Annotated in this window: 60 protein-coding genes (2 of these 60 running past the window's edge); 41 read left to right on the top strand and 19 right to left on the bottom strand. The window is 70.0% G+C overall.

Going from position 1 to position 53554, the window contains the following annotated elements; translation table 11 throughout:
* The 3 genes in view from AC3EGR_RS13420 to AC3EGR_RS13410 are tightly spaced (at most 9 nt apart) and all read left to right on the top strand, a layout consistent with a single transcriptional unit that may run on beyond the window.
* Positions 1 to 1287, top strand: the 3' portion of a protein-coding gene (locus tag AC3EGR_RS13420; RefSeq protein WP_488546984.1) for an adenylate/guanylate cyclase domain-containing protein. 552 nt of this gene lie to the left of the window's left edge; only the last 1287 of its 1839 coding nucleotides appear in the window; its start codon lies beyond the left edge, outside the window; its stop codon occupies positions 1285 to 1287.
* Positions 1288 to 1296: 9 nt separating this feature from the next.
* Positions 1297 to 2466 (top strand): phosphatase PAP2 family protein, encoded by a 1170-nt coding sequence (locus AC3EGR_RS13415; RefSeq protein ID WP_488546983.1) that lies wholly within the window; start codon positions 1297 to 1299, stop codon positions 2464 to 2466.
* 3 nt (positions 2467 to 2469) lie between these two features.
* A complete protein-coding gene (locus AC3EGR_RS13410; protein ID WP_488546982.1) occupies positions 2470 to 4260 on the top strand; it encodes a S8/S53 family peptidase in 1791 nt (596 codons plus the stop codon).
* Between the two features lie 41 nt (positions 4261 to 4301).
* Here the strand turns inward: AC3EGR_RS13410 and AC3EGR_RS13405 are convergent, their stop codons facing one another.
* From AC3EGR_RS13405 to AC3EGR_RS13395, 3 genes are all read right to left on the bottom strand, one after another.
* Positions 4302 to 4721: a hypothetical protein gene (locus tag AC3EGR_RS13405; RefSeq protein ID WP_488546981.1), complete on the bottom strand. Its 420-nt coding sequence runs from the start codon at positions 4719 to 4721 to the stop codon at positions 4302 to 4304.
* 5 nt (positions 4722 to 4726) lie between these two features.
* The gene (locus AC3EGR_RS13400; protein ID WP_488546980.1) at positions 4727 to 5074 is read right to left on the bottom strand and encodes a DUF4148 domain-containing protein; all 348 of its coding nucleotides are present in this window, start codon (positions 5072 to 5074) and stop codon (positions 4727 to 4729) included.
* 90 nt (positions 5075 to 5164) lie between these two features.
* Entirely contained in the window at positions 5165 to 5896 is a 732-nt protein-coding gene (locus AC3EGR_RS13395; protein WP_488546979.1) for a Crp/Fnr family transcriptional regulator, read from the bottom strand.
* 108 nt (positions 5897 to 6004) lie between these two features.
* Here AC3EGR_RS13395 and AC3EGR_RS13390 point away from each other — a divergent pair, with 108 nt between their 5' ends.
* Positions 6005 to 6913: an alpha/beta fold hydrolase gene (locus AC3EGR_RS13390; RefSeq protein WP_488546978.1), complete on the top strand. Its 909-nt coding sequence runs from the start codon at positions 6005 to 6007 to the stop codon at positions 6911 to 6913.
* Positions 6914 to 7052: 139 nt separating this feature from the next.
* Positions 7053 to 7307, top strand: a complete 255-nt coding sequence (locus AC3EGR_RS13385) for a hypothetical protein (RefSeq protein WP_488546977.1) — start codon at positions 7053 to 7055, stop codon at positions 7305 to 7307.
* A 59-nt stretch (positions 7308 to 7366) separates the two neighbouring features.
* Here the strand turns inward: AC3EGR_RS13385 and AC3EGR_RS13380 are convergent, their stop codons facing one another.
* From AC3EGR_RS13380 to AC3EGR_RS13370, 3 genes are read right to left on the bottom strand one after another with little or no spacing between them, the layout of a single operon-like run.
* Entirely contained in the window at positions 7367 to 8140 is a 774-nt protein-coding gene (locus tag AC3EGR_RS13380) for a DUF6544 family protein (protein ID WP_488546976.1), read from the bottom strand.
* Positions 8137 to 8520 carry a hypothetical protein gene (locus tag AC3EGR_RS13375; protein WP_488546975.1) on the bottom strand — a complete coding sequence of 128 codons (384 nt, stop codon included), beginning with the start codon at positions 8518 to 8520 and terminating at the stop codon, positions 8137 to 8139. The genes AC3EGR_RS13380 and AC3EGR_RS13375 overlap by 4 nt, the downstream gene beginning before the upstream one ends.
* A gap of 7 nt (positions 8521 to 8527) precedes the next feature.
* Positions 8528 to 9412, bottom strand: a complete 885-nt coding sequence (locus AC3EGR_RS13370; protein ID WP_488546974.1) for a LysR substrate-binding domain-containing protein — start codon at positions 9410 to 9412, stop codon at positions 8528 to 8530.
* 246 nt (positions 9413 to 9658) lie between these two features.
* Between AC3EGR_RS13370 and AC3EGR_RS13365 the strand changes: the two genes are divergently transcribed.
* From AC3EGR_RS13365 to AC3EGR_RS13330, 8 genes are all read left to right on the top strand, one after another.
* Positions 9659 to 10543 (top strand): dioxygenase family protein, encoded by an 885-nt coding sequence (locus tag AC3EGR_RS13365; RefSeq protein WP_488546973.1) that lies wholly within the window; start codon positions 9659 to 9661, stop codon positions 10541 to 10543.
* Positions 10544 to 10678: 135 nt separating this feature from the next.
* Positions 10679 to 11479, top strand: coding sequence for a citryl-CoA lyase (locus tag AC3EGR_RS13360; protein ID WP_488546972.1), 801 nt, complete (start codon positions 10679 to 10681; stop codon positions 11477 to 11479).
* A complete protein-coding gene (locus tag AC3EGR_RS13355) occupies positions 11476 to 12639 on the top strand; it encodes a CaiB/BaiF CoA transferase family protein (protein ID WP_488546971.1) in 1164 nt (387 codons plus the stop codon). Before AC3EGR_RS13360 ends, AC3EGR_RS13355 begins: the two co-directional genes overlap by 4 nt.
* Positions 12636 to 13610, top strand: a complete 975-nt coding sequence (locus tag AC3EGR_RS13350; RefSeq protein WP_488546970.1) for a Bug family tripartite tricarboxylate transporter substrate binding protein — start codon at positions 12636 to 12638, stop codon at positions 13608 to 13610. The genes AC3EGR_RS13355 and AC3EGR_RS13350 overlap by 4 nt, the downstream gene beginning before the upstream one ends.
* 36 nt (positions 13611 to 13646) lie before the next feature.
* Positions 13647 to 14834, top strand: a complete 1188-nt coding sequence (locus tag AC3EGR_RS13345) for an amino acid ABC transporter substrate-binding protein (RefSeq protein ID WP_488546969.1) — start codon at positions 13647 to 13649, stop codon at positions 14832 to 14834.
* Positions 14835 to 14841: 7 nt separating this feature from the next.
* Positions 14842 to 15705, top strand: a complete 864-nt coding sequence (locus AC3EGR_RS13340; protein ID WP_488546968.1) for a branched-chain amino acid ABC transporter permease — start codon at positions 14842 to 14844, stop codon at positions 15703 to 15705.
* Entirely contained in the window at positions 15702 to 17447 is a 1746-nt protein-coding gene (locus AC3EGR_RS13335) for a branched-chain amino acid ABC transporter ATP-binding protein/permease (RefSeq protein ID WP_488546967.1), read from the top strand. Before AC3EGR_RS13340 ends, AC3EGR_RS13335 begins: the two co-directional genes overlap by 4 nt.
* Positions 17440 to 18144 (top strand): ABC transporter ATP-binding protein, encoded by a 705-nt coding sequence (locus tag AC3EGR_RS13330; RefSeq protein WP_488546966.1) that lies wholly within the window; start codon positions 17440 to 17442, stop codon positions 18142 to 18144. Before AC3EGR_RS13335 ends, AC3EGR_RS13330 begins: the two co-directional genes overlap by 8 nt.
* Before the next feature lie 65 nt (positions 18145 to 18209).
* Here AC3EGR_RS13330 and AC3EGR_RS13325 read toward each other — a convergent pair whose 3' ends face one another.
* Together AC3EGR_RS13325 and AC3EGR_RS13320 are read right to left on the bottom strand one after the other, a co-directional pair.
* Entirely contained in the window at positions 18210 to 19022 is an 813-nt protein-coding gene (locus AC3EGR_RS13325) for a GNAT family N-acetyltransferase (RefSeq protein WP_488546965.1), read from the bottom strand.
* A 10-nt stretch (positions 19023 to 19032) separates the two neighbouring features.
* Positions 19033 to 20106 carry a hypothetical protein gene (locus AC3EGR_RS13320; protein WP_488546964.1) on the bottom strand — a complete coding sequence of 358 codons (1074 nt, stop codon included), beginning with the start codon at positions 20104 to 20106 and terminating at the stop codon, positions 19033 to 19035.
* Positions 20107 to 20328: 222 nt separating this feature from the next.
* On the opposite strand from AC3EGR_RS13320, the gene AC3EGR_RS13315 reads away from it, so the two are divergent.
* From AC3EGR_RS13315 to AC3EGR_RS13285, 7 genes are all read left to right on the top strand, one after another.
* Positions 20329 to 20946: a nuclear transport factor 2 family protein gene (locus AC3EGR_RS13315; protein ID WP_488546963.1), complete on the top strand. Its 618-nt coding sequence runs from the start codon at positions 20329 to 20331 to the stop codon at positions 20944 to 20946.
* Entirely contained in the window at positions 20946 to 21911 is a 966-nt protein-coding gene (locus AC3EGR_RS13310; RefSeq protein ID WP_488546962.1) for a Bug family tripartite tricarboxylate transporter substrate binding protein, read from the top strand. The genes AC3EGR_RS13315 and AC3EGR_RS13310 overlap by 1 nt, the downstream gene beginning before the upstream one ends.
* Before the next feature lie 19 nt (positions 21912 to 21930).
* Positions 21931 to 22473, top strand: coding sequence for an NADPH-dependent FMN reductase (locus AC3EGR_RS13305; RefSeq protein ID WP_488546961.1), 543 nt, complete (start codon positions 21931 to 21933; stop codon positions 22471 to 22473).
* Positions 22470 to 23228, top strand: a complete 759-nt coding sequence (locus AC3EGR_RS13300; protein WP_488546960.1) for a sulfite exporter TauE/SafE family protein — start codon at positions 22470 to 22472, stop codon at positions 23226 to 23228. The genes AC3EGR_RS13305 and AC3EGR_RS13300 overlap by 4 nt, the downstream gene beginning before the upstream one ends.
* A 73-nt stretch (positions 23229 to 23301) precedes the next feature.
* Positions 23302 to 23919: a ParA family protein gene (locus AC3EGR_RS13295; protein WP_488546959.1), complete on the top strand. Its 618-nt coding sequence runs from the start codon at positions 23302 to 23304 to the stop codon at positions 23917 to 23919.
* 95 nt (positions 23920 to 24014) lie between these two features.
* Positions 24015 to 25358, top strand: coding sequence for an amidohydrolase (locus AC3EGR_RS13290; protein ID WP_488546958.1), 1344 nt, complete (start codon positions 24015 to 24017; stop codon positions 25356 to 25358).
* A 4-nt stretch (positions 25359 to 25362) separates the two neighbouring features.
* Entirely contained in the window at positions 25363 to 25818 is a 456-nt protein-coding gene (locus tag AC3EGR_RS13285; protein WP_488546957.1) for a MaoC family dehydratase, read from the top strand.
* Between the two features lie 182 nt (positions 25819 to 26000).
* Here the strand turns inward: AC3EGR_RS13285 and AC3EGR_RS13280 are convergent, their stop codons facing one another.
* Both AC3EGR_RS13280 and AC3EGR_RS13275 read right to left on the bottom strand, forming a co-directional pair.
* Positions 26001 to 26471 (bottom strand): tRNA (cytidine(34)-2'-O)-methyltransferase, encoded by a 471-nt coding sequence (locus AC3EGR_RS13280; RefSeq protein ID WP_488546956.1) that lies wholly within the window; start codon positions 26469 to 26471, stop codon positions 26001 to 26003.
* 23 nt (positions 26472 to 26494) lie between these two features.
* The gene (locus AC3EGR_RS13275) at positions 26495 to 27199 is read right to left on the bottom strand and encodes a ComF family protein (RefSeq protein ID WP_488546955.1); all 705 of its coding nucleotides are present in this window, start codon (positions 27197 to 27199) and stop codon (positions 26495 to 26497) included.
* Between the two features lie 28 nt (positions 27200 to 27227).
* Between AC3EGR_RS13275 and AC3EGR_RS13270 the strand changes: the two genes are divergently transcribed.
* The 8 genes from AC3EGR_RS13270 to AC3EGR_RS13235 all read left to right on the top strand — a co-directional run bounded on the left by AC3EGR_RS13270 (position 27228) and on the right by AC3EGR_RS13235 (position 33502).
* Entirely contained in the window at positions 27228 to 28115 is an 888-nt protein-coding gene (locus AC3EGR_RS13270) for a class I SAM-dependent methyltransferase (protein WP_488546954.1), read from the top strand.
* 124 nt (positions 28116 to 28239) lie between these two features.
* On the top strand, positions 28240 to 28758 hold the full coding sequence (locus AC3EGR_RS13265; protein ID WP_488546953.1) for a DUF2244 domain-containing protein: 519 nt from the start codon (positions 28240 to 28242) through the stop codon (positions 28756 to 28758).
* A gap of 11 nt (positions 28759 to 28769) precedes the next feature.
* On the top strand, positions 28770 to 29930 hold the full coding sequence (coxB, locus tag AC3EGR_RS13260) for a cytochrome c oxidase subunit II (RefSeq protein ID WP_488546952.1): 1161 nt from the start codon (positions 28770 to 28772) through the stop codon (positions 29928 to 29930).
* A 27-nt stretch (positions 29931 to 29957) separates the two neighbouring features.
* Positions 29958 to 31646, top strand: a complete 1689-nt coding sequence (ctaD, locus tag AC3EGR_RS13255; protein WP_488546951.1) for a cytochrome c oxidase subunit I — start codon at positions 29958 to 29960, stop codon at positions 31644 to 31646.
* 16 nt (positions 31647 to 31662) lie between these two features.
* Positions 31663 to 31776 carry a cytochrome oxidase small assembly protein gene (locus AC3EGR_RS13250; RefSeq protein ID WP_488546950.1) on the top strand — a complete coding sequence of 38 codons (114 nt, stop codon included), beginning with the start codon at positions 31663 to 31665 and terminating at the stop codon, positions 31774 to 31776.
* A gap of 4 nt (positions 31777 to 31780) precedes the next feature.
* On the top strand, positions 31781 to 32374 hold the full coding sequence (locus tag AC3EGR_RS13245; RefSeq protein WP_488546949.1) for a cytochrome c oxidase assembly protein: 594 nt from the start codon (positions 31781 to 31783) through the stop codon (positions 32372 to 32374).
* Positions 32371 to 32553, top strand: coding sequence for a DUF2970 domain-containing protein (locus AC3EGR_RS13240; RefSeq protein ID WP_488546948.1), 183 nt, complete (start codon positions 32371 to 32373; stop codon positions 32551 to 32553). Before AC3EGR_RS13245 ends, AC3EGR_RS13240 begins: the two co-directional genes overlap by 4 nt.
* Before the next feature lie 67 nt (positions 32554 to 32620).
* Positions 32621 to 33502, top strand: coding sequence for a cytochrome c oxidase subunit 3 (locus AC3EGR_RS13235; RefSeq protein WP_488546947.1), 882 nt, complete (start codon positions 32621 to 32623; stop codon positions 33500 to 33502).
* 76 nt (positions 33503 to 33578) lie between these two features.
* On the opposite strand, the gene AC3EGR_RS13230 is transcribed toward AC3EGR_RS13235, so the two are convergent.
* Positions 33579 to 33797, bottom strand: coding sequence for a twin transmembrane helix small protein (locus AC3EGR_RS13230; protein ID WP_488546946.1), 219 nt, complete (start codon positions 33795 to 33797; stop codon positions 33579 to 33581).
* A 30-nt stretch (positions 33798 to 33827) separates the two neighbouring features.
* Here AC3EGR_RS13230 and AC3EGR_RS13225 point away from each other — a divergent pair, with 30 nt between their 5' ends.
* From AC3EGR_RS13225 to AC3EGR_RS13200, 6 genes are read left to right on the top strand one after another with little or no spacing between them, the layout of a single operon-like run.
* The gene (locus tag AC3EGR_RS13225) at positions 33828 to 34541 is read left to right on the top strand and encodes an SURF1 family protein (RefSeq protein ID WP_488546945.1); all 714 of its coding nucleotides are present in this window, start codon (positions 33828 to 33830) and stop codon (positions 34539 to 34541) included.
* Positions 34492 to 35214: an SCO family protein gene (locus AC3EGR_RS13220; RefSeq protein ID WP_488546944.1), complete on the top strand. Its 723-nt coding sequence runs from the start codon at positions 34492 to 34494 to the stop codon at positions 35212 to 35214. The genes AC3EGR_RS13225 and AC3EGR_RS13220 overlap by 50 nt, the downstream gene beginning before the upstream one ends.
* 1 nt (position 35215) lies before the next feature.
* A complete protein-coding gene (locus AC3EGR_RS13215; protein WP_488546943.1) occupies positions 35216 to 36358 on the top strand; it encodes a COX15/CtaA family protein in 1143 nt (380 codons plus the stop codon).
* Positions 36355 to 37227 carry a heme o synthase gene (cyoE, locus tag AC3EGR_RS13210; RefSeq protein ID WP_488546942.1) on the top strand — a complete coding sequence of 291 codons (873 nt, stop codon included), beginning with the start codon at positions 36355 to 36357 and terminating at the stop codon, positions 37225 to 37227. The genes AC3EGR_RS13215 and cyoE overlap by 4 nt, the downstream gene beginning before the upstream one ends.
* A gap of 7 nt (positions 37228 to 37234) precedes the next feature.
* Entirely contained in the window at positions 37235 to 37828 is a 594-nt protein-coding gene (locus AC3EGR_RS13205; protein WP_488546941.1) for an SCO family protein, read from the top strand.
* A 12-nt stretch (positions 37829 to 37840) separates the two neighbouring features.
* A complete protein-coding gene (locus AC3EGR_RS13200; protein ID WP_488546940.1) occupies positions 37841 to 38725 on the top strand; it encodes a DNA alkylation repair protein in 885 nt (294 codons plus the stop codon).
* Here the strand turns inward: AC3EGR_RS13200 and AC3EGR_RS13195 are convergent.
* The 3 genes from AC3EGR_RS13195 to AC3EGR_RS13185 form a co-directional block, all read right to left on the bottom strand.
* On the bottom strand, positions 38706 to 40448 hold the full coding sequence (locus AC3EGR_RS13195) for a sensor domain-containing diguanylate cyclase (RefSeq protein ID WP_488546939.1): 1743 nt from the start codon (positions 40446 to 40448) through the stop codon (positions 38706 to 38708). The two genes, AC3EGR_RS13200 and AC3EGR_RS13195, sit on opposite strands and share 20 nt — an antisense overlap.
* 128 nt (positions 40449 to 40576) lie before the next feature.
* Positions 40577 to 41512 carry an RNA polymerase sigma factor RpoH gene (gene rpoH, locus AC3EGR_RS13190; RefSeq protein WP_488546938.1) on the bottom strand — a complete coding sequence of 312 codons (936 nt, stop codon included), beginning with the start codon at positions 41510 to 41512 and terminating at the stop codon, positions 40577 to 40579.
* A gap of 136 nt (positions 41513 to 41648) precedes the next feature.
* Complete coding sequence (locus AC3EGR_RS13185; protein ID WP_488546937.1) at positions 41649 to 42107, bottom strand: Mpo1 family 2-hydroxy fatty acid dioxygenase; 459 nt, start codon at positions 42105 to 42107, stop codon at positions 41649 to 41651.
* Between the two features lie 48 nt (positions 42108 to 42155).
* Here AC3EGR_RS13185 and cutA point away from each other — a divergent pair, with 48 nt between their 5' ends.
* Both cutA and AC3EGR_RS13175 read left to right on the top strand, forming a co-directional pair.
* Positions 42156 to 42506, top strand: a complete 351-nt coding sequence (gene cutA, locus AC3EGR_RS13180) for a divalent-cation tolerance protein CutA (RefSeq protein WP_488546936.1) — start codon at positions 42156 to 42158, stop codon at positions 42504 to 42506.
* Between the two features lie 82 nt (positions 42507 to 42588).
* Positions 42589 to 42837 carry a hypothetical protein gene (locus tag AC3EGR_RS13175; RefSeq protein ID WP_488546935.1) on the top strand — a complete coding sequence of 83 codons (249 nt, stop codon included), beginning with the start codon at positions 42589 to 42591 and terminating at the stop codon, positions 42835 to 42837.
* Between the two features lie 6 nt (positions 42838 to 42843).
* Here the strand turns inward: AC3EGR_RS13175 and ftsY are convergent, their stop codons facing one another.
* Positions 42844 to 43962, bottom strand: a complete 1119-nt coding sequence (gene ftsY / locus AC3EGR_RS13170) for a signal recognition particle-docking protein FtsY (RefSeq protein WP_488546934.1) — start codon at positions 43960 to 43962, stop codon at positions 42844 to 42846.
* 29 nt (positions 43963 to 43991) lie between these two features.
* Here ftsY and AC3EGR_RS13165 point away from each other — a divergent pair, with 29 nt between their 5' ends.
* The 4 genes from AC3EGR_RS13165 to coaD all read left to right on the top strand — a co-directional run bounded on the left by AC3EGR_RS13165 (position 43992) and on the right by coaD (position 48100).
* Positions 43992 to 45413: a M16 family metallopeptidase gene (locus AC3EGR_RS13165; protein ID WP_488546933.1), complete on the top strand. Its 1422-nt coding sequence runs from the start codon at positions 43992 to 43994 to the stop codon at positions 45411 to 45413.
* 13 nt (positions 45414 to 45426) lie between these two features.
* Entirely contained in the window at positions 45427 to 46767 is a 1341-nt protein-coding gene (locus tag AC3EGR_RS13160) for a M16 family metallopeptidase (RefSeq protein WP_488546932.1), read from the top strand.
* Positions 46768 to 46958: 191 nt separating this feature from the next.
* Positions 46959 to 47546, top strand: a complete 588-nt coding sequence (rsmD, locus tag AC3EGR_RS13155; RefSeq protein WP_488546931.1) for a 16S rRNA (guanine(966)-N(2))-methyltransferase RsmD — start codon at positions 46959 to 46961, stop codon at positions 47544 to 47546.
* 53 nt (positions 47547 to 47599) lie between these two features.
* Positions 47600 to 48100, top strand: coding sequence for a pantetheine-phosphate adenylyltransferase (gene coaD, locus AC3EGR_RS13150; RefSeq protein ID WP_488546930.1), 501 nt, complete (start codon positions 47600 to 47602; stop codon positions 48098 to 48100).
* A 17-nt stretch (positions 48101 to 48117) separates the two neighbouring features.
* Here the strand turns inward: coaD and AC3EGR_RS13145 are convergent, their stop codons facing one another.
* Positions 48118 to 48828: an alpha/beta fold hydrolase gene (locus AC3EGR_RS13145; RefSeq protein WP_488546929.1), complete on the bottom strand. Its 711-nt coding sequence runs from the start codon at positions 48826 to 48828 to the stop codon at positions 48118 to 48120.
* A gap of 71 nt (positions 48829 to 48899) precedes the next feature.
* On the opposite strand from AC3EGR_RS13145, the gene AC3EGR_RS13140 reads away from it, so the two are divergent.
* A complete protein-coding gene (locus AC3EGR_RS13140; RefSeq protein WP_488546928.1) occupies positions 48900 to 49574 on the top strand; it encodes a histidine phosphatase family protein in 675 nt (224 codons plus the stop codon).
* Here AC3EGR_RS13140 and AC3EGR_RS13135 read toward each other — a convergent pair.
* The 3 genes from AC3EGR_RS13135 to AC3EGR_RS13125 all read right to left on the bottom strand — a co-directional run.
* Positions 49523 to 50866, bottom strand: coding sequence for a tetratricopeptide repeat protein (locus tag AC3EGR_RS13135; protein ID WP_488546927.1), 1344 nt, complete (start codon positions 50864 to 50866; stop codon positions 49523 to 49525). The two genes, AC3EGR_RS13140 and AC3EGR_RS13135, sit on opposite strands and share 52 nt — an antisense overlap.
* Positions 50856 to 52280: an amidase gene (locus tag AC3EGR_RS13130; RefSeq protein ID WP_488546926.1), complete on the bottom strand. Its 1425-nt coding sequence runs from the start codon at positions 52278 to 52280 to the stop codon at positions 50856 to 50858. The genes AC3EGR_RS13135 and AC3EGR_RS13130 overlap by 11 nt, the downstream gene beginning before the upstream one ends.
* Before the next feature lie 87 nt (positions 52281 to 52367).
* Positions 52368 to 53554 carry the 3' portion of an ABC transporter substrate-binding protein gene (locus AC3EGR_RS13125; protein WP_488546925.1) on the bottom strand. Its footprint extends 307 nt past the window's final position, so the window shows 1187 of its 1494 coding nt (coding positions 308-1494); its start codon lies beyond the right edge, outside the window; the stop codon is at positions 52368 to 52370.

Genomic DNA, 53554 nt, shown 5'->3' with positions numbered 1-53554 from the left:
CAGCCCGTGCGGGCCTTTCGTGTCGGGGAGGCCGGGCCGCGGCCCTTGCTGGCCTCGACCATCGATTACGGCTCGGCCCTGCAGCCGACCATTGCCGTCGTGCCCTTCGCCTCGCGCATCGACGAGCAGCATGCCTTCGCGATCGGCCACCTGATCGCGGACGGGGTCATCGCCCATCTGGGCGGCAACGCCACCTTGCGCGTCATCTCGCGCCTGTCGTCGGCGGCTTTCCTCGGGCGCGAAGCGACGCCGCAGCAGGTCAAGCAGCAGCTCGGGGCGGCCTATGTGCTCACCGGCAGCTTCGTGCCCGGCGGCAACGCCCCGACCGACCTCATCCTCATCCAGGGCTCCCTCCTGCACGGCGGCAGCGCGGAGGTGATGTGGACCGACCGCTTTTCCGTTCCCCTGGCCGACCTGTGCGCGGTCGACAGCGAAGCGTGCCTGCGGCTCGCGGCCGGCGTGCACACCTGCATCCTGGAGACCGAGGCGCGGGCGGCCTCGCGGCAGCCCTTGCCGACGCTGGCCAGCTACTCGCTGCTCCTGAGCGGCATCCGCCTCATGCACCGGTCCACTAGCGCGGACATGGCGCTGAGCCGCAAGGTGCTCGAGCACCTGTCGGAGCGCCACCCGCGGCACGCGGAGCCCTACGCGTGGCTGGCCAAGTCCTTCCTGATCGAGGCGATCTCCAGTTCCACCGACACGCAGGGCAACACCGAGCGCGCCCAGGGCATTTCCCGCGACGCGCTGGAACGCTTCCCGCACCACGCGCTGGCGCTGGCCGTGCAGGCGCACGTGCTCACGCACCTCGAAGGCAAGCCGCAGGAGGCCACCGACAAGATCGCGGCGGCGCTGGAGGTCGATGCCAACGAGCCGCTCGCCTGGTTGTTCAAGAGCGTGCTGTCCGCGATGTGGGGCGATCCGGCCGAAGCCGTGCAGGAAGCGGCGCGCGCACAGGCGCTGTCGCCGGCCGATCCGCTGCAGTACTACTTCAAGCTGATCGCGGCGGCGGCCTGCACGGCGAACCAGGACTATGTGACAGGCACCGCGCTGGCGCGCGAGGCCTTGCGCCTGAACCGCTACCACACGCCCACCTGGCGCGTCCTGATCACGAACCAGGTGTGCAGCGGGGACGTCGAAGCTGCCCAGGAGTCCGCCCAGGAGCTGCTGCGGCTCGATCCGTCCTTCTCGCTGCGCACCTACGTCGCGGCCAAGACGGCGTCCAGCCGAACCCGTCGGCATTTCCTCGCGGCCGCGATGGAGGTGCCGGTTCTCCGGTCCACCCTGTGAGGAGAGAAGATGGCCAACGCCCTGATCCGCAACGCGCTGAGCGCACGCTTCGAGAAGAACCGCCTCAAGCTGATGGCGGAGGTGGGCCACCGCATGCCGTACCAGGTGCAGGCCCTCATGAGCGGGGGCTACAGCGGCGGGTATAGCGGCGGGTATAGCGGCGGCTACAGCGGCGGGTACAGCGGAGGGTATGGAGGCGCTCCCGCCGTCGGCGGGGAGCTGCTCTGGAGCGACGCGCTCGTGAGCACCCGCGCCGGCATCGAGCCGCCGCAGGTCGGCGCGCCGCGCGACACCATGCGGGCGTGGAGGCCGGGACACGACGACGACAAGAAGCTGCCCCGCTGGGACGCCTGGGTGCACGCCGAGATCATCCTGCCCGAACTCACGCGGCCGCTCACCTTCGCCACGACGAACACGAGCGTTTCCGTGCAGCTTTCCACGGTGCCGGCGTTCACCCTGGACAAGCCGGGCGAAGCGACCTACACCAGCCAGCTCGATGGCGTGCTCAGCGAGTTCGGCGAGCGGCAAAAGCGCAGCCGCGAGATCGTGCTGCAGGCGGCCAGCACGGCGCCCTTCTGGTCCACGATCGTGCCCGTCGGCGCGCAGACGCCCGCGACCCTCAGCGTGCTGGGCGTGGCGCAGCGGCTCGCCCTGGCCATCGAGATGCGCTTCAAGCACGAATTCGCCGCCTGGCGGCCTTCCGAGCGCTCGGCGATGGTGCAGCCCATGATCCCGGTGCCGCGCCACGGCTCCTATCCCATGGGCCATGCCTGCGAGGCGCACATCGCGGCCAGGGTGCTGGCCGAGCTGGTCCGCGTCCCGGGCAGCGTGGACCCGTACTGGGGCGCGATGGAACAGCAGCTCATCGCGCTGGCGGACCGCATCAGCCGCAACCGCGTGGTGGCGGGCGTGCACTTCCCGATCGACACCGAGGCGGGGCAGGCGCTGGGCAGCTGGCTGGCGGAGTATTTCCTGGCCAGTTGCATCGGCGAGGCATCGGTGCGCATCCACGCAAAGACGTACACGCCCGGCGCCGGCGCCATCCAGGGCCCGTACCTGGACGTCGTGGGCGGCGGCGTCGCGGGCGCCGACATCGTCAAGCTGCCCAGGCAGGACGCCCTGGAGGCCTTGTTCGAAGCCGCGCGGCTGGAATGGGCCGGCTTCCGGCCGGGGGCGTGATCCATGGCGCAGCTCGATCCCTACCTGCAGATCGCGAGGCAGACGGGTTTCGTCGACTACCACCCCAACTACGGGGCCGCCACGCGGCTGGACTTCCTGCTGGAACTCGCTGCCGGCGGCGCTGCCACGCTGCGCGCGGCGGCGGCCGGTGCGGGCGGCATCCTGGTCAACGAGGCGCACCTGGATGCGAACTCCGCGTTCGTCACCGCGCGCATGACCTTGCAGGAGCTCGACGGCCTGGTTGCGGCGGGGGCGATCGAGCGCGTCGAGCTGGCCGAGAGCGTGCGTCACCAGCGGACGCTGTGGCCCAAGGACAAGGCCTTCGACGACGCGGCGCGCACGGTGCCGCCGTTCGAGGCGAGCCGCTCCTCCGCCACGCTGGCGGCGATCATCGATGACGGCTGTCCGTTCGCGCATGCGGAGTTCCGCAAGCCCGATGGGGTGACCACCCGCGTCGTGGTGCTGTGGGACATGGATCCGAATCCGGAGTTCGCGCATCCGCAGTCCGGTGCTCCCGGCGGATTCTTCCGCGGCCGCGAAGTGCCGGGCTCGCAGCTCGACGCCTGGATGGCGGCCGCCACCACCGGTGGCGTGCTCGACGAAGACAGATGCTATGCCGCCGCGGGCTACTCCACCGTGCTCAACGCCTCGCTCACGCACGGCAGCCACCTGCTGGGCCGGTTCGCGGGAAAAAGCTATACCCGCGCGGGTGGGGCGCCCGACGCCGCGGCCACTGCCGACATCGCCTTCCTGCAGATTCCGCGGCGCTCGCTGGAAGCGCCGGACGGCGGCTCCATGCACGCTTGCATCCTCGACGGCCTGCGCTACCTGCGGCGCGTCGCGGAGAAGAGCCACTACCAGAAATGCATCGTGACCTGCGCCATGGGCAGCCTGCTCGGGCCGCACGACGGCACGTCGCTGTTCGAGCGCGCGCTCGACGCCTTCCTGGCGGAGCCGGGCATCCCGTTCACCCTCGTGTTCGCCGCCGGCAATGCGGACGGCCAGCGCCTGCATGCGGAGCTGTCGCCCGATGCGCAGGGCAAGGCTTCCGTGCTGTGGATGCTCCCCGGGGACAACGAAGCAGCGAGCTTCGCCGAGTTGTGGGTGCCGGCAGGCGCCAGCGGCGTGGCGTTCACCGCGACCGCGGACGGCGCCACGCAGGTCCTGGCCGGCGGGGCTTTCGCCCCCGTGGGGCCGCGGCTGGTGGCGGTGCAGACCGGCGAACGCCTGACGCTGCGTTACGCGCCGACGCGCAGCAGCGAGCTGCAGACACCCGCCGGGCAACAGGGCTTCGCCAGCGTCCAGGTGGAATGGACAGGCGGCGGCACCGTCCACGGCTATGTCGCCTGGGGCGGGGAGAACCTGGGCTGCCCGCGTTCGACCAAGCAGACGGAATGGCGGGCCGCTCCCGCCGCGACGGGCACGCTGGTGCACGGCGGCGGGACCTTGCTCGGCGATGCATGCGGCACGAGCGCAGCCATCGTGGTGGCCGGTGGCTACGTCGGGGCGAACAATGCGGCGCACCGCGCGCGTGCCGCGTACTCCAGCACCGGACCGATCCGGGCCGCGCACAGGAAGGGCCCCACCTGCCTGGCGCTGAGCGACGAGGACTCCGCCGTGCAAGGCATTCCCGGGCCGGGCACGCGCAGCGGCTCCACCCGCGAATACGTCTGGGGCACCAGCGTGGCCGCGCCGCAGGTCGCGCGCGCGCTCGTCAATGGCGAGGCGCTGCCGACGCGAGGTGCCTCGCCGCTGCCGCCCGAGGAAGAGGTGGGGGAAGGCTTCCTGTCGTGAACGGGAAACGCGGCCGGCCTGGCAGCGGGTAGCGGGCGTGCTCAGGGCGCGGTGGATTCCTGCGCCGGCTCATCCGTGTCAGGCGAAAAGTCGCCCAGGCGTCCGAGCAGCAGCAGGCCGGACACGATCACCAGTGTCTTGAGCAGCATGACGCGCTCCGAGGCCGGCCCCGGCGGCAGCGCCCAGGCGTTCTGCAGCACCGGGCTGGTCGCCAGCAGCACGGCCGCCAGCATGCCCGTCCAGCGGGCGTCGTCGCGCGCCAGCGCCGCGATGCTCAGGCCCAGGACGGCCGACAGGGCGACCGCGGCCCACAGCAGGGGCCAGGGCGCACCCTTGGCGTGGATGTAGCCGATGGCGCCCCAGACGCAGGAGGCCACCGCCAGGCGCATGGGAGGCGCACCCGGGGCCGGGCCCCGGGCGCGCCGCGCCGCCTTGCGGGCGGGCGCTGCGGTCGCTTGCATGACGCTCACTCGGCCTTGGCGAGCTCCGTGACCGGCTTGCGGACAACCGCCATGCGGGCCATGTAGCTGGAGCCGCTGTCCTCGGCGGAGTAGGCCGCCACGCTGGTGCGTGCGGCCAGGTAGCCGGCCGTGGCTTCGGCGCGCGTCATGGCGCTGGGCGCATGCGCGAGCTGGTCGTAGTCGTCGGCCCAGGGATTGACGCCCGAGCGGCGGAACTGCTGCAACTGCTCCTGCACCTGCGCGCGCGACAGCGTGGAGGTGAACGGGTGCGGATCCGCGGTGATGTCGTCGGCAAACGCGGTGCCCGCGGCGGCGCAGGCGGCGGCGATGACGGTAGCGAGATAGCGGTTCATGATTTCTCCATCAGGGTTGAGGGCCGTCGGCAGGCTTTCCGGCCGCCGACCCACGAAGGATGGAGAGGGACGCGGGATCGCGCAGTGCGCTTACGCACCGGACTTCGCATGTGGCCCGCGGCCGGGCTGGCCGTGCGCGAGCCGCTGCAGGCGCTCGGGGTCGCGCACGACCAGCGCGGCGCCGTCCTTGGCGAGCACGCCCGATTTGACGAGGGCCGAGAGCTCGCGCGTGATCTGCTCGCGGTAGCTGCTCACACGGTGCGCCAGTTCCGCGTGGCGCGGCGCGGGATCGATGCGCAGGGAACCTTCGGGCGCGCCGCCGGCGGCCGCGAGACGCAGCAGCTCCATGCACACGCGCTGCTGCACGTTGAGGGTGCTGACTTCGACCACCCGGTCCACCAGCGAGCGCACGAGCCCCGTCAGGCGCAGCAGCACCCGTTCGTTGACCTGCCACTCGGCGCGCAGCAGCGCGCGGAAATCGGCGGGCCGCATGGAGGCGAGCAGCCCCGGGGTGAGGGCCACCACGTCCGCCGAACGCGGGAGGCCGTCCAGCGCCGCGATCTCGCCGAAGGAGCTGCCCGCGGCCAGCTCGCGAAAGCTGGTCTCGCGGCCGCTGGAGGCATAGGTGGTCACGCGCACCGTGCCGCCGACGATGAAGTGCACGTCGCGGTCCGGGTGTTCGCGCGCGACCAGGCGCTGGCCCGCCTCGTAAGGCCGCCACGTGCACTGGCGCGCGATGTCGTCCAGGCGGGCGGCGTCCACGCCCTGCAGCAGGTCGATCTGCCGCAGCCCCAGGCTGGACGGTTGGCTGGCACCGCTCATGTCGATCCCTTCCGCTGGCCCCGACTCTGGCCCACCTTGGCGATCGCCGCAAGGAGGGTCCCCACGGCCGGCTTCGCTCGCGCCCGGGCTTGTGGCAATCTAGCGCGCATGGACACGATGCAGCCCTTGCGCACCACCACCGCCGGCGTCCTCGAGGTCGCGTGGCACGAAGCCGGTCCCGCGGACGGCCCGCCCGTGTTCCTGATGCATGGCTTTCCCTACGACATCCATTCCTACGTGGAGGTCGCGCCGATGCTCGCCGCGCAGGGCTGCCGCGTGATCGTGCCCTACCTGCGCGGTTACGGCCCGACGCGCTTCCTGCGCGCGGACACCATGCGCTCGGGCGAGCAGGCGGCGCTGGGCGCGGACCTGCTGGCGCTGATGGACGCGCTGCGCGTGCCGCGCGCGGTGCTCGCCGGCTACGACTGGGGCGGTCGCGCGGCTTGCGTCGTGGCGGCCCTCTGGCCGCAGCGTTGCTCGGGGCTGGTCTCGTACAACAACTACAACATCCACGACGTCGCGCGCGCGATGGAGCCGGACACGCCGGAGAACGAGCGCAAGTACTGGTACCAGTACTACTTCCACTGCGAGCGCGGGCGCGCGGGCCTGGCGGCGCACCGCCGCGCCTTGACCAGGCTGCTGTGGGAACTGTGGTCGCCCAGCTGGGACTTCGACGATGCCACCTTCGAGCGCAGCGCGGCGGCCTTCGACAACCCGGACTTCGTCGCGGTGGTGATCCACTCCTACCGCCAGCGCTACGGCCTGGAGGCCGGCGATCCTGCTTACGCCGACATCGAGCGGCGCCTGGCAGCGCAGCCGGTCATCGGCGTGCCCACGATCACCTTCGATGGCGCCGACGACGGCGTCCGCGCACCCGCACCCGAGAGCGCCCATGCCCGCTTCTTTTCCGGGCCCCGCTCGCACCGCATCGTGCCCGGCGCCGGACACAACCTGCCGCAGGAAAAGCCCCGGGTCTTCGCCGACGCGGTGCTCGAACTGGTGCGCGCCGTGCGCTGAAGTCCCTGCTGGGCGTAAGCCGTTGCGCTGCCAGGCAGGGGCTGCGCGCCTACCCTGTTCGTCCATGCCCGTTGGCACGTGGCGCGGCCGCCATCGACCATTCTTGGGACCAGCCCAAGACGACGAACGGACCCCGCACATGTTGCAGCAGCCGGATGCATTCCTCACGCACACGATCAGCCTGGCGAGCGCCTACGGCGAAGTCGTCGCCTCCGAACAGGTGACGGCCGGCGAGCTGCAGGACGCGCTGCGCCGCTTCTACAACCAGGCGGTGCACTGCGCCAATTCCGTCGTCGTGCTCGACGGCGTGACCCAGAGCCGCAACACCTTCCTGGAGTTCGTGCGGCACTTCAACGATTCGGCCGAGCGCGCTGCCCGCCTGCACGCCGCCTGATCGCGCCGCCGCTTGGCCGCGCCAGGGGTGAGCTGCCCGGCCGAGCACGCCGAGGCGCGTCAGCGGAACAGCACTTCGGTCACCCGCGCCCGGTAGAAGGGGAAGTACGCCGGGGTGCCGAAGAAATTCCCGCCGTCGACGCGGAAGGGCAGCGTGTAGCCGTCGACGACGCGAAAGTCGCCGAGCTCGCCGCCGAAGGGCTGCAGGCGGAACACGCGCTGCGGATTGGCGTCGCTCCAGCGCGGCATGCAGACCCATTGCGGCTGGCCGCGCGCATCCACCCGGAGATCCACTTCCTGCTCCATGCCGCCGTGGCGCACCAGTGCGCGCGCGGTGTCCCCATCCACGGCGGTCCAGCGCACGCCCGCCTGCGGCAGCAGCGAAGCGGGCGCCCAGATCGCCGCTTCCGCGACCACGCGGCCGAAGCAGGCGCGCAGGTGATCCGGCGTGCCGCCGGCGCGCACGAGCGGCAGCCAGCCGAGCCAGCCGAAGCGCGTCCACGACCGATCGCGCACCATGCCGTCGGACCCGGACAGCCGCAGCAGGCCGCGGCCCACCTGCACCTCCCACAGGAGTCCCTCGGGCGCGGCGAGCACCTGCCGCGCGCGCATGGGCTGGTAACGGGCAGGCGTGCCGCTGCCGAGCGCGAGCTCGCCCTCCATCGCCAGCTCCACCACGCCCGACAGGCGGGTGCCGGGCGCGATCGCGTGCAGGAAGTAGCGCCGCGCGGGCTCCGGCAGGTCCGCCACCAGCGCCGGGTCGAAGCGCGCCGGCAGCGGCAGCCGGAAGGCCAGCAGCGCCGCACGCGCGTCCCCGGGGCCACGCAGGCTCACAAGGCCTTCCACTCCGGGATGCAATGGCGTGCCAGCGCAGTGACCCAGAAGGGTTCGGACGGATCGAAAGCCAGGCCGAGGGCGGGGCTGACCAGGAAGCCGGCACGCTCGAATGCGTCCGGATCCTGGCGGCGCACGAAGGCCGCGAGCGTGGCGAAGGGGACCGAGACATTGCCCAGCGTGATGACCTCGGCCTCCAGGGTGATCTCCTCCAGCCGGCCGCAGTCCTGGAAGCGGTAGACGATGTCGCCGTAGTCCAGCTCGTTGAGGCCGACGTCGTTGCGTGCCGCGCGCCAGGGCAGGCCGCGGGCGCGCCGCAGGTCCTCGGCGGAGTCCGTGAACCGCGTGCCGTCGACCTGCACGTAAGGATCGAGCTTCATGCGCTTCCTAGGCCGCCGTCCCCGCCGCGCGCCGGATGATTTCGGCGAAATGCTTGAGCACCGGCGAGCGGGTCGCGCCCTTGGGCCACAGCATGCCCGGAGTGCGGATCGGCGTGGGGTCTTCCAGCGGAATCACGCGCAGATCGGCGGACTGGGAAACCGCCGTCTCGGTGATGATCCCGGCCAGGTCGGTCTGGCGGATCAGCTCGATCATGGGTGCGACCGAATTCATCTGCGCCACCACCAGCGGCTCGGCCCCGGCCTGGTCGAAGCAGTCGTCGAGCAGCTTGCGCGTGAGGAACTGCGGCGGCAGCAGCACCATGCGCACGTTGTGCAGTTCCGCCATGCGCACGCGCCGGCGCTTGCCCAGGGGATGGTGCACCCCGACCACCAGCCGCAGTTCTTCCCGGTAGAGCGGCTCGAACCAGAGGTCGCCGCCGTCGCCCGGCGGGTAGGAGACGGCGATGTCCAGATGCCCGGAGCGCAGCCGCTTGAGGATGGGCGCGGCGGCGAGTTCCTCCACCGACACCGCGATGCCGGGGTAGTGGTTCAGCAGCGTGGCCACGCACTGCGGCACCATGCGCGTGTTGAAGCTGGGCGTGGTGCCCAGGCGGATGCTGCCGGTGATGGCCTCCCCGGGCTGGCGCAGCGCCTGCACGCCGAGGTCGATCTGCTCCAGCGCGGGCGTCATGTGGCTGCGCAGGATTTCGCCGGCCTCGGTCAGGCGCACCTGCCGGCCGCTGCGGTCGAACAGCGGCGTGCCCAGCTCTTCCTCGAGCTGCCGGATCTGGTGCGACAGGGTGGACTGCGTGACGTGCAGCCGCTCGGCCGCGCGCGTGAAGTTCAGGGTTTCCGCTATCGCGTCGAAGTAGCGCAGGTGCCGAAGCTCCACTCAGACCTCCATTCAGGAAGAAATCGCCCCGAGCGCGCTGCCGGACCGCGTGCCACCGCAGAACCGGCTTTGCCCGGCCGCTGGTGGCGCCCCCTCGAGGGGGAGGCGCCGCAGGCGCTTCGGGGGGAGCCATCTAGGGTCCGCCCGGATTGCGATCGATGGCATCGATCATAGCCGTTGAAATTCATCACTTTCCAGCCCGGCGGAGCGCTCCTAGACTGCGCCCCGAATCCACAGGAGACACGCATGGCCCAGGCTGAAGTGAGCGATTTCGCGCAGGCGGTGATCGACCGCATGGCGGAGTGCAAGGACCCGCGCTTGCAGCAGGTCATGAGCTCCCTGGTCAAGCACGCGCACGCCTTCATCCGCGAGGTGGACCTCACGCCGGACGAGTGGATGGCGGGCATCCAGTTCCTGACCGAGACCGGCCAGAAGTGCGACGAGAAGCGCCAGGAGTACATCCTGCTGTCGGACACGCTGGGCGTCTCGATGCTGGTCGTGGCGCTGGCGCAGGCGCGCGGCGCCAGGGCGCTGGCCGACCAACCGGGCGAGCGGCCCACCGAGGCCACGGTGCAAGGACCGTTCTTCTGGCCGGGCGCGCCGAAGAAGGAGCTGGGCGAGGACATCGGCGCCGGACTCGGCGAGCCCACGCTGTACCACGGGCGCGTGACCGACACCTACGGCAAGCCGGTCGCCGGCTGCGTGGTGGACGTGTGGTCCGGTGACGAGGGCGGCCTGTACGACATGCAGAAGGGCGACGAGATGAGCCTGCGCGCGCAGTTCCGCACCGACAAGGACGGCAACTACCGCTTCTGGTCCATCAAGCCCACCTACTACCCCGTGCCCGGCGACGGCCCCGTCGGCCGCATGCTGGACAAGATGGGCCGCCACCTCAATCGCCCGGGCCACATGCACATGATGCTGGACGCGCCGGGGCACGAGAAGCTGGTCACGCACATCTTCGTCAAGGACAGCCCTTACCTGGATTCCGACGCCGTCTTCGGCGTGCGCAACAGCCTCATCGTGGAGTTTCCCAAGCACCAGCCCGGGACGGCGCCGGACGGCCGGCGCATGGACAAGCCGTACTACACGGCGAAGTACGACTTCAGGCTGGTGCCGTCGGGGCGGTGACACGCGCGCCGGGCGCTGGGGTCCGCTTCGTTCCCCGCCACCTCGCAGGCGCCTGCCTCCTCGCATCGGTATCCGTAGGGTGGTGGTGAGCGCCAGCGAACCCCACCGACCACGCACAAACATCGGGAGAATCCCATGAAGATCGGCAAGGCCACCGTGCCGCGCTCGGCCATCACCACGTCCAACGCGGACACCATCGTCGTGCGCGGGCAGGACCTGTCGCGCGACGTGATCGGGCAGGTGAATTTCGCCGACTACTTCCACTTCCTGCTCACGGGCCGCAAACCGGACGCGGCCAGCAGCGCCGTGCTCAACGCCACCCTGGTCGCCATCGCCGACCACGGCCTGGTGCCCAGCGTGCAGGCGGCGCGCATGACGTATGCGGCCGCGCCCGAGGCACTGCAGGGTGCGGTCGCGGCCGGCATCCTGGGTTGTGGTTCGGTCATCCTCGGGGCCTCTGAATCGGCGGGCCGCCTGTTCGTCGAGATCGATGAAGAATCGAAGAAGCGCGGCGGCGACCTGCGCGAAGCGGCGCGCGCGGTCATCGCCGGCCGGCGCGAGCGCAAGCAGTCCATCCCCGGCTACGGCCACCCCGAGCACAAGGAGCGCGACCGCCGTGTCGATGCCTTGTTCGCGGTGTCGCGCCAGGCCGGCGGCGGCCAGCACTTCGTCGAGATCGCGCAGATCGTCGAGGACCTGATCCCCGGCATCGTCGGCAAGGACCTGAAGCTCAATGTCTCCGCGGCCATCCCGGCGGTGCTGCTCGGCGTCGGCTTCCCCGTGGGTGCCTTGAAGGGCGTGCCCATCCTGGCGCGCACCGCGAGCCTCATCGCCCACCTGAACGAGGAAATGAGCGATCCCATCGGCTTCGCCCTGTCCTACCAGGCCACGCGGGAGTACGAATACACCGGCACCATGCCCCAGGAGCGCAAGTGATCAAGGTGCTGGACGGCGTGCGCGTGCTGGAGCACGGCACCTTCATCACGGGCCCCGCGGCTTCCATGCTGCTGGCCGACCTGGGCGCCGACGTCGTGAAGGTGGAACTGCCCGGCACCGGCGACCCCTTCCGCGCCTTCAAGGGAGGCCTCTATTCGCCGCACTACCAGACGGTCAACCGCAACAAGCGCAGCGTGACGCTCAACACCAAGCAGCCGGCGGACCTGGAGAAGTTCGACGCGCTGGTGAAGGACGCCGACGTCTACATCCAGAACTTCCGGCCCGGCTTCGCCGAGCAGATCGGCACCGGCTTCGAACGCCTGCGCGGCATCAACGAGCGCCTGATCTACTGCGCCATCAGCGGCTTCGGCTCCACCGGCCCGGCGGCGCAGCGTCCCGCCTACGACAGCGTCGCCCAGGCGGCCAGCGGCTTCCTGCGCCTGCTGGTGAACCCCGGCAACCCGCGCGTGACCGGTCCTGCGATCGCCGACCTGGTGACCGGCTTCTATGCCGCCTACGGCATCCTGGGCGCGCTGTACGACCGCGAGAAGACCGGCACGGCGCGCAAGGTGGAGCTGTCGATGTTCGAGGCCATGACGCACTTCAACCTCGACGCCTTCCAGCACCTGTTCTCGGCCAACGAGGTGATGGGCCCCTTCAGCCGGCCCAGCGTCTCGCAGTCCTATGTGCTGGAGTGCAGCGACGGCAAGTGGGTCGCGCTGCACATGTCCTCGCCCGAAAAGTTCTGGCAGGGCCTGGCCACCGCCATGGAGCGCGCGGACATCTTCCAGGACGAGCGATTCGCCAGCCGCCAGGGCCGCATCGACAACCAGGAGGCGCTGATCCAGGTGCTGCGCCCCGTCTTCCGCCAGCACGACCGGGCCGAGTGGTGCCGCCGGCTGGAGGCCAACGACGTACCGCATTCCCCGATGTACACGACCGCCGAAGTGCCCGAGGATGCGCAGGCGAAGCACCTGCAGCTGTTCGTGGAGACCGAGCACCCGGTGGTGGGCACCTTCCGGACGGTGCGCTCGCCGGTGTCCTTCGACGGGGAGCGGCCCGTGCAGGTGACCGCGCCGCCCGTGCTGGGCGAACACAACGAAGAACTGGCCGCCGGCTGGAAGCCGCGCGGCGCCACGCAGAAGGAGACCCGCAAGTGAGCCACCGCCGTACCGTCCTTGCCGCGCTCGCGGCCCTCGCGCTCGCCGCGCCCCTGGCCGCGAACGCGCAGCAGGACTATCCGGCCCGGCCGGTCCGGCTGGTGGTTCCCTTTGGTCCAGGCACAACCACCGACATCATCGCGCGCGTGTTCGCCGAAGGCATGGCCAGGCCGCTGGGGCAGGCCATCGTGGTGGAGAACCGCGCCGGCGCCGGCGGCAACATAGGCGCCGACCTCGTGGCGAAAGCGCCGGCCGACGGCTACACCATCGTGATGGGCACGGTGGGCACGCACGCGATCAACCCGGGCCTGTACCGCAAGATGCCATACGACGCGCAGAAGGACTTCGCGCCCATCGGCTTCGCGGGCTACACGCCGACGCTGCTGGTGGTCGCAGCCAACTCGCCGTTGCGGAACCTGAAGGACCTGCAGGCCGCCGCGCAGAAGAGCGGCGGCATCAGCTTCGCGTCGGCGGGCAACGGCACCTCGGGCCACCTCGCCGGCGAGCTGCTCAAGGCGCGCCTGGGCGGCGAGATGGTGCACGTGCCCTACAAGGAAGGCGGCATGGCGCTGTCGGACGTGATGGCGGGCCAGGCGCAGTTCATGTTCTACCACCCGGCCGCCGTGCTGCCGCAGATCAAGGCAGGCAAGCTGCGCGCGCTGGGCGTCTCCAGCGCCAGGCGCACCGGCGCCGCGCCCGACGTGCCCACCATCACCGAACAGGGCTACGGCGAGTTCGACCTGGTTGCCTGGTTCATGCTCTATGCGCCCGCGGCCACGCCCGCTCCGGTGCTGGCGAAGCTGCGCGAGGCGGTGGCCCAGGCCGTGGCGAACCCGGACACGAAGGCCAAGCTCGCCGCGCAGGGGCTGGAAGTGCCCCTGCTCAAGCCGGAGGAGCTCGGCGCCTTCGGCCGCACCGAACTGGCGAAATGGTCCGAGCTGGTCAAGCGCTCGGGCGCGCAAGTGGACTGAGCCGGTACCCCGAACAAGCAAAACAGGAGACAAGCCATGACCCTCTCTCGCCGCAACCTTCTCACCGCCGCCGGCGCCGCGCTGGCGCTGCCCGCGTTCGCCCAGGGCCAGCCGATCCGCATCGGCAGCACCCTGGCCCTCACGGGCCCGCTGTCGGCCACGGCGCTCACCCACAAGCTGGTGGGCGAGATCTACATCGAGCAATTGAACAAGCGCGGCGGCCTCCTCGGGCGGCAGGTGCAGTGGGTGCTCAAGGACGACCAGTCCAAGGCGGACCTCGCGCGCACCCTGTACGAGCAGCTGGTGACCAGCGACAAGGTCGACCTGCTGATGGGGCCCTATGCGACGGGCGCCATCCTCTCCGCGATGGGCGTGGCCCAGCGCTACAACAAGGTGCTGGTGCACCACACCTTCGGCATCCCGTCGCAGGCCAAGTACGACATGCAGTTCCCGGCCTGGTCGCTGGGCCCCGATCCGCAGAACACGGTGTCCAACTCGCTGTTCGACATGCTGGCGCAGTCGAAGAAGCCGCCCAGGACGATCGCCATCGTCACGAGCAAGTTCCCCTCCATCCACTTCATGTCGCTGGGCGGGCGCGAGGTGGCGAAAAAGCGCGGCCTGAAGGAGGTGCTGTTCCTCGAATGGGAATTCGGCAACCGCGATTTCGGCCCCATCGCCGCGCGGGTGAAGGACGCCAACCCGGACCTGGTGTGGATCGGCGACATCGGCCTGGAAGGCAACATGCTGCTCGATGCGATGAAGAAGATCGACTACACGCCGCCGCTGCACTTCCACATGTACCCCGCGCCCGGCCCCATGACCAAGTCGCCGGAAGGGGACAAGGCGCTGTCGGTGACCATCTTCGAGGAGCATCCGCCCTTCATCAACCAGGGCACGGCGGCGGAATTCGTGAAGGTCTTCAACGAGCGCGCGGCCGCCGCGGGCTTGCCGGACACGCACGTGGAAGTGCAGGCCGCCGCCTCGTACTCCGCCTGGCAGATCCTGGAAGCCGGCGTGCGCGGCGCCAACAGCCTGGACGACAAGAAGATCGCCGAGTACCTGCGCAAGAACAAGGTCGACACCATCCAGGGGCGGCTGCGTTTCGACGGTCCCGGCAACTACGGCGACGACCTCATGAAGATCAAGCAGGTGCAGGGCGGCACCTGGAAGGTGGTGTGGCCCACGTCCTTCGCCGCGCCGGGCGCGACGCTGCAGCTGCGATGACCCCCGGATGACGCTGCCCAGCCTCAACCTGCTGCTGCAGGCCATCCTCTCCGGCATCTTCATCGGCGGTCTGTACGGCCTGATCGGCCTCGGGCTGGGCCTCACCTGGGGCCTGCTGCGGCAGATCAACCTGTCGCACTTCGGCCTGGTCTTCCTCGGCGGCTACCTGAGCTACCAGATGTCGGCCAGCTGGAAGCTCGATCCGCTGCTGGCCCTGCTGCTCGTGCCGCCGCTGTTCTTCCTGGTCGGCGCGGCGATGCAGTGGGTGCTCGCGCGCTTCGCGATCACGCCCTTCAACTCGCTGCTGGTGACCTTCGGCATCACGGTGGTGATCGAGAGCGCCATCCAGGGCATCTGGACGGCCGACTACCGCCGGCTGGAATCGCACTACAACGCCATGAAGTTCACCGTCGGCAAGCTGTACATCCCGATCCCGGAGCTGGTGACCTTCCTGCTCGCGCTGGGCATTTCGCTGGCGATCTGGGCCGGCATGCGCTACACGGACCTGGGCAAGGCCCTGCGCGCGATGGCGGAGGACGGCCCGATCGCGTCGGCCTTCGGCATCGACGCCAGGCGCCTGGAGCTGGTGCTGGCCGGCGCTTGCGCGGCCCTCGCGGGCGTCGCCGGAGTCTGCCTCGCGCTCACCTTCACGCTGACACCGTCGCAGATCTTCGCCTGGGTCGGCGTGGTGTTTGCCGCCGTGATGCTGGGCGGCCTGGGCAGCGCGCTCGGGCCGCTGGTGGCGGGCATCGTGATCGGCGTGAGCGAGGCGGTCACCATGGCGGTCGCCTCGCCGTCCTGGGCGCCCATCGTGTCCTTCTCGCTGCTGATCCTCATGCTGGTGTTGCGCCCCGGGAGGGCCTGGCGATGAACAAGGGCATCGCCGCCATCCTCGCCGCCGGCCTCGCCTTCGCCACCTTGCCGTGGCTGGGACTGCCGCCGTTCTACGAGTCGATCCTCTACCTGGTGTTCCACTGGGTGGTGCTGGCCGTGTCGTGGAACATCCTCTCGGGCTACTCGGGCTACTTCTCCTTCGGCCATGGCGCCTTCTTCGGCGTCGGCATGTACGCGACGGCCGTCTGCGCCGGCAAGCTGGACTGGCCCTTCCTCGCGACGCTGCCGATGGCGGCGCTGGTGCCGGCGCTGCTGGGCCTGTTCATCGGCTTCGTGGTGTTCCGCGTGAAGGCCGTGCGGGGCGAGCTGTTCGCGCTGCTCACGCTGGCCGTGACCTTCGTGGTCGCCACCATCATCATCAACACGCCGATCGACGGCGGGCCGGGCGTCTACCTCAATGCGGTGGCGGTGCCGAAGCTGGGCCCGTCGCCGTCCTCCTCGCTGTACCTGATGATCCTGCTGTCCGCGGTGCTCACGCTGGTGGTGGCCTGCAAGGTGCAAGGGTCCAAGCTGGGCACCGGCCTGTTCGCCATCCACGACGACGAGGACGTGGCCGAGGTGATGGGCGTGCCCACCTTCCGCTACAAGCTGGCGGCCTTCGCGCTGTCCTGCGCGCTGGCCGGGCTGGCCGGCGGCATCCATGCGCTGTTCGTGTCCTATGTGACGGCATCGGAGACCTTCAACATCACCGTGCCGCTGACGGTGGTGCTCATGAGCGTGCTCGGTGGCACGCGGCACTGGGCGGGCCCCGCGATCGGCGCCGCGGCGATCACGGGGCTGCTGTACTTCTTCACCGCCGGGGACCACGCGGTGGCGGGCCGCGCGGCGGTGGGCGTCATCCTGGTCGTCGTGATCCTGTTCCTGCCCGAAGGCATGCTCGGGCAGTTCCTCAAGCGCCGCGCGGCCGGGCGCAAGCACGAACCCGCACCGGCGCCCGCCCCGGTCCCGCAGCCCGTCGCGACCGCGAGCGTGCGGCCGCATCCCACGGCGGCGCCGCTGCTGGAAGTGCGCGGCCTGTCCAAGGCCTTCAAGGGCGTGCAGGCGCTGGACGGCGTGGACCTGCACGTGCGCCAGGGCGAGATCCTGGGGCTGCTCGGGCCCAACGGTTCCGGCAAGTCCACCTTCATCAACGTGGTGAGCGGGCATTACCCGCTGTCGGCCGGCCGCATCCTCTTCGATGGCCAGGACCTCACCGGCGCCCCGGCGCACCGCATGGCGCATGCGGGCATCGCGCGCACCTACCAGATCCCGCGCCCCTTCGCGCACATGACGGTGCTGCAGAACGTCGCCATGGTGGCCAGGTTCGGCTGCGCTGCGCTGGCGGAGCAGGAAGCGCAGCGCGAAGCCTGGAAGTGGCTGGAGTTCACCGGCCTGCAGGCGCGGGCGCATGCGCTGCCGGAAGACCTGAACCTGCACCAGCGCAAGTTCCTGGAACTGGCGCGCGCGCTGGCCGCGCGGCCGCGGCTGGTGCTGCTGGACGAGGTGCTCTCGGGCCTGACGCCCGGAGAGATCAACGAGGCGATCGAGCTGATCCGGCGCATCCGCGACCAGGGCTCCACCATCGTGTTCGTCGAGCACGTGATGCGCGCCGTGATGGCCTTGACCGACCGCATCGTGGTGCTGAACCACGGCAAGCTGATCGCGCAAGGCCAGGCCAGCGAGGTGATGCAGGATGCGCAGGTCATGACCGCCTACCTGGGAAAGGCGGCCCATGCTTGAGGTCGATCGCATCCAGGCCGCCTACGGCGCCGCGCCCGCCTTGTGGGACGTGTCGCTGCGCGTGGGCCGGGGCGAACTCGTGTGCGTGGTCGGTCCCAACGGCGCGGGCAAGAGCACGCTGATCAACGTGGTTGCGGGCCTGCACCGCGCGCGCGGCGGCCGGCTGGCCTTCGACGGCCGCGACATCACGCAGCTCGCCAGCCACCGCTTCTGCGCCACCGGCATCGCCATCGTGCCGGAAGGCCGGCGGCTGTTCACGGCCATGAGCGTGCAGGACAACCTGGAACTCGGGAGCTACCTGCCGCAGGCGCGGGCGCAACGCGGCGCGTCGATGGAACGGGTGCTGGCGCTGTTCCCCGCGCTCAAGCAGAAGCTGCAGCAACCCGCGGGCGCGCTGTCCGGCGGCCAGCAGCAGATGGTGGCGATCGGCCGCGCGCTCATGAGCCGGCCGCAGCTGCTGCTGCTGGACGAGCCCTCGCTCGGCCTGGCGCCTGCCGTGGTGCTGGACATGTTCGAGGCCATCCGCGAGATCAACGCGGCCGGCACCTCCGTGCTGCTGGTGGAGCAGAACGTCGCCATGGCGATGGAGCTCGCCCGCCGGGCCTACGTGATGGAAGAAGGGCGCATCGTGGCGGAAGGGCTGGCGAGCGAGTTGATGGACAAGCCGGAGATCCGCAAGGCCTATCTGGGCGTGTAGCGTCCGTTGCGCGAGCGCGGGCTACCGAGGGCGCAATCCCGCCGTGCCCGGGTCGCGCCGGCTGTTCACGCCGCAACGAGGAAGTGCCTGCGGTAGCGCGGTGCCATCTCGCCCAGGCGCAGCATCATCGGCAGGTCGGCCGTGTTGAACGCCGTGTCCAGCGCCGGCGGCCCGAGCACGCGCGCGCCGCAGCGCAGATAGCCCTTGATCAGGGGCGGGGCCTCCGGCAGGGCGGTCGGGCCGGTCTCGCCGCCGGGTGAGGCGTGGCTTGCCGCACCCGGGATGCCGTGCAGCGGGCGCACCCGCCACGGCGGGGCAGCCATGTAGGCGTGCCGAAGACTTTCCCACAGCGCGATCGCGGGCAGCGGCCCATGGGCCAGGCTGATGCTCGCGCAGCCGATCATGGTGTCGAGGCGGTGGCGCACCAGGTAGTCGGCCAGCGCCGTCCACATGCTCATGATCACGCTGCCCAGGCGCCAGTCGGCATGGACGCAGGAGCGCCCCAGTTCGACCGCCCGCGGCCGCAGGGCCGCCAGGGCAGACAGGTCGAATTCGCCGTCGCCGTAGTAGCCGCCGGCCGCGCGCGCCTGCGCCGGCGGCAGGACCCGGTAGGTGCCGATGACTGGACCGCGCTCGTTGTCGCCACGGTCCAGCGCGCGCACCAGCAGGTGATCGCAGAACGCATCGAAGCGGTCGGCGTCCAGGCCGGGCGGCGTGCCGGGCGGCGGTGCGAGGCACGCGCCCATCTCCTGGGCGAACACCCGAAAGCGCAAGCGCTGTGCCTCGCGCACGTCTTCCTCGCAGCGGGCCCATTCGACCAGGAAGCCCCGCGTGGCCGGACGGTTTGCGGTCGTGAGGACGGTGCTGCAGGAGTCCATGCCGGGCGCGTCAGTTGGACGGGGGATAGAGGCCGATCAGCCGGTACTGCCGCCGGTTCAGGCGGGCAAGCTCCAGCAGTGGAATGGGGCGCACGCCCTCGCGCCTGCGCGCAGCGCCGATCGCGAACAGCAGGGCCTGCTTGCGAAAGATCGTGCGCAGGCCATCGATGAGGCGGGTGCCCGGGTCCCAGGCCTCGATCGCCTCGGAGCCGGCGCCGTTGACTTCCATGATGCGCAGGCCGGTGCCCGCGCGCAGGTCCGCCAGGCTGTCGAAACGCACGTCGAACCGGCCGAAATGGAACTGGGGCATGTCGCGCGCGATCGCGTCGATCGCCGCCACGAGCTGCGGCGTGATGCAGTCCCGGCCGTCGCGGTAGAGCCCGCCGACCCGCGTCGATCCGATGGTGGCCAGGCGCACCGTTTCGCCCGCCGCGGGCACGGCGGCCGGGTCGACGGTGCAGTCGTGTCGGGCGTGGCCAAGCGAGCGGCGCGCGCGCGCATCCGCGGCCACGAGCTCGGCGACCGTGCGCACGCCGTCCCCGGTGACCTGCGGGAATGCGCGCAGCGCCAAGCCGATGACCATCCCCGTGCCGCTGTCCGGGTCCCGGGCATAGAAGATGCCGGCCTCCCCGGTTTGCGCAAGGTACTCCTGCAGCACCACGGTTTCGCCGCGCGGGAACCGGCGAAGGTAGTCCAGCAAGGCCGGCATGCCGTCGATGCGGCGCACGCCGTGGCCGCACAGGCCCAGGTCGGGTTTGGCAATGACGGGGAAGGACAGGCCGGCGCGTCGCAGTGTCGCCTGCAGCGAGGGCGCGTCGAGCCCGGCGTCGTTCACCACCGCACAGGAAGTCGCGGTGGCAGCGCGCGCCAGCGGCCCCATGCCGCGAAAGTATTCGAGCTTGCCTTCGCCGACGAGCCCGCCGCAGGTGATTGCCGGATTGGCCGCCGATGGCAGCGTCATGCTGCGATGACGCAGCCCCAGCCAGAACCACTGCAGGACCAGCGGCACACAGATCAGCCACTTGGGCATGCGCTCGAGCGTGCCCCGGCCATCCTTCGTCGCAAGCGGGGGGCAGCGGGTCATGCAGCGGCTGACAAATGCAGGTGTTGGACGCCAAGCATGCCATTGCACGAGCGGCGCGCGGCTACCCCAGCTGTAGGAGGAGGTCGCGAGCGCGCGGCTCGCACGCCGCGGGTCGCCGGACGGTCTCTTCCAGCCGGCGGAAAACTCATTTGCGGCCAGGGTCTTTCGCAGGCCGGGCCCGCCGCCTAGAGTGCGATCCCAGTTTCCCGACGAAGATGCCCCATGACCAACGACATGAACGACAAGATCCTGATCCGCGAGCTCGTCGAGCGCTGGGCGGTGTGGCGCGATGCGGGGGACTGGGAGCGCTTCGCCACCGTGTGGCACCCCGACGGCGTGATGATGGCCACCTGGTTCCAGGGGTCGTTCCGCGACTTCATCCGCGTGACGCAGGAGGGCTGGGACAAGGGCGTGAGCATCCTGCACTTCCTCGGCGGCTGCGCCATCGAGATCGCCGGCGATCGCGCGATCGCGCAGACCAAGATGACCATCTCGCAGCGCGGCATGGTCGAAGGCGTCGACGGCCCCGTGCTGTGCGACGTGGTGTGCACGGGACGCTTCCACGACTTCATCGTGCGGCACGAAGGCGAATGGAAGATGCTGCACCGCCAGCCGATCTACGAGAAGGACCGGATCGATCCGGTGGACCCGACCGCGCAACTCAAGCTCGACCCGGCGCTGCTCGCGAGCATGCCCGAGGGCTACCGCCACCTGGCCTACATCCAGACGCGCATCGGCTACAAGGTCAAGATGGACATGCCCATGCTCAAGGGGCCGGTCGTGCAGGAGCTGTACAGGCGCGGCGCGCGCTGGCTCGCCGGCGGCGCGCTGGAGCGGTGATGCGGCGGCGGCACCTCCTGGCCAGCGCGCTCCTGGCGTGCGCCGCGGGCCTCGCGCACGCGCAGGCCTATCCCGCGAAGCCGGTGCGCATCGTCGTGCCGCAGCCTCCCGGCGGCGGCTTCGACACCGTGGGCCGCCTGCTCGCGGACCGCTACGCCCGGCTCACCGGCCAGAGCTTCGTGGTGGAAAACCGCACCGGCTCCGGCACGCTGGTCGGCACGGACTACGCGGCCAAGGCGGCCCCGGACGGCTACACCTTGCTGGTGGGTTCGGTGTCCAACCTGGCCCTGAACCCGGGCCTGTACGCGAACCTGCCCTACGACAGCCTCAAGGACTTCGAGCCGGTCGGCCTGCTCGTGAGCTACAGCTACACGCTGGTCGGCCGCAAGGACCTGCCCTTCAACTCGCTGCCGGAAGTGCTCGCCTACGCGAAGGCCAACCCCGGCAAGCTCAATTACGCCTCCGCCGGCAACGGCTCGGGCCAGCACGTGCTGGCCGCGGCGCTGTGGCACCTGGCCAAGGTGGACGTGGCGCACGTGCCTTACCGCGGCGCGCAGCCTGCCTACCAGGATCTGCTGGGCGCGCGTGTCGACCTGTTCTTCGACCTGTCGCCCACGGCGCGCGTGCAGGTGGACGCCGGCAATGCCAAGGCACTGGCGGTCTCCGGCGCCGCGCGCAACCCCATGCACCCCCAGGTACCGACGGTGCAGGAAACGGGCGCCGCGCCGCTCGAGCTCGAATCCTGGTTCGGCCTGTTCGCGCCGGCGAAGACGCCGCCCGAGGTGCTGCAGAAGCTGCGCGCGGATTTCGCGAAACTGGCCGCCCTGCCCGACGTGCAGGAGGCCCTGGCGAAAAGCGGCGGCAAGCCGCTGGCGCTGATCGGCGATGATGCGCGTGCGCTGGTCAGGCGCGACGTGGAGCACTGGTCCCGGCTGGTGAAGACGCTCGCGATCCGCGCGGAATGAAACAGCTCGAATGGACACCATGAAAGTACTCGGAATCTGCGGCAGCCTGCGCAAGGCCTCCTACAACGCCATGGCCCTGCGCGCCGCGCAGAAGCTCGCGCCCGCGGGCATGGAGATCGAGATCGCCGACATCTCGGCCATCCCGCTCTACAACGACGACGTGCGCGCCGCCGGCGAGCCGGCCGAAGTCGCGGCGCTGAAGGCGAAGATCCGCGCCGCCGATGCGGTGCTGCTGGTCACGCCGGAATACAACTTCTCCATCCCGGGCGTGCTGAAGAACACGCTGGACTGGATGTCGCGCCCGCCCGAGCCGCCCTTCGACGGCAAGGTGGTGGCCCTCATGGGCGCGAGCCCCGGCCCGGTGGGCACGGCGCGCGTGCAGTACGACCTGCGCAAGGTGCTGGTGTTCATGAACAGCTTCACCGTCAACAAGCCCGAGGTGTTCATCGGCAACGTCGCGGGCAAGTTCGACGCCGAAGGCAAGCTCACCGACGAGACGACCGCCAAGTTCATCGGCGACCTGCTGGTTTCGCTGCAGAACCTGAAGAAGCGCCTGGGTTGAGCGGACTGCCGCTGGTCACGGACTGGCACTTCTACGCCGCCGCGATCCCCGCCGTCCTGCTCCTGGGCATCAGCAAGAGCGGCTTCGGCGCCGGCTTCGGCTCGCTCGCCGTGCCGATCATGGCGCTGGCCGTCACCGTGCCGCAGGCGGCAGCGATCCTGATGCCCATCCTCCTCGTGATGGACCTCATGGGCCTGGCCGCCTACCGCGGCAAGTGGGACGGCAAGCTGCTGCGCTTCCTGGTGCCGGCCGGACTGGTGGGCACCGTCATCGGCACGCTGTCGTTCCGGCTGCTGGATGCGCGGCTGGTGGCCGGCATCGTGGGCGTGTTCACGCTGGCTTTCCTGGCGCAGCGCCTGCTGTTTCCGCCCCGGCCTGACAGCAAGGCCCCGCCGCGCTGGCTGGGCGCCGTGCTCACCGCCACGTCGGGCTTCACCAGCTTCGTGGCGCACGCCGGCGGGCCGCCGGTCAACGCCTACGTGCTGCCGATGCGGCTCGCGCCCGTGACGTTCGCGGCGACCATGAGCGTGTTCTTCTTCGTGATCAACCTGAGCAAGTGGATCCCGTACGGCTGGCTGGGGCTGCTGGACCTGCGCAACATGACGACCTCGCTGGCCCTGATGCCTTTCGCACCGGTGGGCGTGCTGGTCGGCGTACGCCTGGCGCACCGGATCCAGCCGCGGCGCTTCTACCAGCTGATCTACCTGGGCATGCTGCTGACCGGCCTGAAGCTGGTCTGGGACGCCTGGGCCTAGTTTGCGAACTCATCCGTGGCCTGCAACAATAGGCCGCGGCGGCGTCCGGCCGCAAAGCACAGGAGACAACGGCATGCCGGTCGTCGTGGTTGCGAATCCGAAGGGCGGGGTGGGCAAGACCACGGTCGCCACCAACATCGCTGGCTGCTACGCGAGCCGGGGGCACCCGGTCATGCTGGGCGATGCGGACCGCCAGCAGTCCTCCCGCCTGTGGCTGCGCTTGCGGCCGGCCGAGGCGCGCCCCATAGCCAGCTGGGAAGTGGGTGAGGGCCAGATCGCCAGGCCGCCCAAGGGCACGACGCACGTGGTGCTGGATACACCTGCCGGCATGCACGGCAAGTGGATGGAGGACACGCTGCGCTCCGCCGACAAGGTCCTGGTGCCGCTGTCGCCCAGCATCTTCGACATGTACGCCACCCGCGCCTTCCTCGACGAGCTGGCACACCACCGCAAGGCCGGTCGCATGCAGGTCGGCATCGTCGGCACGCGGGTCGACCCGCGCACGATCGCGGCCGACAAGCTGCAGGAGTTCGTCGACGCCCTGGGCCTGCCGGTGCTCGGTTTCCTGCGCCCCACGCAGAACTACGTGCACCTGGCGGCACGCGGGCTGACGCTGTTCGACGTGGCGCCGGCCAAGGTCGAGCGCGACCTGGAGCAGTGGCGCGATCTCACGCGGTGGCTGGACGCCTGAGCGGTCCGGCAGCCTGTCGCCCGCGCTACTGAAAGCGTTCCCGCGGCCGCGGGCCGTTGCTACATTGGAGCTCCCCCTTTCGAGCGCAGACCGCCATGCCCCTCCGCCTTCCCTGTTCCACCTCCGGCCTGCGCATGCTCGCCGCGGCGCTGCTGCCGGTCGCCAGCGCCGCCGCCGACGCCCAGACGATCAACAGCGCGCAGCTCCAGGCGCTGGACGCCCGCGCCGGCGCCGTGCAGGCCAAGGTGGTCGGCTGGCGCCGCGACATCCACCAGCACCCGGAGCTGTCCGGCCAGGAAGCGCGCACCGCTGGCCTGGTGGCCGACCACCTGCGCAAGCTGGGGCTCGAGGTCACGACCGGCGTCGGCGGCCACGGGGTCGTCGGCCTCCTGAAGGGCGCACGCCCCGGCAAGACGGTGGCGCTGCGCGCCGACATGGACGCCCTGCCGGTCAAGGAAGCCACGGGCCTGCCGTTCGCATCGGCCGCCTCGCAGCTCCAGATGGGCAAGGAATCGCCCGTGGCCCACTCCTGCGGGCACGACGGCCACACGGCGATGCTCATGGGCGTCGCGGAGGTGCTCGCGGGCATGCGCGACCAGATCCGGGGCAATGTGAAGTTCATCTTCCAGCCCGCCGAGGAAGGCCTGTCGGCCGAGCCGAAACCGGGGGAGAGTTGGGGCGCGAAGGCCATGGTGCAGGCCGGCGTGATGAAGGGGGTGGACGCGGTCTATGGCCTGCACATCAGCCCCAACATGCCCAGCGGCACGCTGGGCTACCGGTCGGGCCCGCTGCTCGCATCCGCCGACACGATCCGCATCGAGGTGACCGGACGCCAGACCCACGGCGCCATGCCCTGGAATGGCGTGGATCCGATCGTGACCTCGGCGCAGATCGTGCTCGGCCTGCAGGCCGTGGTGAGCCGCCAGCTGAACATCAGCAACGAGCCGGCGGTCGTGACCATCGGCATGATCCAGGGCGGCAACCGCGAGAACATCATCCCGGACTCGGTGACGATGCTGGGCACGCTGCGCACCTTCAACGAGGAGATGCGCACCGATGCCAAGAAGCGCATCACCGCAACGGCAGAGGCGATCGCCGCAAGCTCGGGCGCCAAGGCCAAGGTAGCCTTCGGGCCGTCCGCGTATCCGACCACCGTGAACCCGGCGGCCATCACGGACACCAGCGTGGCCGTGCTGCGGGCAGCCACCGGCGGCAAGGCCATGGTGATCCCCAAGGTGTCGGCGTCGGAGGACTTCTCGGAATTCCAGGCCGAGGCGCCGGGCTTCTTCTACATGCTGGGCGCCGTGCCCAAGGGCAAGACGCCGGCGACCGCGGCGCCCAACCACTCGCCCTTGTTCGACTTCGACGAGGACGCGATGCCGGTGGGGGTGAAGTCGCTCGCCGCGCTGGCGCTCGACTACCTGGCCAGCGCGCGCTGACGCCATGCGCACCTTCCAGAAACTCGCCGAGCTGGTGCCCCTCGTCGGCCAGGAGGTCGCGACCAGCGACTGGATCACCGTGACCCAGCAGCAGGTCGACCTGTTCGCCGAGGCGACCGGCGACCACCAGTGGATCCACGTCGACGTGGAACGTGCGAAGAACGGGCCCTTCGGGGCGCCGATCGCGCACGGCTTCCTCACCCTGTCGCTGCTGCCCAGGTTCTTCGAATCGGCCATCGAGGTGCTGGACACGCGCATGGGCGTGAACTACGGGCTCAACCGGGTGCGCTTCACCGCGCCGGTGCCGGTGGGCAGCCGCCTGCGGGCGCGGATCAAGCTGCTCGCGTGCGAGGCGCTTGCGGACAACGGCTACCAGATGACCTGGAACGTGACGGTGGAACGCGAAGGCAGCGACCGGCCGGCGTGCGTGGCGGAGTCGCTGACGCGGCGCTACGCCTGAGGCATGTGTATCCCGTTACCAGGCAAAAAAATGCCCGCACGAAGCGGGCAGAGAAGAAAGGAGTCTGGGTTGCCTGGCCTGCCCTGACGGGCCGGTTGCTAGTGAGATGCAGGACTGTGGCAAAGAGTTCAAACTGAGCGCAAGGCAACTAAGTATTGCTTGTGTCGCTCGTTGCGCAAGGCTCAGCCTGCGCTGGCGAACCCGTTCTGCCGCCACGCTTCGAACACGGTCACGGCCACGGCGTTCGACAGGTTGAGGCTGCGTTGCCCCGGCCGCATCGCCAGGCGCAGCCGCTGCGAGGCCGTGAATGTTTCCAGCAGCGGCGCCGGCAGCCCCGCGGTCTCCGATCCGAACACCAGCCAGTCGCCCGGCGCGAAGGCCACGTCGTGCACGCGGCGCGTGCCGCGCGTGGTGAGGGCGAACATGCGATCGGGCTGCGGCGCGGCTTGCCGCAGGAAGGTCGGCCAGTCCGCGTGGCGCTGCACGTCCGCGTACTCGTGGTAATCGAGTCCCGCCCGCCGCATGTGCCGGTCGTCCATCGAAAAGCCCAGCGGCTCGACCAGGTGCAGCGCGCAGCCCGTGTTGGCCGCCAGGCGGATCACGTTGCCGGTGTTGGGCGGGATCTCGGGGGTGACGAGCACGATGTGGAACATGCGCCCATTGTCGCCGCCGCCGCTCAGGCGTCTTCTTCGGTGCGGGCGAGGACGACGGCACTCACGCGTGCCGCACCGGCCTGCCGCACCGCCGCGGCGGCGGCATGCAGCGAGGCGCCGCTGGTCATCACGTCGTCGACCAGCACCACCGCCTTGCCCCTCAGCTCCGCCGCCCGCAAGGGTTCGATGCCGAACGCATCGCGCACGTTCGCGCGCCTGTCCCGGCGGTCCAGCGCGGTCTGCGAGCCGGTTTCGCGCAGCCGCAGCAGCAGCTGTGACTCGGCCTTGTCGCGGGCGAGTTGCCGTGCCAGCAGCAAGGCCTGGTTGAAGCCGCGCTCGGCCAGGCGCCGCGGCGCCAGCGGCACCGGCAGCACCAGGTCGGCCTGCGCCAGTTCCTCGCGCACGCCGGCCACCGCGCCCATGCGCTCGGCCAGCGCCTGCGCCCAGCCGGGCTCGCCGCCGAACTTGAAGCGGCCGACCAGGCCCGACCAGGGATACGCGTAGGCGACGGCGGCGTAGCATGCGTCCAGCGGCGGCCGCTCCTGCAGGCAGGCGCCGCAGCTGTCCGCGCCCTCGGGCAAGGGCAGGGCGCAGGTGCGGCAACGGTGGCGCGGCGGCGCAAAGCGCACCACGCAGGCATCGCACAGCGCACGCGCCGGCCAGGCGCCGCACACGGCGCAGCGGCTCGGGGTGTCTTTCGTCCAGCGCTGCAGCCAGGCGTTGCGCATCGCCTCAATATACTTGCCAGCCCCGCCCATGGCATCCGAACGTCCCCCCACCATCGATCCCGTCGCCGCCGAGCGCTGGGAGCGCGCCGCGCCCGCCGCCAGCCCGTGGCTGCACGAGGAGGTGGGCCGCCGCATGGAGGAGCGCCTGGAGTGGATCAAGCGCGCGCCCGCCGCCTGGGCCGACTGGGAGCCGGTGCGCGGCGGGCTTGCGGCGCACCAGCGCGTCGTCCAGCGCTATGCGCAGGCACGCGTCCATGTGGTCGAGCCGCAAGCGGCGCGCGCGGCGGTGGCGCGCGAGCAGCTGGCGCCGGCCTGGTGGAAGCGGCTGGGCAGCGCGGGCAAGGTCGACTTCGGCGCCGTCCCGCCCGGGGGCGTGCAGATGCTGTGGTCCAACATGCGGCTGCACACCAGCGCGGACCCGCAGGCGTTGATGAAGCAGTGGCACCAGGCGCTGGCCGTCGACGGCTTCCTCATGTTCTCCTGCCTGGGCCCGGACACCTTGCGGGAACTGCGCGGCCTGTACGCGGAACTCGGCTGGCCGCCGGCCGGCCACGATTTCACCGACATGCACGACTGGGGCGACATGCTGGTGAGCGGCGGGTTCGCCGAGCCGGTGATGGACATGGAGCGCATCCGCCTGTCCTTCGCCACGCCGCAGCGCCTGCTGGCGGAGCTGCGCGAGCTGGGCGCCAACCTGCATCCCGGGCGCTTTCCCGCGCTGCGCGGCCGCGGCTGGAAGGCGCGCCTGTTGCAGGAGCTGGACCGCCACCTGCGCGGCGACGACGGGCAGCTCACGGTGACCTTCGAGGTCGTCTACGGGCACGCGCTCAAGCCCGTGCCGCGCGCCCGCGTCGGCGAGCAGACGTCCGTGTCGGTCGGTGACATGCGCGCCATCCTGCGCGGCGGCCGGCCCTAGCGCGGGCGCCCGTGCGGCGCCAATCAGCAACACCGCGCGCGCCTGCGGGGCGCCAAGCCTGCGTGGCGGGAAAGTCGCAGGTTGCACGCGGCTACAATGCGCGGTTGATTTACGTGCGTCGCCCGTGTCGGACCTCGTATTCCGCTTCGCCACCGTCCAGGGCCAGGCCATCCACTGGTTCCTGGGGCGCAATTGCTCGGTGAAGCCGGCCCAGCTGGGCTGGCTGTACCTCTCGCTGTGCCTGGTGACGATGGGGATAGGAACCTTCTTCTGGTTCCAGGGTGCGGTGCTGGTCCTCCCGTTCGCGTGGCTGGAACTCGCCGGCGTCGGAGTGGCCTTCCTGGTGTACGCGCGCCATGCGGCCGACCGGGAGCACATCCTGCTCTCCGGGCGGCGGCTGGTGGTGGAACTGGAAAATGCCGGGCGCACGGAGCGGGCCGAATTCGACCGCGAGTGGGTGCTGGTGGAGCCGGCGGTGGACGACCGCTCGCTCATAGCGGTGTCCGGGCAGGGCCGGCGCGTGATCGTCGGGCGCTACCTCCGGCCGGAATTGCGGCCGGTGCTGGCGCGGGAGATCCGCCAGGCGCTGCGCCAGGATGAGGCGCACGGGAGACTGCGCGGGACGGGTTTTTTGAAGGCTTGAGGCTGAAAACGATGAAGAGTATTCCGAAGATCGCGGCGCTGCTTTCGCTGGCGGCTGCCCTGGCCGGCACGGCCCATGCCGTGGAGGACCTGCCCGGCGGCCCCGCGGTGCGCCAGCTCAACCTGCATGCCGCCGCCACGCGCATCGCCGTGGAACAGTCCTGGCTGCACTGGTTCATGCTGATCACCTGCATCGTGATCTTCCTGGCCGTGTTCTCGGTGATGTTCTATTCGATCTGGAAGCACCGCAAGTCCGTCGGCCACAAGCCCGCGAACTTCCACGAGTCGGTGACCGTGGAAGTGATCTGGACCATCATCCCCTTCATCATCGTGATCGTGATGGCGCTGCCGGCCACCAAGGTGCTGGTGGCGGCCAAGGACACCTCCAACGCCGACGTGACCATCAAGGCCACCGGCTACCAGTGGAAGTGGGGCTACGACTACCTCAGCGGCGACGCGCAGGGCGTGAGCTTCCTGTCCACGCTGCTGCCCGCGCACCGCGAGATGTCCAACGACGGCGCCCGCAGCGCGGACATCCCCAGCAACTACCTGCTGGCCGTGGACAACCCGCTGGTGGTGCCCGTGAACAAGAAGGTGCGCATCATCACGACGGCCAACGACGTGATCCACGCCTGGGGCATCCCGGCCTTCGGCGTCAAGCAGGACGCCATCCCCGGCTTCGTGCGCGACACCTGGTTCCGCAGCGAGAAGGTCGGCGACTTCTACGGCCAGTGCTACGAGCTGTGCGGCAAGGAGCACGCCTACATGCCGATCCACGTGAAGGTGGTGTCGCAGGACCAGTTCGTGGCCTGGGCCGCGGAGCAGAAGAAGGTCATGGCCGCCAAGCAGGACGATCCTGCCAAGGTGTGGACCCTGGCGGACATCAGCACGCGCGGCGCGAAGGTCTACGCCGCCAACTGCGCGGCCTGCCACCAGCCCAATGGCAAGGGCGCCGGCCCGATCAAGCCCCTGGACGGCTCGCCGGTCGTGCAGAACGCGGACAAGACCCAGCAGATCCACATCGTGTTGAACGGCAAGGGCGCCATGCCCGCGTGGAAGCAGCTGAGCGACACCGACCTGGCCGCGGTCATCAGCTACACCAAGAACTCCTGGTCCAACAAGACCGGCCAGGTCGTGCAGCCCGCCGAAGTGCTGGCGCAGCGCGGCAAGTAAGTCAGGGCAGAGGAAACAGAGGAAGACATGAGCGCAGTTCTCCACCCCCACGGACACGCCGCCGGACACGACGAGCACCACGACCACCACCACGCGCCCACCGGCTGGCAGCGCTGGGTGTACGCGACCAACCACAAGGACATCGGGACGCTGTACCTGCTGTTCGCCTTCACCATGCTGATGATCGGCGGCGCGCTCGCGCTGCTGATCCGCGCCGAGCTGTTCGAGCCCGGCCTGCAGCTGGTCAACCCCGAGCTGTTCAACCAGTTCACCACCATGCACGGGCTGATCATGGTGTTCGGCGCGATCATGCCGGCCTTCGTGGGCTTCGCGAACTGGATGATCCCGCTGCAGATCGGCGCGCCCGACATGGCCTTCGCGCGGATGAACAACTTCAGCTTCTGGCTGATGATCCCGGCGGCCATCATGCTGGTGGCGTCCTTCTTCATGCCCGGCGGCGCGCCGGCCGCCGGCTGGACGCTGTACGCCCCGCTGACGCTGCAGATGGGCCCCTCGATGGACGCCGGCATCTTCGCGATGCACATCCTGGGCGCGTCCTCGATCATGGGCTCGATCAACATCATCGTGACCATCCTCAACATGCGCGCCCCCGGCATGTCGCTGATGAAGATGCCCATGTTCACCTGGACGTGGCTGATCACCGCCTACCTGCTGATCGCCGTCATGCCCGTGCTGGCCGGCGCGATCACGATGACGCTGACCGACCGGCACTTCGGCACGACCTTCTTCAACCCCGCCGGCGGCGGCGACCCGGTGATGTACCAGCACATCTTCTGGTTCTTCGGCCACCCCGAGGTCTACATCATGATCCTGCCGGCCTTCGGCATCGTCAGCCAGGTCGTGCCCGCCTTCTCGCGCAAGCGCCTGTTCGGCTACGCCTCCATGGTGTACGCCACCAGCTCGATCGCGATCCTGTCGTTCATCGTGTGGGCGCACCACATGTTCACCACCGGCATGCCGGTGACGGGCCAGCTGTTCTTCATGTACGCGACCATGCTGATCGCGGTGCCCACGGCGGTGAAGATCTTCAACTGGATCGCGACGATGTGGCAGGGCTCGATGACCTTCGAGACCCCGATGCTGTTCGCGGTGGGCTTCATCTTCGTGTTCACGATCGGCGGCTTCACCGGCCTGATCCTGGCCATGGCGCCCATCGACCTGCTGCTGCAGGACACCTATTACGTCGTGGCCCACTTCCACTACGTGCTGGTGGCCGGCTCGCTGTTCGCCATGTTCTCCGGCGCCTACTACTGGCTGCCCAAGTGGACCGGCGTGATGTACAACGAGACGCGCGGCAAGATCCACTTCTGGTGGACCATGATCGCCTTCAACGTCACGTTCTTCCCGATGCACTTCCTGGGGCTGGCGGGCATGCCGCGCCGCTACGCCGACTACCCGATGCAGTTCGCCGACTTCAACGCGATCGCTTCCGTCGGCGCCTTCTTCTTCGGCTTCGCCCAGGTGTACTTCTTCTTCTTCGTCGTGCTGCCCTGCATGCGCGGCCAGGGCGCCGCGGCGCCCCAGCGGCCCTGGAACGATGCCGACGGCCGCGGCGCCGAAGGCCTGGAGTGGGAAGTGCCTTCGCCGGCTCCCTTCCACACCTTCGAGACGCCCCCGCGCCTGGACCCGAGCGCCACGCGCGTGCTCGACGCGCTGCCGAGGACCGTGAACCCCAACCAGGGCGCGGCCCACTGAGACCGGGCGGCTGGCCATGAACGACGAAGAACGCAAGAAGAGCAACCTGCGGCTGGCGCTGATCCTCGCCTCCGTCGCGCTGGTGTTCTTCCTCGGCTTCCTCGCCAAGATGACCCTGCTGGGGAAGTAGCACCGTGGCGCGACGCGCGGAGAACCGCAAGATGCTGGGCAAGCTGGCCGTCGTGGCGGCCGGCATGTTCACGTTCGGCTACGCGCTGATCCCGGTGTACCGGCACATCTGCGAGATCACCGGCATCAACATCCTGGCGCTGGGCGAAAAGCAGGTGCCGGGGGGCTCCACCGCACGGGCCAACAGCCAGGTGGACACGAGCCGCACGATCACGGTGGAGTTCGACGCCAACGCGCGCGGGCCCTGGCAGTTCAAGCCGGAAAAGGCCAGCCTGCAGGTGCATCCGGGCGAGCTCGCCACGATGATGTACGAGTTCCAGAACGTGCAGGACCGCACGATGGCGGCGCAGGCGATCCCCAGCTACGCGCCGCGCCAGGCGGCCCCGCACTTCAACAAGCTCGAGTGCTTCTGCTTCAACCAGTACACCCTCGCGCCGGGCGAGAAGAAGCAGTGGCCGGTGGCCTTCGTGATCGACCCGAAGCTGCCCAAGGACGTCAAGACCATCACCTTGTCGTACACCTTCTTCGAGGTGGGCGGCAAGGTGCCGCCGGCGCCGCAGGCGGAGGTGGTGGCCAGGGACAAGGGAGTGCGCGGATGAGCGTTCTGCGGACCGCCAAGGCGGTGCTGTGGGCCTTCCTCGGGGTGCGCAAGAGAAGTTCGTACGAGGAGGACCTGGGCAAGCTCAATCCCTTCCACATCATCGCGGTGGCGCTGGGCGCCGTCGCCGTCTTCGTGGTCGGACTGATCTTCCTGGTCGACTGGGTGGTGAAGAACTAGGCGGAGCATTTCGAAAAGTCCTTGCGACTTTTCAAAGTGATCCAAAGAAAAGCTTTCAGGAGTCAAGATGAGTACTAGCGCGCAGGGGACCACGCCCCATTACTTCGTGCCGCAGCCCTCGCGCCATCCGGCGTTCGCGGCCTTCGGCCTGTTCTTCGTGCTGCTCGGCGCGGCCAACTGGGTCAACGGCGCCGGCTGGGGCAAGTACTCGCTGTTCTTCGGCCTGCTGTGGCTGTTCTGGGTGCTGTTCCAGTGGTTCCGCGATTCCGCGCGCGAGAGCGAAGGCGGCCAGTACGGCCGCAAGATCGACCTCTCCTTCCGCTGGAGCATGAGCTGGTTCATCTTCTCGGAGGTGATGTTCTTCGGCGCCTTCTTCACCGCGCTGTGGTGGATGCGCTCGCACTCCGTGCCGGCGCTCGGCGGCCTGGACAACGGCCTGCTGTGGCCGGACTTCAAGGCCGTGTGGCCCAGCGTCGCGCCCGGCACGACGGCCTCGCCCGGCGGCATCATCGAGCCCTTCCAGGTGATGACGCCTTTCTGGCTGCCCACCATCAACACGGCGCTGCTCCTGTCCTCCGGCGTGACGCTGACCATCGCCCACCACGCGCTGCGCGCCGGCCACCGCGGCACCACCGTGATGTGGATGTGGGCGACCGTGCTGCTGGGCCTGACCTTCGTGTTCGTGCAGGGCTACGAGTACTACCACGCCTACCACGAGATGAACCTGACGCTGGCCTCGGGCGCCTACGGCTCGACCTTCTTCATGCTCACCGGCTTCCACGGCTTCCACGTGATCGTCGGCATGCTGATGCTGCTGTTCATCACGATCCGCCTCATGTTCGGCCACTTCAGCGCCGACCGGCACTTCGGCTTCGAGGGCGCCGCCTGGTACTGGCACTTCGTGGACGTGGTCTGGCTCTTCCTGTACACCCTGGTGTACTGGCTCTGACCCGGCGTCCTCCCCGCGCAGGCGGGGACCCCAGAAAAAAGGGCCGCTCGCGCGGCCCTTTGTCCATTCGCAGGAACTACTTCAGCGGAATCCCGGTCGGCTGGATGTAGCCGAATTTCCAGGCCAGCAGGATGCACACGAACAGCAGGATCGAGAACCCGACGCGGAACGCCAGCGCGCGCGCCATGTTGCTGGTCTTGGGCCGGCCGTCCTGCCCGTCGCGCATCATGAAGAACAGCGCCGAGCCGAGGCTGGCGATGATCAGGATGAAGGCGGCGATGACGAAATACTTCATGCCCGCGATTATCCGCGCCGTGCGCCGCGCATGCTGAAGCGCGTCCTCATCGCGTTGGCGGCGCTCGTCGGCATCGCCGCGGCCCTGGGCCTGGGCCAGTGGCAGTGGGGCCGCGGGCAGCAGCGCACCGCGCTGCACGATGCCGTCGCGGCCCGCGAGCAGGCCGCGCCGGTGTCGGTGCAGGAACTCCTTGCCGCGCCCAGCCCCGAGGCGCTGCTGCACCGGCCGGTGGTCCTGCGCGGCACCTGGCTGGGGGATCGCACGGTGTTCCTGGACAACCGCCAGATGAATGCCGTGCCGGGTTTCTACGTCGTCACGCCCCTGCGCATCGAGGGCACGCCGGCGGTGGTGCTGGTGCAGCGCGGCTGGGTGCAGCGCGATTTCGAGCGCCGCGACCGCCTGCCTCCCGTGCGCACGCCCACCGGCCCGGTGGAGGTCCGCGGCCGGGTGGCCCCGCCGCCCGCCAAGCTATACGCCTTCGCCGGGGAAGAGAAGGGCACGATCCGGCAGAATCTGGACCTGGCCGCCTTTCGCGCCGAAACCGGCTTGCCGCTGCTGGCGCTGTCGGTGCAGCAGCTGGGCGCTCCTTCCGAAGGGCTGCTGCGGCTGTGGCCGCAGGCCGGCAGTGGCGCCGAGAAGAATTACGGTTACGCCTTCCAGTGGTGGGCCCTCGCCGCGCTGATCGCCATCCTCTATGTCTGGTTCCAATTCGTCGTCCCCCGCCGCCAAGCCCGGCATCCTTGACCAGCCGCTCGGGCTGACCGTGCACTCGCTGCCGCTGCCGCAGGAGGCGGGCGCGGCCGACGAACAGCGCACGCAGCGCGGGCGCTGGAAGATGCTGGTGCTGGCGCTGGTGTGCGCCGCGCCCGTCCTCGCCTCCTACTTCACGTACTACGTCGTGCGGCCGGAGAGCCGGCGCAGCTACGGCGAACTGGTCGAGCCGCAACGTCCCATCCCTTCCATCGTGGGCACCACGCTGGACGGCAGGAAGGTGCCCCTGCCCACCTTGCAGGGCCAGTGGCTGCTGGTCAGCGTGAGCGGCGGCGCCTGCGACGCCATGTGCGAGCGGCACCTGTACCTGCAGCGCCAGATGCGCGAGGCCCTGGGCAAGGACAAGGACCGCCTCGACTGGGTCTGGTTCGTGACCGACGATGCGCCCGTGCGGGCCGCGCTCCAGCCCGCTTTGCATCAGGCCACGGTGCTGCGCGTGGACCCGGCGCAGCTGGCGCAGTGGCTGTCGGCAGCGCGCGGCCAGCAGCTGGCGGACCACCTGTACGTCGTCGATCCGCTGGGCCACTGGATGCTGCGCTTTCCGCCGGCCACGGACCTCGCGGCTGCCGCCAAGGCGCGCAAGGACATGGAGCGCCTGATGCGCGCGTCCGCCGGCTGGGACAAGGCCGGCCGCCCGGCCTCCTGACATGGGTGAGCTCTACGACCTGGCTCCCGCGCTGCGCCTGGCGCTGCTCGGCATCGCCGTGGCGTCGGGCCCGATCGCCTGGGTGTGGCTGCGCGACAAGAAGGCCGCGCCGGCGCAACGCCTGGCCGCACTCACGCTGCTCACGCTGTTCCTCACCTTCGACCTGGTGCTGTTCGGCGCCTTCACGCGCCTGACCGACTCCGGCCTGGGGTGCCCCGACTGGCCCGGCTGCTACGGCAACGCCAGTCCGATCGGCGCGCTGCACGAGATCCGGGTCGAGGAAGCGCGCATGCCCACCGGGCCCGTGACGCATGGCAAGGCGTGGGTGGAGATGGTGCACCGCTACCTCGCCACCGGCGTCGGCGTGCTGATCACGACGCTGGCGCTCGCGACCTGGCTGCAGCGCAAGCAGGGGGTCCCGGTGCAACCGCGCTGGCCCGCGTTCACGCTCGCGTGGGTGTGCCTGCAGGGCGCCTTCGGCGCACTGACGGTCACGATGAAGCTGTTCCCGGCCATCGTCACGCTGCACCTGCTGGGCGGGATGGTGCTGCTGGCGCTGCTGGCGATGCAGGCGGTCGCCTATCGCCAGGCACAGCGCGGCACGGGTGCCCTCGCCATCGCGGCGTCAGCGCGGCACTGGCTGGTCGGCGCCTACGCGCTCCTGTGGCTGCAGGTGGCACTGGGCGGCTGGGTCAGCACGAACTACGCGGTCCTCGCCTGCAGCAGCTTCCCGGCCTGCCAGGGCAGCTGGTGGCCGGCGATGGACTTCACCCAGGGATTCGAGCTCTGGCGCGACCTGGGCAAGACCGGGGAGGGCGAGCACATCACCTTCGCCGCGCTCACCGCGATCCACTACACGCACCGGCTCGTGGCCTACGCGCTGTTCGCGGTGCTGGGCGTGCTCGCCTGGAAGCTGCGGCGCGGGCCGCTGCAGCCGATGGCGCGCGTGGTCGCGGGCCTGGCGCTGTGGCAGCTCGCCAGCGGGCTGTCCAACGTGGTGCTGGGATGGCCCATCGTCGGCGCCGTCGCGCACACGGGGGGAGCCGCGGCGCTGGTCGTGGCACTCACGTGGGCGCTGCGGGAAAGCCGGGCGGCAACGACGCAAGCCAGTGCCGCCATGCGGCCACGCGAGGTGTCCGCATGAACGTCTCCGTCGTGCGCCAGTTCTACGCGCTGATGAAGCCGCGGGTGATCCAGCTGATCGTGTTCTGTGCCCTCATCGGCATGGTGCTGGCGGTCCCGGGGCTGCCTTCGTGGGAGGACGTGCGCATCGCCGCCATCGCCTGCTTCGGCATCTGGCTGGTCGCCGGCGCGGCCGCGGCCTTCAACTGCCTGGTGGAGAAGGGCATCGACGCGAAGATGCGCCGCACCGCCTGGCGGCCCACCGCCAAGGGCGAGCTCGGTGACCGTCAGACACTTCTTTTTTCCGCCGTCCTGTGCGCGGCGGGCTCCTGGCTCTTGTACGCGTTCGTGAATCCGCTCACCATGTGGCTCACGCTCGCCACCTTCGTGGGGTACGCGGTGATCTACACGGTGATCCTCAAGCCGCTCACGCCGCAGAACATCGTCATCGGCGGCGCCTCGGGCGCCATGCCGCCGGTGCTGGGCTGGGCGGCGCTGCGCGGCGACGTGGGGCCGGAGGCGCTGATCCTGTTCCTGATCATCTTCCTGTGGACCCCGCCGCACTTCTGGGCGCTGGCCTTGTACCGGGTGGAGGACTACCGCAAGTCGGGGCTGCCCATGCTGCCGGTGACGCACGGCAACGAATTCACCCGCCTGCAGATCCTGCTGTACACGATCGTGCTGTTCGCCGCCTGCCTGATGCCCTTCGCGTACGGCATGAGTTCCTGGCTGTACCTCGCGGCGGCCCTGGTGCTCAGCGCCGGCTTTGCCTGGCACGGCTTCCGGCTCTGGCGCGAGTACTCCGACGCGCTGGCGCGCAAGACCTTCCGCTTTTCGCTGATCCACCTGAGCGCGCTGTTCGCCGCGCTGCTCGTCGACCACTACCTCTGAGGCCGCCATGCTGCGACGCACCGCCCTTCTCACGCTTGCCGCTTCGGCCGTCGCGGCCTGCGCGCCCGAGGCCGCCAAGCCGCAGTTCAAGGCCGTCGACATCACCGGGGCCGACTACGCAAAGGGCTTCGCCTTGCCGGACACCGAGGGCAAGGTGCGCACGCTCAAGGACTTCCAGGGCAAGGCCGTGGTGGTTTTCTTCGGCTTCACGCAGTGCCCCGACGTGTGCCCCACCACGCTCAGCGAGATCGCGGAGGCCAAGAAGGTGCTGGGCGCGGACGGCAGCAAGGTCCAGGGCGTGTTCATCACGATCGATCCCGAGCGCGACACGCCGGAGCTGCTCAAGGCCTACATGGCCAACTTCGGCCCCGACATGATCGCGCTGCGCGGCGATGCGGCGCAGACGGCCGCCGTGGCCAGGGACTACAAGGTCTACTACAAGCGCGTGGACACCAAGACGCCGGGCAACTACACCATGGAGCACACGGCGGCCAGCTACGTGTACGACCCGCAGGGGCGGCTGCGGCTGTACAGCCGCTACGGCAACGGCCCGCAGGTGCTTGCCGACGACCTGAAGCTGCTGCTCGCGCAGAAGGCTTGAGGTGCCGGGGTGGTGAGCGCAGCGCACGCCACCGCCGTCCCGGTACGCAAGGGCGCGGCACGCATCGCCCTGATCCCGCCGCAGGTGTTGCAGGCGCTCAATGCGGGCCGCATCCCCACGGCCAACCTCAACGAGTTCCTGGCACTGGACCTGCCGGCGCTGGTGCGCAACGTGGCGCGCGACATCGGGCTGGACCCCGGGCACGAGCGCCTGCAGGACACCTTCGCGATGCTGCCGGCGTTCGCGCCGGTGAAGCGGCACCTGCACGTGGCCCGCGCGCTGTACGACCTCACCGAGCCGCGGGCCGATCGCGATGCGGTGGCGCACGCGCTGGCCACGCACACCAGCGACGTGGCGCGCAACTGGGCGGCGCAGTGGATCGCCTTCAGCCGCCTGCCCCTGGAGGACAAGCTGGCATCCGCCTGGCGCTTCGCGGCCGATCCGCATTTCGGCGTGCGCGAGATGGCCTGGATGGCGGTGCGCGACGAGATCGCGGGTGACGTGGAAACCGCCGTGCGGCTGCTGCAGTCCTGGGCCACGCACCGCGACCCCAACATCCGGCGCTTTGCGAGCGAAGCCACGCGCCCGCGGGGCGTGTGGTGCGCGCAGATCGACACCCTGAAGCGCGAGCCCTGGCGCGGTTTGCCGCTGCTGGAGCCACTGAAGGCGGACGCCAGCCGCTACGTCCAGAACTCGGTGGCGAACTGGCTCAACGACGCCGCGAAGACGCAACCGGACTGGGTGCGGCAGGTGTGCGACGGCTGGGGCCGGGGGAAGGTGCCGCCGGCGACGCAGTACATCGTCAGGCGGGCGCAGCGGAGCATCGTGGAGCAGAAGGCCCGCTCGGTAAGCGCCAGCGGGCACCCCACCGCTGGGATCAGAAATTCAGCGGCTTGATCAGTTTCTTGGCGTCCTGGTTCATCTGGTCCAGGGCACCCATCACCCACTGCAAGGTCCCTTCGCCATCGAGCTGCGGCATGGGCAGGATCGCGGCGGTAACGTGGAACTTGAGCGTCAGCGCAGCGGGCAGTTGCTCCACCTGGCGCAGGCCGCTCGCCACCACCTGCTGCGCGCGCGAGCTCAGGGCCTGGGGCGTGACCGGCGCTTCCAGCAGCACGGCGTACTCGCGCTCGCCCACGCGCGCGGCCATGTCGAATTCCACGCTGGTGCGGCGCAGGTGCGAAGCGGCGACGACCAGGGCCTTCTCGGCGGCTTCCTTGCCGAACTCCTCGGCGATGGCATCGAGGTTGGAGATGCGCACGCCCAGCAGCGCGCAGTTCTGCTTCTGGCCGCGTGCGTGCGCGAGGCTGGACTCCAGCCGCTCCACCAGGCCGCGGCGGTGGGGCAGGCCGGTCAGCGGGTCCGTGCGCGACAGGGCGTTCGCCCGCAGCGTGGATTCGCGGAAGGCCATCAGCCTGCGGTGCAGGGCGTAGAACAGGACGGGCAGCTCGATCACGGCCGCCATGTACAGGCCGTAGCGGGTGAGCGTGCTGCTCGGCACCAGGCCCAGGCCGCGCGAGAGCGGGAAGATCGCCATCAGCAGCACCGGCACGAAGCCGAGCGCCAGCATGCGGCTGTGGTGCTCGCGGCTGTCGACGAAGCCCCAGGCCAGCATGCTGGCGATGGCGAGCAGCGACAGGCCGGTGAGCACGAGCACCAGCAGCATGCTCACGCGCGTGATGACGACGATGTCGACCGCCACCGCCGCGAGCAGCGCCGCGATCAGGGCCCACACGCCCAGGTCCAGGGCGCGGGACAGGCGCACCGGCTCCGTCACGACCTTCACGAACCACAGGGCCGCCGCCGTGGCCGCACCCGGCCACAGCGCGAGCGCCATGCCGTTCCATCCCGGCAGCTCGGGCCACAGGTGCTGCGCGAGCACGCCGGAGCGTCCCAGCTGGCCGGCGGCGAGCAGCAGCGTGTACAGGCCGAAGGCCAGGAATCCCCGGTCCCGGTACAGCAGGCCATTGACGAAGGCGGCGATCGTGATCAGTGCCGCCAGACCGAAGTAGGTGCCGAACAGGAACTGCTCGCGCTCGCGGCTGGCCTGCAACGCGTCCTCGCGCAGCAGGGTGGCCGGCGCCGAGAGGTCGGCACGATCGTCCTGGATGCGCACGTAGTAGCGCATGGGCCGCGGGTCGTCCACGGCGAGCGCGAAGGTGGGCAGCCGGCCGGGCACCGACCAGTCGGACACGGCGTGCGTGGTGCCGGATTGCTGCGTGACCCAGTTGCCCCGCCGGTCGCGGTAGAACATCTGGACGTGGTCGTAGAAGGCCGTGTTCAGTTCCAGGTACCAGTGCTCGCTGACGGGCGCGGTGGCCTCGAACTGGATCCAGTAGGCGCCGCCCAGCACGCGGTCATGCGGTTCGCGCTTGCGCACGCGCCAGGGCAGGGTGTCGGAGCGGGCTTCCACCTGGTCGACCGTGGCGCCGCCATCGGCGTCGAACCAGTAGACGCTCCTGCCGTTCAAGGGGGCCCAGGCGGTCTCGCCGCCGACGGCGATGGGCGCGGGGCGCGCGAGAGCCGCGGTTTCTTCCGCGAACGCGGCCGGGGTGCCGCCCCAGCAGGAGGCGCACCAGAGCCAGATGGCGCACAGGACGCCAAGAGCACTCCTCCTCATGCTGGAATTGTTGCAGCCCCAGGATGAGCTGGCCGCGTCGGCATGCAGAAAAAACGTTTACGCGGGCGCAGATACAACAAAAAAAAGCCCGGCAGTGCCGGGCTTTCTTCAGCGCCGCCGCCAGGCGGTCAGGCGTAGGCGACGAGCGCCTTGCGCATCTTCTTCATGGCCGCCACTTCGATCTGGCGGATGCGCTCGGCCGACACGCCGTATTCGGCCGCCAGTTCGTGCAGCGTCATGCCGCCCGAGCCGTCGTCGTTCACCTTCAGCCAGCGCTCCTCGACGATGCGGCGGCTGCGCGGGTCGAGCTGCTCCAGCGCCTGGGCGATGCCTTCGCTGGCCATCGCGTCGCGCTCGCGGTTTTCCAGTTCCGCCGTCGGCTCATGGTTCGAGTCGGCCAGGTAGGCGATCGGGCCGAAGCTTTCCTCGCCGTCGTCCGCGGGGCCGGGGTCCAGGACCACGTCGCCGCCCGACATGCGGGTCTCCATCTCGATCACTTCCTCGCGCTTGACGTTCAGCTCGCGCGCCATCACCTCGATCTGCGCGTCCGTGAGCGTCTCGCGGTGGGTCTCCGCGTCGGCCTCGTCCTTGAAGCCCTGCTTCATCGAGCGCAGGTTGAAGAACAGCTTGCGCTGGGCCTTGGTCGTCGCGACCTTGACCATGCGCCAGTTCTTCAGGATGTACTCGTGGATCTCCGCGCGGATCCAGTGCAGCGCGTAGCTCACCAGGCGCACGCCCTGGTTCGGGTCGAAGCGCTTGACCGCCTTCATCAGGCCGATGTTGCCTTCCTGGATCAGGTCGCCGTGGGGCAGGCCGTAGCCCAGGTACTTGCGCGAGACGGACACGACCAGGCGCAGGTGCGACAGCACCAGCTTCCCGGCGGCTTCCAGGTCGTTGCTCTCCCTGAACTTCTTCGCGAACTCCTGCTCTTCCTCCGCCGTCAGCATCGGCAGCCGGTTGACTGCCGAGATGTATGCGTCCAGGTTGCCCAGCGACGGAACGACGGCCCAGGGGCTGGCCACTGCCAGCGCCGTGGTGCCCGAGGCTCCAACTTGTGAGGACATACCGGAATCTCCTTTTTGCTTGTGAAAATCTTAGCACTCTGTTGGACAGACTGCTAAGCAAAGGGTTCCGTAGGCATGCGAGCCGACCGGCAGTGGGAGACGCCTGTCGGGGTGGCGTGCTGTCCCAGGCGGGGCGCTACCAGCGAATGCCGAGCTTCAGGAACAGCTTGCTCAGCACGAAGATGGGTCCCACCAGCAGGTATTGCAAGTCCTCGAAGAAGCTGGGCTTCCTGCCCTCGATCCGGTGGCCCACGAACTGGGCGATCCAGCCGCCGACGAACAGCGCCACGCACACGGTGAGTCGGTACTCACCCATCCGATGGACGAGCGCCAGCCCCAAGACCGACGCCGCCGCCATGGCAACCAGGAACGGGGTCGAGAGCCGCGCGTAGTAGACCATGCTGCCCAGCACCAGCAGGTAGGCCGCCCAGGGATGGATCGCGAAGAGCAGGCCCAGCAGGCTGAGCATGATCAGCGGGATCGCCACGAAGTGGATCCGCTCGTTGCGCGGGTTGCGGTGGCTCTCCTCGTAGTGGGCGAGCAGCTGGTCGACCCGGCGCGGGGCGGGGCTGGCGGGCTCGGTCAGCGTGGACATGGGGCGCTCCGGGGGACGGACAATGCCCGATTCTGGGAGGCCGTCGCCATGGAAGACTGTAAAGATCTGGACATTCTGAGCGTCACCACGACCGTCGGTTCGCTGGCGGACGCCCAGGCGCTGGCCCGCGCGCTCCTGGACCAGCGCCTGGCCGCCTGCGTGCAGGTGGAACCCCGCCTGACCTCGTTCTACCGCTGGGAAGGCCGGCTTTGCGAAGACGCGGAAGTGCGGCTGACGATCAAGACCCTGGTGGCCTGCGCCGGGGCCTTGCAGGCCTTCTTCGGGGAGCGGCATCCCTACGAGGTGCCGCAGTTCCTGGCCGTGACCCTGCAGGCGAGCCGCGCCTACTTCGACTGGGTCGCGCAGCAGGTCTCGCTGCCGGGGTCGGTGCAGCGCTGACGCGAATTGGTGGCGGGCTCTCACCCGCGGCACGCAGGGCGCGCGGCATGGTGATGCTTCGACTTACCGAGGAACACACACCATGAAAAAAGTCCAGATGGTCGGCATCTCCCTGTGCGTGGCGCTCGCCGCGTTCTCCACCGGCGCCAGTGCGAAGGGTTGCCTCAAGGGCGCCGCCGCCGGCGGCGTCGCGGGCCACTTCATCGGCCACCACGGCGTGCTGGGTGCCGCGGCCGGTTGCGCCGTGGGCCACCACCAGGCGAAGAAGAAGGAGCAGCAGCAGCAACAGCAAGCCGCGCCACAGCGCCATTCGCAGGTGGCGCACCGCTGATGCGGCTCAGGCCAGCAAGGCCAGCGCGAACTCGCGCGCGCTGAAGGTCTCCAGGTCCTCGAGCTTCTCGCCCACGCCGATGAAGTAGACGGGGACCGGCCTTTCCTGCGCGATCGCGGCCAGCACGCCGCCTTTGGCGGTGCCATCGAGCTTGGTGACGATCAGGCCGGTGAGCTGCAGCACGTTGTCGAAGGCCTTGACCTGGGCCACCGCGTTCTGGCCGGTGTTGCCGTCGATCACCAGCAGCACCTCGTGCGGCGCGCTCGCGTCCGCCTTGGTGACCACGCGCTTGATCTTGCGCAGTTCCTCCATCAGGTGCAGCTGCGTGGGGAGCCGGCCCGCCGTGTCGACGATGACCACGTCCTTGCGGCGCGCCTTGCCCGCGCTCACCGCGTCGAAGCTCACGGCCGCGGGGTCGCCGCCTTCCTGGCTGACGATCTCCACCCGGTTGCGGTCGGCCCAGATGGCAAGCTGCTCCTTGGCGGCCGCCCGAAAGGTGTCCGCGGCGGCCAGCAGCACGGTCTCGCCGTCGTCGGCGAGGTGCTTGGTGAGCTTGCCGATGGAGGTCGTCTTGCCGGCGCCGTTGACGCCCGCGACCATGATCACGGTGGGCACGTGCTCGCCGATGGTCAGCGGCTTCTCCAGCGGCTTGAGCAGCTGGGTCAGCGCGTCCACCAGGATGTTCTTGGCCTGGACCGGCCGCGTCGCGCCCGAGGCGGCCACCTTGCGCTTGACTTCGGCCAGCAGGTAAGCGGTCGCGCCCACGCCCGTGTCGGCCAGCAGCAGCGCCGTTTCCAGCTCTTCGTAAAGCGCGTCGTCGATCTGCGCTCCGGTAAAGACCTGGGAAATGCTGGACCCGGTCTTGCGCAGGCCGGCGCTCAGCCGTTCCATCCAGCTCTGCCGCTCGGCCGGGACTTCCGCGGCGACCGGGATCTCCATGGGCGCGACCAGCGCGCTGCCGATCAGTCCGCCGCCCTGTGGTGGCGCGGGTGGCGGGGCCGGCCGGGCAGGCGGCAGGGGCGCAGGCGCCACCACCGGCGCCGGTGCCGGAGGCGCGACGGGGGCGGTGCTGGCGGGGACCGGCGCCGGCGTGGCCGGCGGTTTTTTCCGGAAGAAGCTGAACATCGAAACCGTTTCTAGAATCACACGATTCTATGAAACCGCACCTCCGCGCAGTCCTCCTCCCCCTCCTCGCCTCGGTTCCGCTGCTTCTCTTGCCGCCAGCCGGTGCCCAGATCACCGGCCCGGCCCCCGCCCAGGAGAAGCCCCTGGAGTACAAGCTCGCCAACGGCATGACGGTGATCGTCAAGCCGGACCGGCGCGCGCCCACCGCCGTCCACATGGTCTACGTCCGCGTCGGTTCGATGGACGAGGTCGACGGCAGCTCCGGCGTGGCCCACGTGCTGGAACACATGATGTTCAAGGGCACGCCGAACACCGGGCCGGGCGAGTTCTCGCGCAAGGTCGCCGCGCTCGGCGGCCGCGAGAACGCCTTCACGACCCGCGACAACACCGGCTACTTCCAGCAGATCCCGGCGAACAAGCTGGAGGACGTGATCCGGCTGGAGTCGGACCGCTTCGCGCACAACCAGTGGCCCGACGACGAATTCAAGCGCGAGCTGGAAGTCGTGAAGGAGGAGCGCCGCAGCCGCACCGAGGACAACCCGCGCGCGCAGCTCTACGAGCAGCTCAGCGCCGTCGCCTACATCGCCTCGCCCTACCGGCGTCCGGTGGCGGGCTGGATGAGCGACCTCGATGCCATGACCGCGCAGGAGGCGCGCGACTTCTACCGCCGCTGGTACACGCCGGCCAATGCGGCCGTCGTCATTGCCGGTGACGTCGACCCGCAGCAGGTGCGCCGCCTGGTGGACAAGTACTACGGCAGCATCCCGGCGCGCCCCGTGCCGCCGCGCAAGCCGCGCGAGGAGCCCGAGCAGAACGGCATCCGCCGCCTGGAGTTCAAGGCGCCCGCCGAACAGGCGTACGTGGGCCTGGCCTTCAAGGTGCCGCAGCTGCGCTCCTTCGACAAGACGCCGGAGAACGACGATGCCCTGGCGCTCACGGTGCTGGCTGCGGTGCTCGATGGCTACGAAGGCGCGCGCCTCGATCGCGCCCTGACGCAGGGGGCCGACCGCGTGGCGGACAGCGTGGACGCGGGCAACGGCCTGTGGGGGCGCGGCCCGCAGCTGTTCACGCTCTCGGGCGTGCCCGCGCCCGGCAAGACGCCGGAGCAGGTCGAGGCGGCCCTGCGCGAGCAGGTCGCCCGCGTGGCGCGCGACGGCGTCACCGAGGCGGAACTGAACCGCGTCAAGACCCGCTGGATCGCCGGCGAGATCTACAAGCTGGACTCGGTGATGAACCAGGCGCGCGAACTCGGAGGCGCCTGGATCCTGGGGCTGCCGATCGACGCCGACGACCGCCTCATGGCGCGCCTGCGCGAGGTCACCGCCGACCAGGTGAAGTCGGTCGCCGGCCGCTACTTCGGCGACGAGCAGCTGTCCGTGGGCATCCTGCGGCCCTTGCCGGTCGACCCGAACCGCAAACCCCGCCAGCCCGCCGCCGGTGCCCGCCACTAAGGACAACAAGAACATGCGCATCACACGAATCGTGGCCGGCGCGAGCCTGGCCCTCTTCATCGCCCTGCCTGCCGCGGCGGCCCTGCCGATCCAGAAGTGGCAGCAGGCCAGCGGCGCCCAGGTGTGGCTGATCGAAAGCCCCGGCCTTCCCATCCTCGACGTGGAAGTCGACTTCGACGCCGGCGACCGGCGCGACCCGGCCGAGAAGGCGGGCCTGGCCGGCGCCACGGCGAGCATGAGCTCCAAGGGCGTCGCCGCGCGCAACGGCGAGCCCGCGCTGGACGAGAACCAGCTCGGCGAAGCCTGGGCCGACCTGGGCGCCGGCTTCGGCGCGAGCTCGGGGCAGGACCGCATGAGTTTCACGCTGCGCTCGCTGACCTACCCGGACCTGCTGGCCAAGGCGGTGGCGCTGGGTGCGCGCCAGCTGGGCGAGCCCTCGTTTCCCGAGGCGGTCTGGCAGCGCGATCGCCAGCGCTGGGCGGCGTCCATCCGCGAGGCCAACACGCGTCCGGGCACGATTGCCGGGCGCGCCTTCGCGCAAGCGGTGTACGGCACGCATCCCTATGGCTACGACACGACGGAAGCCTCCCTGAACCGCATCACCGTGCAGGACATGCGCGACTTCTACAAGGTGGTGCAGCCTTGCCGCGCCAAGGTGAGCGTTGTCGGCGCGGTAAACCGCGCCCAGGCCGACCAGATCGTGACGACGCTGCTCTCGCGCCTGCCCGCCGGCACCTGCCAGCCGCTGCCGCCCGTGACCGAAGTGGCGCCGCTTGCCGCCGCGGCGGAGCGCAACATCCCCTTCGCCTCCGCGCAGGCGCATGTCCTGATCGGGCAACCCGGTTACCGGCGCGCCGATCCGGACTACTTCCCCCTGCTGGTGGGCAACTACACGCTGGGCGGCGGCGGTTTCGTCTCGCGCCTGGCCGAAGAGGTGCGGCAGAAGCGGGGCCTGAGCTACAGCGTGTACAGCTACTTCGCACCGGCCCTGCACGCAGGCGCCTTCACCCTCGGGCTGCAGACCCGGCCGGACCAGGCGGCGCAGGCCGTGCAGGTCTCGCGCGACGTGCTGCGGCGCTTCGTCGCCGAAGGGCCGACGGAGGCGGAACTCAAGGCGGCCAAGGACTTCATGATCGGCGGCTTCGCCCTGCGCATCGACAGCAACCGCAAGCTGCTGGACAACCTGGCCAACATCGCCTGGTACGACCTGCCGCTGGACTACCTGGACACCTGGACCAGGCAGGTCGAGAAGGTCACGGCCGCGGAGATCAAGGCTGCTTTCGCGCGCAAGCTGCAGCCGGACCGCATGGTCACGGTGGTTGTCGGCGGCGACGTCGCTGCCAGCCGACAGTAAGCCTCCTCCCTTTGGGTGGGCCCCTGTCAAGATTGACAGGGGTAGGCGCGCACGGCGGCGCGCCACCTTGAACAATGGCCTGGCGCTGTCACGCGTCTGGTGTCCAAGCCAGAGATGGTTTTCCAGGGAGAGTGTGGGGTGCGGCCCAGGCCGCACCCTTTTTTTTGCCGGCGCGCGGGTAAGCTCCCGCGATGCCCCGACCCGCCGCCCCCGCCCGCCGCAGCCTGCCGAACCAGGTCCGGATCATCGGCGGCCTGTGGAAACGCACCCCGCTGCCGGTGGCCGACCGCCCCGGACTGCGCCCCACGCCCGACCGCGTGCGCGAAACCCTGTTCAACTGGCTGGGCCAGGACCTCGCCGGCTGGCGTTGCGTGGACGCCTTCGCCGGCACCGGCGCGCTGGGCCTGGAAGCGGCGTCCCGCGGCGCCGCCGACGTGCTGCTGGTCGAAGCCGAAGGCGCCCTGGTCGACCAGCTGCGGGCGCTCGCGACGAAGCTGCAGGCGGGCAACGTCCGCGTGCAGCGAGGCAATGCGCTCACGGTGCTGGCGGCGCTGCCGCCGGCCAGCGTGGACCTGGTGTTCCTGGACCCGCCTTTCGAGGCCGGCCTGTTCGACAAGGCCCTGGCGGCGGCGCGGCCGGCGGTCGCCGCCTCTGGCTTTGTCTACCTGGAAGCGCCCGCCGCCTGGGACGCCAAGGTGCTGGCGGCGTACCGGCTCGAACTGGTGCGCCACCTCAAGGCCGGGGCTGTTCACGGCCACCTGTTGCGTCCGGTTGCATAATCCGGCGCAGCAAACGGTCCGAACGCGCGCCCCCAGGCGATGAGGAGAGCTCCATGGCCCACGACGTCATCGCCGTCTACCCCGGCACTTTCGACCCCATGACCCTGGGCCACGAGGACGTGGTCCATCGCGCCTGCCAGCTGTTCGGCCGCATGATCGTCGCGGTCGCCGCCGGCCACCACAAGAAGTCGCTGTTCACGATGCAGGAACGCATCGACATGGCGCGCGAAGCGCTCAAGGACTACCCGCAGGTGACGGTCGAAGGCTTCAGCGGCCTGGTGCGCGATTTCGTCGTGGCACGCGGCGGCAAGGCCATGGTGCGCGGCGTGCGCGCGGTCACCGACTTCGACTACGAGTTCCAGCTCGCCGGCATGAACCGCCACCTGATGCCGGACGTCGAGACCGTCTTCCTCACCCCCAGCGACAAGTACCAGTTCATCAGCAGCACCTTCGTGCGCGAGATCGCGGTGCTGGGCGGCGAGGTCCACCAGTTCGTGTCGGCCTCGGTGCAGCAAAGGCTGATCGACAAGGTCAAGAGCCTCGGGCGGGATTGAACGGCATGGATCCCGGGTCAGGCCCGGGGTGACATCGATGCGATGTCGGCCAGCCATTCGACCAGGGTGGCATTCACCATCTCCGGCCGCTCCATCGTCAACATGTGTCCGCACCGTGGCACCATCACCAGCCGGGCCTGCGGCGCCAGCGCCGCGATCTCGCGCGAGCGCTCGGGCGGCGTGAGCAGGTCGGCCTCGCCGCACATCACCAGCACCGGGCAGCGCAGGCGCGGCAGGTGATCGCGCGCATCGGGCCGGTCGATCACGGCGCGGTTCTGGCGGATCAACTGCGCGCTGCCGGCGGCGAGCACGAAATCCAGGTACTCCCGCGCCAGCGAAGCTGCGTTGTCCGGGTGGAACGCCATCGCCACGTTCGGCTCGATGACCTCGCGCACGCGGTCCTGCGCGAACAGCACGATGGCGGCCTCGCGCAGCGCGGTCATCTCCGGGGAATCCGCGCGCGCGTCGGTTCCCAGCAGCGCGAGGCCGGCCACGCGCTCCGGCGCCTGGCGGGCGGCTTCCATCGCCACCATGCCGCCCATGGACGCGCCGCACAGCACCAGCGGCCCCGGGTTTTCAGCGAGCAGCAAGGCCGCCATCGCCGGGATGCTGTCCGCGCGCCGGTGCACGTCCGACACGCGCGGCTGCCAGCGCGCGAGCGCCGAGAGCTGCGCGCGCCACATCGTTTCGTTGCCGGCAAGCCCCGGAATCAGCATCAAGGTGGTCATGGCGAGAAATAGTGCGCGCTCGCGGGTTGGCGCCCATTCTGCACGGCGCGCCGATCCGGATAATTTGCTGCATGACGGAACTGGTGCTGATCCGCCACGGCGAAACCGACATGAACCGGGAGCTGCGCTTCCAGGGCCAGGTCAACGTGGGGCTGAACGCGATGGGCCACGAACAGGCGAGGCGCCTGGGCACGCGCATGGCGGGCGAGAAGGCCGATGCCGTCTACGTCAGCGACCTGCTGCGCGCCTGCCAGACCGCGGAGCCCATCGCCGGCCGCCTCGCCATCCCCTACATCACCGAGGCGGGCCTGCGCGAGCAGGACTTCGGCCAGGTCGATGGCATGCGCGTGGAGGACATCCAGCGCGACCACCCCGAAGCCTGGGCCGGCTGGCTGCGCTTCGAGGAGGACTTCGCCATGCCGCAGGGCGAGTCGACGAAGGCTTTCCACGCGCGCGTGATCGCGGCGCTGCACCGCCTCGCGGCCGCGCATGCGGGGCAGACCGTGGTGGTGGTCACGCACGGCGGCGTGCTGGACATGGTCTACCGCACGGCGCGCTCGCTGGGCCTCAACGGTCCGCGGAAAACCGAGATCCCGAATGCGGGCCTGAACCGCATCCGCGTGCGCGGGGGCAAGTTCGAGATCGCGGCCTGGGCCGACACGCGGCACCTCGACGACCTGCCGCCGCAACCGGTCTACGACCAGCGCAGGTACGCGGGCAAGCCGGGCAAGCCCAGGGCCGCGTAGAGCTGCTTCGCCTGCCGTTGCAGGCGCTTGGATTCGGGCTGCCCGCGCAACTGCGGCTGCAGGACGTTCTGCGCGCCCGCAAGATGCCCGCTCCTCACCATGGCATCGAGGTGGACCTGCGCGAACAGGTCGCGCTGCGCATGGCTGCCGCCGATCTCCACCAGGCGCGGCAGTGCGTGGCCCAGCGCTTCGACGGCGGTCTGCCAGTCGCCGTTCGCATGCGCGAGCAGGCCGCGCGCGGCTGGAACGCACACGCGCCGCCACAGGGTGGCTTCGGTGCCCTGGCGACCGAGCGCATGCGCTTCGATGCTGGCGAGCCAGGCGCGCGCCGCGTCCTGGCGGCCGGCTTTCGCCAGCCCATAGAGGTACTGCAGGTCGAGAAAGGGCAGCACATGGTCGTGCGCGCGCCGCGCGAGGTAGCCGCCCAGCTCCTGCCAGCGATCGCCGACCTCCATGCCGGCGAGTTCGGCCCGCGCGAGCAGGGACACCGCATTCACCTGGTCCTGGCTGTACTCCTTGACCTCGGCCCAGACGTGTCGGTCGTAGATGGCCAGGACCTCGTCGCTGCGGTCCAGGTCCAGCGCGAACAGCGCCTGGTGCCACCAGTTGTGCGTGACCATGAAGGAGTTCAGGCCGGTCCAGGTGGAACTCATCTCGGCGAGGAATGCGTGCCCTTCGGCCAGCCGCCCTTGCGTGAGCATCACGTGGGCCAGCGCATGGTGCGCCCAGGGCTCCTTGCGGCGCATGGCGATCGCCTCGCGCGCGCTGGCTTCGGCCTGCTCCAAGAAATGGCATTGTTCCCAGGCGAAGGCCAGCATGCCGTGCAGGTAGGGCACGTCGGCGGCGGCCGGCAGGGCGTGCAGCGCCAGGCGCAGCATGCCGGGCGCGTCGCCGCGGTTGAACAGGTGGTACTGCCCCAGCTTCAGCGACACCAGGTCACGGGGGAAGGAGCGGGCCTGCTCCTCGTGCAGCGCGATCGCGCGCGCCAGGTCACCCTCGACCCAGGCGGCCACTGCCGCGACGAAGCGTTGCTCGCGTTCCGTGGCTTCGCCGGCCGCGGCCTGGGCGCGCGCGAGGAAGGGGCGGGCGTTGCCTGGCGCATCGGCCGTCTCCGCGAACATGTGCAGCGCCGCGCAGCAGGCCTGCACCATGGCGCTGCCATCGTCCTGCGCCTGCAGGATGTCGGCGGCACGCGCCTCGCTCGCGATGAAACCTTCGACGAAGGCGTCCAGCGGCACCCGGCTCGCCGCGTCGCGCAGCGTGACCGGGTTGCCGAGGACCTCAGTCCACATGGTGGACGGCTTCCGAGGGCGGTTGCGGCCAGGGCCGCTGCGGCTCGCGCAACTGCTCGAAGGCGCGCGCGACCTGCAGCACGCCCAGGTCGTCGAAGCGCTTGCCGGCGATCTGCAGCCCGATCGGCAGGCCCGACTTCGTGTAGCCGCAGTTGATGGAGGCCGCCGGCTGCTCCGACATGTTGAAGGGCACCGTGAAGCCGATGTGCTCCAGGGGCCGCAGCGGGTCGTTGGTGGGCGAGGGCAGGTCGGCGGCGAAGGCCGGCACCGGCGAGGTGGGCGAAAGCACGAAGTCGAAGGGCCGGCAGGCGTTGACCGTGGCCACCCGCGTGAGGTGGAACTGGTGCACCGCGCGGAACACCGCCTCGCCACTGAGGCCCGCGGCGCTGTCGGCCCATTTCTGGATGTAGGGCAGCACGCGCGCCTTCACCTCCGGCGGCAGCGCGCGCATGTCCACGTGCGAGCGCATGCGCCAGAAATGGTCCATGCCGTCGAGCATGCCTTGCGTCATGAAGGGCTTCATGGGCGCGACCACCGCGCCGGCGCGTTCGAAGAGCAGCGCCGCCCGCTCGATGGCGGCGCGCACCTCCGGCTCCACGGCCAGGCCGCAGCCCGCCTCCAGCAGCAGGCCGATGCGCAGGCCGCGCAGCCGCTCCACGCCCGCGTCGAAGCGCGACCAGGCGATGTCCTGCGCGGGCAGGCTCATGCTGTCCCTGTCGTCCGGGCGCGCGAGCACGTCCATCAGCAGCGCGGCGTCGGCGACGGTGCGCGTCATCGGTCCCGCGGCCCGCCCCGTGTAAGGCGGATCGATCGGGATGCGGCCCAGGCTGGGCTTGAGGGTGAAGATCCCGCACCAGCCCGCCGGCAGGCGCAAGGAGCCGCCGATGTCGGTGCCCAGGTGCAGCGGGCCGTAGCCGGCCGCCGCCGCCGCGCCCGCGCCGGCACTGGAGCCGCCCGGGGTCTTGCTGCGGTCCCAGGGATTGCGGGCCAGCTTGTGGAAGCTCGACAGCCCCGAGGACAGCATGCCGTAGTCCGGCATGGTGGTCTTGGCGAGGATCACGCCGCCGTGCTCGCGCACGCGCGCCGCGGGGGGCGCGTCGCTGGTGGAGGGAACCAGCTCGGTCGCCGCGGTGCCCAGGGGCGTCGGGTCGCCGCGCGTGGCGATGTTGTCCTTGACCGTGACGGGCACGCCGTCGATCAGGCCGAGCGGCTGCCCCTGGCGCCAGCGCGCTTCGCTCGCGCGCGCCTGCTCCAGGACGAGGTCGGGCCGCAGCAGGTACAGCGCCTGCAGGTGGTGCTCCCAGCGTTCGACGTGGCCCAGGACGCTGCGGGCGACGTCGACCGGCGAGACTTCCCGCCGGCGGTACAGCTCGATCAGCGCGGGCGCGGAGAGTTCGTGCAGTGCCTCCGCCATATCAATGCCCCCACGCTTGCCGACTTCGTCTTCGGCGCTGCCCCCCGAGGGGGCTCTCGCGCCTTGGGGCGGCCCGGCGGCGCTCGGTCATGCCCACGATAGGGAGGACAGGTCGTTGGCGAAGATCGGCATGTCCTTCCAGAGGCCGCGCACGTTCCTGTTGGCCACCGTCACCCACTGGGGCTGGTAAAGAAAGACCATGGGCGCGTCCTCGGCGAGCATGCGCTGGATGTCGGCGAGCAGCTTCGTGCGCTCGCTCGCGTTGCCGGTCCCCTTGTACTTGCCGTACAGCTCGCTGAACTTGGGCGACTGGTAGTTCCAGTAGTAGTCCGGCTTGGCGAAGTTGCCCAGGTCGAAGGGCTCGACGTGGGAAATGATCGTCATGTCGTAGTTCTTCGCGCCGTAGACGTTGGACAGCCATTGCGCCCATTCCACGTTCTGCAGCTTGGCGTTGAACCCGACCTTGGACAGCTGCGAGGCGATCACTTCGCCGCCCTGGCGCGCGTAAGGGGGCGGCGGCAGCGTGATGGTGACGTCGACCGGCCCGGTGACGCCGGCTTCCTTGAGCAGGGCGCGTGCGCGGTCGGGGTTGTAGCTGGTGCCGGCGGTCAGGTCGACATAGCCTGGCGCGCTGGGCGGGTAGTAGCTGCCGATCGGTACGCCGTAGCCGTCGCCGGCGCCCTGGATCACCGCCTTGCGGTCGATGGCCATGTTCAGCGCGCGGCGCACGCGCACGTCGTCGAAGGGCTTCTTCTTGTTGTTGATGGCCAGGATGGTCTTGGCCCGCGAGCCCGAGACCTGCACCTGGAAGCGGTTGTTGCCCTTGAACTGCTCCACGCTGCGCGGCGTGATGCGCGGGAAGGCGTCGACGTCGCCGGCCATCATGGCGGCGACCTGCGCGGCGGGGTCCGCGATGAAGCGGAAGGTGGCGCGATTGAGCTTGATGGCGGACGCGTTGCGGTAGCCGTCCCACTTCTTCAGCGTGACGGACGAGCCCTTGACCCAGTTCTCCAGCACGTAGGGGCCTGTGCCGACCGGCTTGGTCATGTTGCCCTCGGCGCTCTTGGGCTCCACGATCACCGCCGTGGCCTGCCCCAGGAGGAAGGGGAAGTCGGGGTCGATCTCCTTGGTCAGCAGCACCACGGTGTTGGCGTCGACGACGCTGGTGGTGATGGCGGCGAAGGTGCGCTTGTCCTTGTTGGTGCTCTTCTCGGCGCCGGCCCGGTCGAACGAGAACTTCACGGCCTGCGCGTCGAAGGGTTCGCCGTTGTGGA

The organism is Ramlibacter sp. G4-7 (assembly GCF_057784995.1).
This window is presented reverse-complemented; position numbering and strand designations above follow the sequence as displayed.

Excerpts from the sequence above, each read along its gene's own strand:
- AC3EGR_RS13415 (WP_488546983.1), top strand. The coding sequence starts at position 1,297 with ATGGCCAACGCCCTGATCCGCAACGCGCTGAGCGCACGCTTCGAGAAG.
- AC3EGR_RS13410 (WP_488546982.1), top strand. The coding sequence starts at position 2,470 with ATGGCGCAGCTCGATCCCTACCTGCAGATCGCGAGGCAGACGGGTTTC.
- AC3EGR_RS13405 (WP_488546981.1), bottom strand. The coding sequence starts at position 4,721 with ATGCAAGCGACCGCAGCGCCCGCCCGCAAGGCGGCGCGGCGCGCCCGG.
- AC3EGR_RS13400 (WP_488546980.1), bottom strand. The coding sequence starts at position 5,074 with ATGAACCGCTATCTCGCTACCGTCATCGCCGCCGCCTGCGCCGCCGCG.
- AC3EGR_RS13395 (WP_488546979.1), bottom strand. The coding sequence starts at position 5,896 with ATGAGCGGTGCCAGCCAACCGTCCAGCCTGGGGCTGCGGCAGATCGAC.
- AC3EGR_RS13390 (WP_488546978.1), top strand. The coding sequence starts at position 6,005 with ATGGACACGATGCAGCCCTTGCGCACCACCACCGCCGGCGTCCTCGAG.
- AC3EGR_RS13385 (WP_488546977.1), top strand. The coding sequence starts at position 7,053 with ATGTTGCAGCAGCCGGATGCATTCCTCACGCACACGATCAGCCTGGCG.
- AC3EGR_RS13375 (WP_488546975.1), bottom strand. The coding sequence starts at position 8,520 with ATGAAGCTCGATCCTTACGTGCAGGTCGACGGCACGCGGTTCACGGAC.
- AC3EGR_RS13365 (WP_488546973.1), top strand. The coding sequence starts at position 9,659 with ATGGCCCAGGCTGAAGTGAGCGATTTCGCGCAGGCGGTGATCGACCGC.
- AC3EGR_RS13360 (WP_488546972.1), top strand. The coding sequence starts at position 10,679 with ATGAAGATCGGCAAGGCCACCGTGCCGCGCTCGGCCATCACCACGTCC.
- AC3EGR_RS13345 (WP_488546969.1), top strand. The coding sequence starts at position 13,647 with ATGACCCTCTCTCGCCGCAACCTTCTCACCGCCGCCGGCGCCGCGCTG.
- AC3EGR_RS13340 (WP_488546968.1), top strand. The coding sequence starts at position 14,842 with ATGACGCTGCCCAGCCTCAACCTGCTGCTGCAGGCCATCCTCTCCGGC.
- AC3EGR_RS13335 (WP_488546967.1), top strand. The coding sequence starts at position 15,702 with ATGAACAAGGGCATCGCCGCCATCCTCGCCGCCGGCCTCGCCTTCGCC.
- AC3EGR_RS13330 (WP_488546966.1), top strand. The coding sequence starts at position 17,440 with ATGCTTGAGGTCGATCGCATCCAGGCCGCCTACGGCGCCGCGCCCGCC.
- AC3EGR_RS13325 (WP_488546965.1), bottom strand. The coding sequence starts at position 19,022 with ATGGACTCCTGCAGCACCGTCCTCACGACCGCAAACCGTCCGGCCACG.
- AC3EGR_RS13320 (WP_488546964.1), bottom strand. The coding sequence starts at position 20,106 with ATGACCCGCTGCCCCCCGCTTGCGACGAAGGATGGCCGGGGCACGCTC.
- AC3EGR_RS13315 (WP_488546963.1), top strand. The coding sequence starts at position 20,329 with ATGACCAACGACATGAACGACAAGATCCTGATCCGCGAGCTCGTCGAG.
- AC3EGR_RS13310 (WP_488546962.1), top strand. The coding sequence starts at position 20,946 with ATGCGGCGGCGGCACCTCCTGGCCAGCGCGCTCCTGGCGTGCGCCGCG.
- AC3EGR_RS13305 (WP_488546961.1), top strand. The coding sequence starts at position 21,931 with ATGAAAGTACTCGGAATCTGCGGCAGCCTGCGCAAGGCCTCCTACAAC.
- AC3EGR_RS13295 (WP_488546959.1), top strand. The coding sequence starts at position 23,302 with ATGCCGGTCGTCGTGGTTGCGAATCCGAAGGGCGGGGTGGGCAAGACC.
- AC3EGR_RS13290 (WP_488546958.1), top strand. The coding sequence starts at position 24,015 with ATGCCCCTCCGCCTTCCCTGTTCCACCTCCGGCCTGCGCATGCTCGCC.
- AC3EGR_RS13285 (WP_488546957.1), top strand. The coding sequence starts at position 25,363 with ATGCGCACCTTCCAGAAACTCGCCGAGCTGGTGCCCCTCGTCGGCCAG.
- AC3EGR_RS13280 (WP_488546956.1), bottom strand. The coding sequence starts at position 26,471 with ATGTTCCACATCGTGCTCGTCACCCCCGAGATCCCGCCCAACACCGGC.
- AC3EGR_RS13275 (WP_488546955.1), bottom strand. The coding sequence starts at position 27,199 with ATGCGCAACGCCTGGCTGCAGCGCTGGACGAAAGACACCCCGAGCCGC.
- AC3EGR_RS13270 (WP_488546954.1), top strand. The coding sequence starts at position 27,228 with ATGGCATCCGAACGTCCCCCCACCATCGATCCCGTCGCCGCCGAGCGC.
- coxB (WP_488546952.1), top strand. The coding sequence starts at position 28,770 with ATGAAGAGTATTCCGAAGATCGCGGCGCTGCTTTCGCTGGCGGCTGCC.
- ctaD (WP_488546951.1), top strand. The coding sequence starts at position 29,958 with ATGAGCGCAGTTCTCCACCCCCACGGACACGCCGCCGGACACGACGAG.
- AC3EGR_RS13250 (WP_488546950.1), top strand. The coding sequence starts at position 31,663 with ATGAACGACGAAGAACGCAAGAAGAGCAACCTGCGGCTGGCGCTGATC.
- AC3EGR_RS13240 (WP_488546948.1), top strand. The coding sequence starts at position 32,371 with ATGAGCGTTCTGCGGACCGCCAAGGCGGTGCTGTGGGCCTTCCTCGGG.
- AC3EGR_RS13235 (WP_488546947.1), top strand. The coding sequence starts at position 32,621 with ATGAGTACTAGCGCGCAGGGGACCACGCCCCATTACTTCGTGCCGCAG.
- AC3EGR_RS13230 (WP_488546946.1), bottom strand. The coding sequence starts at position 33,797 with ATGAAGTATTTCGTCATCGCCGCCTTCATCCTGATCATCGCCAGCCTC.
- AC3EGR_RS13225 (WP_488546945.1), top strand. The coding sequence starts at position 33,828 with ATGCTGAAGCGCGTCCTCATCGCGTTGGCGGCGCTCGTCGGCATCGCC.
- AC3EGR_RS13220 (WP_488546944.1), top strand. The coding sequence starts at position 34,492 with ATGTCTGGTTCCAATTCGTCGTCCCCCGCCGCCAAGCCCGGCATCCTT.
- AC3EGR_RS13215 (WP_488546943.1), top strand. The coding sequence starts at position 35,216 with ATGGGTGAGCTCTACGACCTGGCTCCCGCGCTGCGCCTGGCGCTGCTC.
- cyoE (WP_488546942.1), top strand. The coding sequence starts at position 36,355 with ATGAACGTCTCCGTCGTGCGCCAGTTCTACGCGCTGATGAAGCCGCGG.
- AC3EGR_RS13205 (WP_488546941.1), top strand. The coding sequence starts at position 37,235 with ATGCTGCGACGCACCGCCCTTCTCACGCTTGCCGCTTCGGCCGTCGCG.
- AC3EGR_RS13195 (WP_488546939.1), bottom strand. The coding sequence starts at position 40,448 with ATGAGGAGGAGTGCTCTTGGCGTCCTGTGCGCCATCTGGCTCTGGTGC.
- rpoH (WP_488546938.1), bottom strand. The coding sequence starts at position 41,512 with ATGTCCTCACAAGTTGGAGCCTCGGGCACCACGGCGCTGGCAGTGGCC.
- AC3EGR_RS13185 (WP_488546937.1), bottom strand. The coding sequence starts at position 42,107 with ATGTCCACGCTGACCGAGCCCGCCAGCCCCGCCCCGCGCCGGGTCGAC.
- cutA (WP_488546936.1), top strand. The coding sequence starts at position 42,156 with ATGGAAGACTGTAAAGATCTGGACATTCTGAGCGTCACCACGACCGTC.
- AC3EGR_RS13175 (WP_488546935.1), top strand. The coding sequence starts at position 42,589 with ATGAAAAAAGTCCAGATGGTCGGCATCTCCCTGTGCGTGGCGCTCGCC.
- ftsY (WP_488546934.1), bottom strand. The coding sequence starts at position 43,962 with ATGTTCAGCTTCTTCCGGAAAAAACCGCCGGCCACGCCGGCGCCGGTC.
- AC3EGR_RS13165 (WP_488546933.1), top strand. The coding sequence starts at position 43,992 with ATGAAACCGCACCTCCGCGCAGTCCTCCTCCCCCTCCTCGCCTCGGTT.
- AC3EGR_RS13160 (WP_488546932.1), top strand. The coding sequence starts at position 45,427 with ATGCGCATCACACGAATCGTGGCCGGCGCGAGCCTGGCCCTCTTCATC.
- rsmD (WP_488546931.1), top strand. The coding sequence starts at position 46,959 with ATGCCCCGACCCGCCGCCCCCGCCCGCCGCAGCCTGCCGAACCAGGTC.
- coaD (WP_488546930.1), top strand. The coding sequence starts at position 47,600 with ATGGCCCACGACGTCATCGCCGTCTACCCCGGCACTTTCGACCCCATG.
- AC3EGR_RS13145 (WP_488546929.1), bottom strand. The coding sequence starts at position 48,828 with ATGACCACCTTGATGCTGATTCCGGGGCTTGCCGGCAACGAAACGATG.
- AC3EGR_RS13140 (WP_488546928.1), top strand. The coding sequence starts at position 48,900 with ATGACGGAACTGGTGCTGATCCGCCACGGCGAAACCGACATGAACCGG.
- AC3EGR_RS13135 (WP_488546927.1), bottom strand. The coding sequence starts at position 50,866 with ATGTGGACTGAGGTCCTCGGCAACCCGGTCACGCTGCGCGACGCGGCG.
- AC3EGR_RS13130 (WP_488546926.1), bottom strand. The coding sequence starts at position 52,280 with ATGGCGGAGGCACTGCACGAACTCTCCGCGCCCGCGCTGATCGAGCTG.